This window comes from Anabaena sp. CS-542/02 (assembly GCF_028331085.1).
Lineage (GTDB): Bacteria > Cyanobacteriota > Cyanobacteriia > Cyanobacteriales > Nostocaceae > Anabaenopsis > Anabaenopsis arnoldii.
The window spans coordinates 1-57671 of the sequence record NZ_JAQMTM010000083.1 but is presented as its reverse complement, the minus strand read 5'-3'; the positions used below and the strand labels follow the sequence as shown (position 1 = coordinate 57671).

Sequence of the window (57671 nt, the reverse complement as noted above, 5' to 3'; positions counted from 1 at the left end):
TATTTTTCTTTGAGTTGGTGAATTAGTTCTTCTACCCGCAACGTAGAAACTGGGTCTAAGGCAGAACAAGGTTCATCCATGAGAATGATTTCCGGTTGCACTGCGATCGCCCTAGCAATACACAAGCGTTGCTGTTGTCCCCCGGATAAAGATGTGCCACTTTGTCGCAGTTTGTCTTTAACCTCATCCCACAAAGCAGCTTGTCTGAGACTGCGTTCGACTAATTCATCCATATTCCCTTGATAGCCATTGATTTTGGCTCCAAAAGTAATATTCTCATAAATTGATTTAGGAAAGGGATTTGGTCGTTGAAATACCATCCCGATTCTGCGGCGCACCTGTACAGGGTCGATGTTAGGTGCATACAAGTTGTGATCGTAAAAATAAACTTTGCCCTCCGCTCGAAAGGAATCGATGACATCATTGAGACGGTTATAGCATCGCAGCAATGTACTTTTACCGCAGCCAGACGGACCAATAAAAGCTGTCACCTGATTTTTCGGGATGTCCAGCCAAATATTTCGCAAAGCCAAAAAATGACCGTAGTACACATTCAGATTCTCTGTGCGTAAAACAGTTTCAGTCTCATTCACTGTAGTAGTGTTAGTAGCCATAATAATATAGTGTATTGTGGATTTTTGACCTAGAGAATCTTTCTGTTGGTGCTTCCTTAGCCAAAACGACCACTCACATAATCGCGAGTGCGCTGATCCCGGGGACTGGAAAAAATTCTCTCGGTGGTATCTACTTCTACCAGATACCCCACGCGATTCCCCCCTTCCAAGGCTTCAGCATTAAAGAAAGCCGTATAATCCGCCACTCTAGAAGCCTGCTGCATATTATGGGTGACAATGACAATGGTGTAATGCTGTTTGAGTTCAAGCATTAACTCCTCAATCCGCATCGTCGATATAGGATCAAGAGCCGAGCAGGGCTCATCCATCAAAATCACATCCGGTTGAACCGCAATAGCGCGAGCAATACATAGACGCTGCTGTTGTCCCCCGGAAAGAGAAGTTCCCAACTTATGAAGATCGTCCTTTACCTCATCCCAGAGGGCAGCACGGCGGAGGGAATTTTCAACAATGTCGTCCATATTGCCCTTAATGCCATTCACCCGCAAGCCATAGGCTACATTGTCATAAATCGTCTTCGGGAAAGGATTAGGCTGCTGAAATACCATACCCACCCTGCGGCGGACTACCACCGGGTCAACTGTAGCACCGTAGAGATTTTGTCCCCGGTAAGTGAGGTATCCCTTCACATTAGCACCCGGAATCAAGGCATTAGTACGATTGAAACAACGCAGGAGAGTACTTTTACCACAACCCGAAGGACCAATTAAAGCGGTAATTTTGCCCTCCAGAATATCCATTGTCACATACTGAAGGGCGATCGCACCGCCATAGTAAACCGATAAATCCTTGACCTCAAAAATGCGCCTAGTATCAACAGAACCGCTATTACTAATTTTCTTTTCCATAGTATTCTCAATGTAGAGTGTATAGAACTTGGGTGAGTTTGCAGCCAAAAGAATTGAATTCCCTGATGCTAGAACTTCTTCTGCCGACTCAAGTACCGAGCCAAAATACTAAACAACAGCACAATTGACAATAACATCAAGGCGGCAGCCCAGGCCAAACTCTGGGAAGCTTTATAGGGAATAATCGAGAAAAAGTAAATTAACACTGGCAAGGTTGCCACAGGTTCCCAAACATTAGTAGCCCAGAAATTATTGTTAAAAGAGGTGAACAGCAAGGGAGCTGCTTCTCCGGCTGCCCGGGCAACAGATAAAACCACACCAGTAATAATTGAAGTCAGAGCAGCTGGTAAGACAATCTGCATAATGGTTTCAAATTTTGTTGCCCCAATACCCATTGCTGCCAAACGCAACTCATTAGGCACTAGCAATAAAGCCTCTTCTGTGGAGCGAATAATAATAGGCAGCATTAACACTGCTAAAGCCACCCCACCCGAAAAAGCCGAAAATGATCCTAAGGGCATCACCACAATTGCATAGGCAAATAAGCCACACAAAATAGCGGGGACACCGGTGAGTACATTACAGGAAAATTTCACCAAGTAAGCCAAGCGAGTCCCCCGACCAAACTCAGCTAAGTAAATAGCCGCGATCACACCAAAAGGGACTGAAATCAATGTACCAATTCCCAGGGTCATTAAAGTTCCAATAATGGCATGACCAAAGCCCCCCTCAGATAATCCAGGAGGTGGGGGGAGCTTAGTAAAAATATCTGGAAGTATGAGCGAATTAACACCCTTTTGAAACACACTCACCAGAACCCAAATCAGAGGGATAATTACCGTTCCAGCAAACACCATACTTAAAATGGTCAACACCCGTCCCATGATCCGGCGATGGGGCGCCATGGTTTTCTCACTGATATCAAAACCACTGTCTGTGGCCGATGCCACGCTATCGCTATCATACCCAAAGGAATACTGATTATCTGGAGTACCCATAATTTAATTGATATTTCGTAAACTTAATCTTGCATACACTCGTACTCAAAACTGGGGAAAAGGCGTGATATTTTACTCAATATTTTGGAATCGACGAATAATCATCTCAGCTAAAATATTCACCACTAAAGATAAAAGCATTAGCACTACGCCAGCGTACATTAAAGCCGCAACTTGAGTGCGTCCCGCTTCTCCAAATTGGGAAGCAATCAAACCTGTGATCGTCGATCCTGGTTGCAGCCATGATATGTTAATGCGGTTGGCGTTACCAACGAGCATAGCGGCCACCATGGTTTCCCCCATGGCTCGACCCATAGCCAACATCACAGAACTGATAATGCCAGATAACCCTGCGGGAATTAGGACTCTGAGAATTGTTTCCCAACGGGTTGCTCCCAAAGCTAAGGAACCATTGCGGAGATTACTGGGTAGGACTTCAAAGGTGCTCCGGGTAATAGAAATAATAATGGGCACAATCATAATTGCTAGTACCAAGCCCACAATCAGTAGACTATTGCCAAAAACAGAATCGCCACCGAAAAAAGGAATCCAGCCGAAGTAGGTGTTAAGGAAGGTAAAAATAGGTCTGATAGCAGGAATGAGGACAAAAATACCCCAAATTCCCAAGACCACGCTGGGAATAGCGACGATGAGTTCAATGGCAAAAGCAATGGGAGTTGTTACCCATTTAGGCGCAAATCCTTCTGTTAAAAAGATTGCTACTCCGATGCCCAAAGGGATAGCAATTAACAGGGCAATCAAGGCAGTGACTAAAGTTCCATATATCTGAGGTAATACCCCATAGACGTTGGTAACAGGGTTCCAGGTTGTACCCACTAAAAAACCCAGACCAAATTTTTCAATGGCTGGTGTAGCTGCTATAGCGGTCTGTATGATTACCCATAGTAAAACTGCTCCGGCACTGATGGCTAGTATCAGGGTTAGTCCCCAAAATCCTACATCGAGAACCCTAGCTGGACTGATTTGCTTTTCCAGGCTATTCCCGGTTAATTGAGTTGATTTATCTGCCGACATCATGACTTTATTTTTGCTCCATAAGTGGTTATTGTGACATGGTGATGTCCCAACTCAGGTATCGGGATGAATTTTGGGAGTGTTAGATGTCAAAGACACTCCCAATCATCTCGGATTATTACTTGGCGTTCACCGTGTCAAATACTGCTTTAATTCTCTGCACTAGAGGGTCAGGAATGGGGACATAAAGAAGTTCCTCCGAAAGTGCCTTGCCTTCGGGTCCCAAAGACCATTCCAAGACATTACGCATGGCTTGCCATTTAGCATCGTCCTCATACTGTCGATAGATCATCACCCAAGCTAGACCGACTATAGGGTAGGAATCAACACCTGATGGGTCTGGAACTAGAAGCGCGAAATCATCGGGTATCGGCTGATCTAGTAGAGCTTTGGCTGCTGCTTCTGGAGATGGGGCTATAAAGTTTCCAGCTTTGTTTTCAATTAAGGCGGAATTGATTTTGTTTAGGGCAGCATAGGCGTAGGATAAGTAACCAATGGCTCCCTCATTCTGCTGAATGGCAGCGGCTACGCCTTCGTTACCTTGTCCGCCAATTCCCACAGGCCAGTCTACTGAAGTTCCTGCCCCAGCTGTCCAGTCTGGGCAGACAGTTTTAATGTGGTTGGTAAATACGAAGGTAGTACCACTCCCATCAGACCGGTGGGCAAAGGTAACGGGTAGGTCTGGAATCTTTAAACCAGGGTTATCTGCGGCGATAGCTGGATCAGTCCATCGAGTAATTTTTCCGGTTACGATATCACAATAACTTTTGCGGGAGAGTCTCAGTTCGAGATCTTTAACTCCTGGTAAGTTATAGGAGAAGGATAAAAAGCCTCCGGTCATGGGAACTTGGATCGGATCGTAATTATGAGCTTCTTTGAAGGACTTGAGCCGACTAGCAGAGTCAGTAATGGGTGCTTCGCTGGCCCCAAAGTCTACGGTTTTATTGATGTACTGCTCCAAACCTGCCCCACTTCCTACGGACTGATAGCTCACCTGGACATTGGAGTTGACTTGGCGATTATAGGCATCAAACCACCTCTGAAAAAGAGGTGCGGGGAATGTTGCCCCGGCTCCGGTAATAGCTATTTTCTGCCCACCACCACCATCCGCTCCTGGGCTACAGGCTGTTGCTACCAACATGATTGGTAGTGAGGCGATGGCTAACACAACTTTGCGATTAAGAACCATGAAAAATACGTCCACTTTGCGAAAGTACTACGGAGTTATATCAAAAAGACCTTGCTTCATTGGTCATGACAACATCATCGGCATCACAGTCTAGGGTTGTGGCAGTAGCAATGGGATTATCTGAGTCTTGCTCTGCGCCACAAGCCACTAAGCTAAATTACATATCTAACAGCGATGCTTTAGCTGCTAGGCGACTCTTGTTGATTACATGTAGACCTGTGAATTTTTAGTTAATTTATCCAGATGAGCGATATTAGAATACCTCTAAAAGATACGTCTGAAGGTAAACAAAAGGTTAACAAAGGCAAAAGAATATATTTTCCTGATCTATTTGCTACATTGAAAATAAAAAAATGGTGCGTAAATTATTAAAATTTCTGGTATAAATTAGACATTACCAGGAAAACCCAAACTATCCAGTATGATTTTCAGGTTCAAACATGATTTTTCACCAATTTTTTAGCGATCGCCATTTATTCACAAGCTAATCACCCAAGGACTCAAACCACAGAGTTCCCTTAAGAATGTCCCGCTCACCTAACGGCGTAGCGGGTTAATATCAAAAATATTACTTATTAGCAGATGAAGTGGCGTATAACTTTTATCCCCAAATCATATTTGGGATATTTTTCATTGAGAATTTTCTAATTATTAACTTCGACTTTGAAACACCCAACTTGATGTTCCTTGCGCCAAGCATGAGGTGGTAAACCATGATGTTGACGAAACTGGCGGGAGAAATGGGAAACATCTTGATAACCCAATGCTCTGGCAATTTGCTCAACTGTTTGGTAATTATTTTGCAGTAAAAAACGCGCTCCTTGCATCCGGCGTTTAACAATCCAGCTATTGACAGTTTCGCCTGTCTGCTTTCCCACCTGGTTAGTCAAGTAAGCAGGTGAGTAACCAACTGCTTCAGCTACATCACACAGTGTAATTCCTTGGTGATAATGGGCTTCAATAAATTCAAAAACTTTTTTTAATTGGGGAACACAGGGAAATATTGATTGAGGTGAGTTCAAAGCTGTGGTCTTATCTGCGGATCCTGATTTTTGAGCTTCCTGGAATTTAGCAGCACACCAAGTTTTGAGCACAGCTTGTCTTTGCAACTGGGTATTAATTGCTCTGAGTAATTCGTCTAGTGAAAAGGGTTTAGTAACATAGTCATCTGCACCTAACTCCATACCTTTGCGAATAGCCTCTCTGGTACAGCTACCCGTGATAAAAATAAAGGGAATAATTGCTGTAACAGGATCTTGACGTAGCATGGTGAGGACAGTGTAACCATCTATATCCGCCATTGTCAGATCACAAAGCACTAAATCAGGTACATACTCCTGTGCTTGTTGGATACCAGCTAAACCATTTTGGGCGCTTATAATATGAAACCCTTTAGCTTCAAGACCCTGTACATAAAGATGGCGAGTAACATGATCATCTTCAATTACGAGAATTTTTTTGACCGATTCGTACTTCATTTTATATAACCCAAAATTATACTATTAAATGGAAGCTGGAAATTTTTAAATTTACAAATATTAAATACTCAATTAACAGTTATACTAATCAGAACATTCTAACCCTGATAGAGAAGAGGCTTCTTTAAATAATGGCAACATCACAGTAATGGTAGTACCTTTATCTACTTCGCTTTCCAGATTCACTTGACCACCATGTAAATCTACTAGCGTTTTAATAATCGATAATCCTAGTCCATTACCGGGTATATTCCCAATATTACTTCCCCGGTAGAATGCTTCAAATAATCTTTTTTGGTCTGTGATTGGAATCCCAATTCCTTGGTCTTTTACCTTAAAAATTATATATTTTCCTTGGTAATTAATAATAAAATCAATCCTGCTATTTTTAGGAGAATATTTAATGGCATTTCCCAGGATATTCTTCAATATATAGTCTAATAATTTTGCATCAAAAAAGGCATTTATTAATTCAACCTTACTCACAAAATTTATTCTTTTTTCGCTCATACTCATGTGCATTTCCTCCACTAAATTATGACAGAATTTGAGTAGATCTAGCGGTTTAGGGTCAAAATTGATTTTGGCTGATTCTGCTTGAGCGAACAACAAAGTATCATCTAACATCTGGCTGATTTGTGCGATGGCTTTTTCTATATTTTCCAATAATGATTCTATTTTTTTCTTGGTATGCTTGTCTATTTCTTCTGCAACTAAGCTATTACAAAATGAAATAATATTTAGTGGAGTACGAAGTTGATGACAGACCATAGAAAGAAACTGCGCTCTCAGTTCGCTCAGTTGTTTAGCTTGTTCTAAAGCGTTATTAAGACTTGACTCTAAATTTTTGTAATCTGTAATATCAACAGCTATAATTAATTCTCCTGGTTTTCCAGGTAACTTTAACATTCCATCAAGCTTAGTCACCACACCAATTAGCGAGCGTTCCGTACCAAGATGATAAAGCCTCATGGAAAGTAATTCTTCACTAGAATATTCAGTCATTTTGCAAATTCCATTATTGACAAAAATAAACTGGTAATTTTCTCCTAAATAGAAAGCTGGTTCTACAGCTTGATCTATCAGAAAATAAGCAAATTTTAAATCTATTTGTGCCTGTATATTTATGGAAAAATTGGTAAAAAATAAACTATGTTCCCTAGAATCCATAACCTTAAGATATCCCTCTCATAAATCAGCATAATAGGCATTAAAAAATCAAGACAATAGCTATTAAAAAGACATATGTTTATTTGTTATTAGTAATAACTTGAAATTAATTCAGAAAATGTGCTATTTAAATTTTACTAATAGCATAAAAAACTTAGAATAATACAGGAATTACAACTTATGGGAGTTATAAAATATGAAATCTTATAACTCCACCTTAATCGATACTTTTAGACTGAATCTAGTATAATTTTTAATCTCCATTACTCAATATCAAATACAAAATTATCTGCACTAGAAGTTTAAAAACCACTGCCGTTATAAAAATATCAATGAGGTTCTACGTGAATTTAACATTCGTGTAAAGGTGCTAAATTTATAAGTGACATTAAACTATTCAATTTCAAAATAACTAATAGTTAACATCTAATTTTCACCGAATAAGCAATCTAAAAGATAAGGTATATATTGATATCTGACGGGGTGACAAAAACCTTTGAATTAAATACGCAGCAAGGGTTTTGAAGGTTTGCGCCTTGAAAAAGTAAACATCATTTTCTGGCTTTATTGATTCTATTATCAATAACTAAACCCCACAAGTCTGATTTTTATGTTGGAATAGGTTTCCAATTTGTTTTAATCTTTTCAAGGCTGACTCTTTCATAATCCTTATTCGATAAGGGTTTGAGCCTAAGTTGTCACCCCTTCAGTATTGATATTAGTGCTTGAATGTGTATTTAGAAATATGGACATAGAGAGTTAACTTAATTCATAAAACCTATGATATATGATTTATATGATTAAAAATTTAACTATATTGAAGATTATTTATTCATCTACCATGAGGAACATATCTGACGAGCAAACAATAGCCTAATATGAATTTATTTGTGATACTAAAGACTATTTTTACTCCAATAGACTGGAAATTTATAGATTAATCTATCTAAAGAAGTAGGAAATGATAATATATGTTTTAATTAAGCTGATAATAATTAGTGATATTTTATATTGATATGTCAACCTAGATTATTAGCCACTGTTTGCTGTTGTTGTTCACTTTCTCCCGATAATTCAATTCTGGGGCTGAGAATTTTCAGCTAAAACAAAAATCACCTCCGTGCTCACTTCCGGGTTAGTGTGTGGAGTAACTCACAAAAATACACATCTAATACTTTTTCCTGATACCTTGACTAAAGAAATCAGGAGGATAATGTTTGTCATAATGAAACATAACGACAAATTTAGTATTAATTGTATTAATTAATACTAAATTTGTCAGTTTAATACATAAATAACTGATAAAAACATTGTTTGAGTATTTGTGCAAATAAAATGGCTGGAAGTGTAGGAAATGTGGGAACTATTCAATTATTATGGTCTATGGTTGGTTTGCTCCTCACCATGGGTGGTACATTCCTAGAAGCTTATAGTATTGTCTTACCTTGGAGTGGGAATAATCAAGGAACTGAGATTTTTTCTCTGGGTGTTACCTGTCAAGTTGGTGCGGTACTGTTAGTAGGTTGTTTAGGAGGTAAAAATGCTGGCGCACTCTCGCAAATCGCCTATTTAGTCATGGGTTTAACCTTGCTACCTGTATTTGCCGATGGTGGCGGTATTGGATATGTTAAACTATCTCAGTTTGGTTATCTGTTAGGTTTTATCCCTGGAGCGTGGATTTGTGGATATTTGGCATTTCAAGCTAGACCTAAGTTGGAAACCCTGGCTTTCAGTTGTTTGAGTGGCTTGTTAACTGTCCACCTCTGCGGTATTACTTATTTAATCATCAGTTATATTTTTCAGTGGAAAGGTACGGAAAATTTGCCTCTAATGCAAGCAATCCTTAAATATTCTTGGTTTGCACTACCGGGTCAACTAGCTGTAGTGTGTGGTGTTACCGTAATAGCATACGTATTACGTCATCTAATGTTTTATTAGTTATGGCGGAGCTAGTACAACAGTCAAGTCAAAATCGAAAAATCCATTTATAGGCTTTTGACCAATTTGAAATGATTGGGACTAATTGTACAATTTCTCGGTAATTATATGTATTTTCATAGACCAAGAGGAGATGGTGATTGTGATATCAATTTAGTAAATGCTATTTTTATTTACATTAACCTCTACTATCTCTCACTCCCTAGTTTCTAGTTTCATGCGTTTAAAAAATCATCTCTTTTGGATTACTGCCTTCATTGCTTTTTTCTTAGATCAACTAACAAAATATTGGATAGTGCAGACCTTTAGCTTGGGACAAACAGTACCAATTATACCAGACGTATTTCATTTCACTTATGTTACTAATACTGGGGCAGCTTTTAGTCTGTTCAGCGGGAAAGTAGAGTGGTTAAGATGGCTATCGTTGGTCGTGAGTTTACTATTGATAGCACTAGCATGGTTTGGTCAGAATTTAAGTCGTTGGAATCAGTTAGGCTATGGTTTGATTTTAGGCGGAGCTATGGGGAATGGTATTGATAGGTTCGCTTTGGGCTATGTGGTTGATTTCCTCGATTTTCGCTTGATTAATTTTGCCGTATTTAATATAGCAGATTCATGTATTACTATTGGTATTATTTGTCTATTAATTGCTTCTTGGGAGAAAGCACCCAGTGATAGTAACAGTTAAAGCTAATCTCAACAGTTGATAACTGAAAATCAAAGTATCCCCTCAACTTCCTATGTCAGAGAGAATTTTAATGTCAATTAATCCTTAAAGATATTACCCTAATATTTTCAAAAATTATAGATGTTAAGGGAGTATGGACTCACAATCTTGTACGGTTGGCAAGAGTAATGAACCCGACTTGGTAGGTTTGATGAGTCGATATTTTCTTGGTGTAAGATTGAATTAGTAAAAACTACCTATAGCTAATTTCTGCTGTGACTGATGTGTACAATGGTGGAATATCTGTATCGAGATTGTCAAATCGCCCGAATGTTTGCCAATAATTCTGATGTAAATAGCCTATGAGTTCCCCCCAACCTCCTCATAAGCCACAAACTGTACTTGGTCAACTGACTCAAGCAGTACAGACACTTCAAGCGAGGGTTGACTTTTCCAAGTTGGCGCTGAAGCCTAATGCCAAAGTACCAGAGATATGGGTGCAGGATACAGGGGCAGAACGTGAGGTATATCCGTTGTTAGGCGATCGCTATATACTAGGTCGTAGTTCCAAATCCTGTGATATAGTCATTCGCAATCCGGTTGTCAGCCAAATTCACCTATCACTGTCACGGGATTCAACTCAACGCAGCCCTGTTTTTGTCATCAAAGATGAAAACTCCACTAATGGTATTTATCTGGGGAAACGCCGAATTAATCGCTTAGAACTGCGTCACGGTGACATTTTTACTTTAGGACCACCAGAACTCGCAGCTTCAGTGCGGCTACAATACTTTGACCCAGCACCCTTGCATATTAAAGCAGCAACTTGGGCAGCCTACGGTGTAGCAGGTGTGAGCGCCTTAGTGGGGTTAGTCATAGGGGTGGAATGGCTAAAATTTTCCGTCAGACCCTTACCCACTGCTAGCAGCGCCCCTATAGTTATTTATGCCCGCGATGGCTCGACACCCTTGCGCGAGCCTCGGAGTACCTCTCATGTAGACCTCAAGAGTTTAGAGGACTTTGGCTATTTACCCGCAGCTATAGTGGCCTCAGAAGATAGTCGTTACTATTGGCACTTTGGCGTTGACCCTTTAGGGATTTTGCGAGCTGTGTTAGTCAATACGCGCAGTGGAGATGTACAGCAGGGGGCTAGCACCATTACCCAGCAAGTGGCCAGAAGTTTGTTCCGGGACTATGTAGGCGCTCAAGACTCCTTGGGACGCAAACTGCGGGAAGCTGTTGTTTCCTTGAAGCTAGAAACTTTTTACAGTAAAGATCAAATATTACTCATTTACTTAAATCGAGTATTTTTGGGGGTGGATACATCCGGTTTTGAGGATGCGGCTCGTTATTACTTTGATAAGTCAGCCAGAGAATTAACTCTCTCAGAAGCTGCAACATTAGTGGGAATTTTACCTGCTCCCAACGCTTTTAATTTTTGTGGAAATAACCCCAATAGGCTACAACTAGTTGACTATCGCAATCGCGTCATTAGGCGAATGTTGGACATGGGGAAAATTTCCGCAGAACAGGCCAATCGAGCTAGGCGCTCCCCAGTCCAGATTAACCCCAAAGTTTGCGAACGGCAATCCAGTACCATTGCTCCTTACTTTTACCAGTATGTATTCCAGGAATTGGAATCAATCTTGGGGGTAGGAGTTGCCAGAGAAGGAAATTTTATCATTGAAACCCAGCTCGATCCCAGAATGCAAGCAGAGGCGGAAACAGCTTTGCGTAATCAAATCAATAAAGCTGGTTCTACCTTTGGCTTTTCTCAAGGAGCGATCGTTACCCTAGACACTAGAACTGGTAGTATTTTGTCGATGGTAGGCGGGACTGATTTTGGAAAAAGCCAGTTTAACCGTGCTGTTCAAGCCCAAAGACAACCGGGTTCTACCTTCAAAGTTTTCGCTTTTGCAGCTGCCCTAGAGAGGGGAATACCAGCCTCTAAAACTTATTCTTGCGCGGCTCTACCCTGGCAAGGATTTACCTATAGACCTTGTAGAATTGGTGCAGGGAATTCCTTAGATATGACTACTGGCTTCGCCCTGTCGGAAAATCCCATCGCCCTGCGAATTGCCAGGGAGGTGGGGCTAGATAGAGTCGTATCCACCGCCAGGCGTTTAGGAGTCAAGTCATCACTCGAAGCAGTTCCCGGCTTAGTACTGGGTCAAAGTGTAGTCAATGTGTTAGAAATCACTGGTTCTTTTGGCGCTATCAGCAATCGTGGTGTTTGGAATCCACCCCACGCAATTAGCAGGATTATAGACAGTAGTGATTGTCAAAATAGTCAGGATTTAAAAACTTGTCGTGTTGTCTATTCCTTTGACGAAAATCCGGACGCTAACCAGCGAGTTTTACCCACAGGTGTAGCCGATGAAATCAACCAGATGATGCGCCAAGCAGTAACTAGCGGTACTGGCGGCGCTGCGGCTATCGGATTGGGGGAAGGCGGTAAAACCGGCACCACTGATAAAAATGTTGATCTCTGGTTTATTGGTTCAATCCCCAGTCGCCGGCTTGTAACTGGTATTTGGTTGGGTAATGACAATAATTCTCCCACATCCGGCAGCAGCGGGCAAGCAGCCCAACTTTGGGGCAATTATATGAGACAAATTACCAGATAAGAGGGGGTGAATAATCACTGATATCCCCGCCAAGGGCTAACTTGCAGAATACCACCTCTGGTAAAAACTACTTTAAATTGGGCTATTGGTTCATTGGCTGTGAGAGAAGCATTAGGGGGACTGTGCAGCAATTTGGGTAGAGGAGTTGATTCTATGCCCTCATTTGCTCCTTGATTTACCGCTTTATAACCAATGATCACACCATCAGGATTTACACCTACCCGATAGACTAAATCTTCTCTTAATTCTGACCGACTAGTCCAACCTCGATCAATTTGGTTATAAATTTTTCCATTCAGAAGACGTAGTTGGGATGAATTAGTAATTTCTGTAGTTGAATTTAAGAGTGCTTCTAAATCTCTGATTTTGGGTGGTGTATCCACGATTGGAGTGGCTACATTTAGGTCAGTTGCTGGGGAACTCTCTGGAGTTTGTATATTTGGCGGTGTTATGTTCTCTGATGCAGCCGAATTGGGGCTGGGTGCTATGGATACAGTCTCTTCTTCCTCCTGGGCTGCTGGTGGGCGCGTCTCAGGGGCAGGAATTAGGCTCAAAGCCATGGCGGCAACTGCTACAGTTGAAATTCCTATACTTGCCGCTAGTCCCTGCTTGAGCAGGAATTCATTAGGACTACCGTAACTTCTAGGCACTGGCTGTAATTCTAATGACAACTCTGGTAGGGTTTGGCTGTCAGCAAAAAATTGATCCACAGCTTCAACCAGGTCAAATAACTGCACTGTATTCAAATCCATTTGAATAGGCGGTTGATTATAGTTAGGCTGAGACTCAAAAACATCTACAGCTATTTCAGAATGCACAATTAACCGGTGTCGATTAGTGTAAATTTTTTGTAACTCCACTAATTCTGAGTCTTGATTATGTGCTTGGGGGTTTGACACATTACTCAAAAATTCTTGAGCATAGCCACTCACAGCCCGGACTAGACTCTCAAAAAATTCTCGTCCGCCTACTAGGGGCTGACTATAGCCAGATATATAGCATTCTGCATTTACCAATATGGATAATTCTGGACGCATACCTTGATAGTATGCTGCTTTGGCTACATCACTGAAACCCTCTAACAGCAGTGTACAATTAGGTAGACTGTACTTACGTTGAATATTCATTCTACTTCACCGTCAAAAAGACTAATCCAAAATCGCTGCATTCCAGCTGTACCAGTACAAAATAGTAATTGTCCCAACAAATTGATTGCTAGTTCATCTAATTTCTCGTCAGAATCTAATGCCATTACGGTAGAACGTCGAGGATTCATTCTACTTCTGAAATGTACTCGAAATCGCTCTAGGTAATTCGATAGCCGCAGATTCTGTACCAAAGGTATCTGCTTTTCACTCATTTGCTGATATGTCATCAACATTTGGCGAATGACAACGGTTAAACGCCGCGCGATGTAGCTGGCAATAACTACTAAAGCTTTTGCCTCCATGATAGTCAAGGGACGGCGAATATGAGATCTTCGCAGTGGGTTAGAGCTCCGCATTCGCCATAGATTTACTCGGTTTTTAATAATTCCTTTCAGTTCTAACTCATCAGCAAAAGCCAGAATAGCTTCGGAGCTACCAAGTTCTAAAGCTTCAATTGCCAGTAAAATTAGATCAACTTGCAGTCGGGTTCTAGCGGGACAACCCTGTGCGGCCTTGGCGAAGCTTACCATAGGCATCGCAGGGTTTGGTAAAGTATCCAGAATCATCGGCAAGGATGGGGGGGGTGGACTATTCAATGGCGTTAAGCTGGCTGAGACATTCATTCTATAAATTACCTTGTGCAGAGCTAATAGGCAGAATAAAACTAGTACAACTAATTTAAAGGAGCTAGAACAGGCAAAATGAACCTGTTTCAAAGTTGCTTGTAATGCTTAAGCATTGATTACTGTTGGTGCTGCCCAAAGTTCGGTAAAAATTAGGTAAATAAATCTCTTCTTCTCAGTCAGAAACTGATTTACCGATTTTTTTGTCGGAGGTAGTTCTCTTGGACACAGTGGCTTTGTAGAAGTCTTTATGTAAGTGAGAGTGGTATTACAGTTGCAGTATCTACCTGCTTTGTGGGGTACAGATGCCAAGTTGCTCTAAGTAACGCCATCAAAAATCACCTCCGATTTAGTTGTTTTGAGTATAGTAAAAGAATATATCAAAAATCAGGAAACCCCCAAAGGCTAATATATTGTGGATCATTGTCGCTTACCTTCCCAGGCTGTATTACCGTGTAAAATTAGCTAATCTGGCTAAATTAGAGCCTCAATGATCAGGGTATGAGATTATAGTGTAGGATTTTCCAGGGACTAGTCATGAGTCATTGGTCATTAATCCCCCCACTACCCCCTCATAACTGAATTTTATGGATTTAAAGTCTCTAATTCGCGATATACCAGATTTTCCTAAACCCGGAATTTTATTTCGCGATATCACTACTTTACTGCGCGACCCAGAGGGATTGCGCTACACTATTGACTTTTTTACGGAAAAATGCATTGCTTTAGGCTTAAGAGCTGATTATGTTGTGGGTATGGAGTCCCGTGGGTTTATTTTTGGACCTCCTCTAGCTTACAAATTAGGAGCGGGTTTTATTCCCGTACGGAAGCCGGGAAAGTTACCAGGAGCAGTTCACTCAATTGAATATGAATTAGAATATGGTACAGACTGCCTGGAAATGCATCAAGACGCTTTGCATCCAAATAGTCGCGTTTTAATTGTAGATGACTTGATTGCCACAGGTGGTACGGCTAGTGCAACGGCTAAGTTGGTGCAGAAGATTGGCTGCGAATTGGTAGGGTTTGGCTTTATCATCGAGCTACAGGATTTACAAGGACGTCAACATTTACCAGATGTGCCGATTGTCTCCCTAATTGAATACTAATCATTGGTAATCTCTCCTATATCCTGAGAAATTGACTAATAAACAATGACTAAATTGCTATGACTTCTCAGAAAATTTCCTGGAAGACCTGTCAGGAGGGCTTTATAGGGCTAGTCACGAACGAAACATTTGTTTATGTGGTGAAACGGATATTGCAAGCACTATTCACTCTGTTATTGGCAACCGCGCTGTCGTTTGTGATCATGAAACTATCCCCGGGGGATTATGTGGATACCCTGCGCCAAAATCCGACAATTTCGCCAGAACGCATTGAGGAATTAAGGCAACAGTTTGGTTTAAATAAATCTTGGCCAGAACAGTTTGGACTATGGTTATGGCGAATTTTCACCCAAGGAGATTTTGGGACAAGTTTTGTTTACCAACGCTCAGTAGCTTCTCTGTTGTGGGAAAGGATACCAGCAACTTTACTTTTAGCGATCGCTTCTTTATTTTGTACCTGGGCGATCGCAATTCCCTTTGGTATTCTCGCAGCTGTGAAACAAAATCAAGCTACTGATCGCATTTTACAACTGATTAGCTACACAGGACAAGGGTTTCCTAGTTTCATCACTGCTTTGTTTCTGCTCATATTTGCTCAAATCACCTCACCTTTATTTCCCGTCGGTGGTATGACTAGCATCAATCATGCTGATTTGTCGTGGTTTGGCAAAATCATTGATATTGGGTGGCACATGATTTTACCCACCATTGCCTTAAGTATCACTAGTTTTGCCGGGTTGCAAAGAATCACTCGCGGTGAATTGTTGGATGTTCTACGTCAAGATTATATCCAAACGGCTCGCGCCAAGGGACTACCAGAAAATCGGGTGATTTATGTTCACGCTCTTCGCAATGCCATAAATCCTTTAATTACTTTGTTAGGCTTTGAATTGGCTGGTTTATTAGGTGGTGCATTTATTGCCGAACAATTCTTTAACTGGCCCGGTTTAGGGAGATTGACTTTACAGGCGGTAATGGCGAAAGACCAGTATTTAGTCATGGCTAGCCTCGTCATGAGTGCCGTATTACTGAATATAGGCAATTTAATGGCGGATTTGCTATTAAAGGTAGCCGACCCCCGGATTCGTTTGGAATCTTAATTGAGTATGTTTTCTGAAATTTATTATATATTGCGTTCCTCGACTGATGGTCGTTATCTTGTAGCCCATCCGGATGCTGAAAGTTCCGGCTATTTATTACTGTTTCGGGAAAACTTTGATGCTTTAAGCTATCTCAATACCCATGCAGGTCAATTAGCTAACCGCTTTGCCGTAGAATCTGTTCTTGCTACACAGTTGGGTAATTTGCTCAAACGTTGGGGTTTTAGCGGCGTGGGAATTGTCATAGATCCGTTATTGCCGAAAGTAGATTTTATGCAGCATCGTTAAATATAGTAGTTGGCAGGTAGATAAAACTCTTGTGGAGTGGGCATACTGCCCACTAGGGGTGTGTCGCAGTATAAGGAATTCTACCGGAGTCAGGAACTGGCTTCGTAGTCGCAGAGCCGCCTAGCTCTACCACATCTACCAGCAAGCGCCAGCAAACTGGAGCAATGCGGCAACTAGGGGCAAAGAAGAGACAAAAATCTACAGAAAGTTTTGCTAAAAACGAACTGAGGGAGGTAGAAACCTACAGTTCAGGCGAAGCCAACTGTGGGTAGTTCATACCACGACTTTTTCTAACATCAATTTAGAACGTTTGACTTGCTCAGGAATAGCTACGGGATAATCTCCAGTAAAGCAAGCTGAACAGAAACTATTAGTATCTTCCTGGGTTGCTTCCAGCATTCCCTCCCAACTAAGATAAGCCAGGCTATCTACTCCCAACTGCTCGGCAATTTCTGACACTGACTTGGTGGCAGCAATCAACTGATCCTGACTATCAGTATCGATACCGTAAAAACATGGATGTGTGACAGGTGGGGAAGAAATGCGCATATGTACCTCGCTAGCACCTGCTTCACGTAATGCTTTAACCAGTTTACGGCTCGTTGTACCCCTAACAATGGAATCATCCACAATAATTACTCGTTTACCCACCAATACATCTTTGAGGGGGTTAAGTTTCATGCGAATCCCGGACTCGCGCATAGATTGTGTGGGCTGAATAAAAGTTCGACCCACATAGCGATTTTTAATCAGTCCTTCGGCGTAGGGGACACCAGAGGCTTGGGAAAATCCAATGGCCGCAGGTATTCCTGAATCAGGAACACCAAAGACAATATCAGCATCTACCGGCGATTCAGCCGCTATTTGTCGCCCTAACCTCATGCGATAGGTGTACAAACTTTCGTTGTGCATGATGCTATCAGGACGGGCAAAGTAAATCATTTCAAAGATACATAACTTACGAGCAGGTTTTTGACTCCAATGGTAGGAAGCTAAACCTGCTTCAGTAATCCAAACTAATTCCCCCGGTTCCACATCTCGTAAGTATTCGGCTCCAATGATATCTAAACCACAAGTTTCCGAAGCCAAGACATAACGGACTGGTAACCCGGGTAAAGTTCCAATTACTAAGGGGCGGATACCATTGGGATCCCGCGCACCCATGACACCAACGGGAGTCCCAATCACCAAACTAAAAGCGCCTTGGCAACGGTGAAATGCGCTACTTGCTCCTTCTACCCAATCTGCACCAGCGTTGACGGCTTGAGCGATCGCCAAAGCGATCATTTCCGAGTCTGTTGTTGTGACTAAACTCACTTGGGTCTTGACTAACTCTGACCGCAGCTGCACAGTGTTGACTAAATTACCATTATGTGCTAGGGCTAATGAACCTAGTCGGGTTTCCACCACAGCCGGCTGGGCATTATCCTTGCGGCTAGAACCAGTAGTGGAATAACGAGTGTGACCAATAGCCAGGTTTCCGGGCAACTGATCCAAAATGGACTCATTAAAGACCTGAGAAACTAAGCCCATGTCTTTGTGTAGGTGTACTTTTGCATCTTCAAACGTTGCAATCCCAGCTGATTCTTGACCCCTATGTTGCAGGGCGTATAATCCAAAGTAGGTCATTTTGGCAACATCTTCTTCTGGAGCGTAAATGCCAAAAACACCACAAGCTTCTTCTGGTTTGTCAGGTCGATGCTCTCGACTATTGATTGGGTCTATTTCCTGATTGTGGTATTCATCCGATAGCTTGTGCGGTGTAGCCATAGTGACGGAATGGATGGGAATCATTAGCTATTGCTCCTGGTTTGGGTGTCAAGTCGGAATAATCGGTAATTGATAATTTTTAATTCGCAATTACTACCCCACCAATAAATGGAGTGAGTGATGCTGGATTTTGTTCTGGAATTAATTACGAATTGCAAACTACGAATTAGTAATTATTTAGTCCCTGGGATTATGTCGCTGGATAGTTGCCAAATCCTTAACGAATCTTTAACCATCTATTAAAACAGTACCGTAATTCTGCTCACAGAGGTTAATTATCCCCATATAGGGGATGGAAAAAATTAATTGGGAGTATTACCTAGGCGAGCAAGACGGTTAGAGATAGCCCGGAAATAGCGATCTTTCATCTGTTCCATAGTAACCTTGATTAAGATTTGGTTATCATTGGTTAAAATCCTCAAACCTAGTTCAGAATCACCGAAATTACCTACTGTACCAAGTTTTTGCCAATTAGCCCCCAAATTTTTATCTAAGTGATATTCCCAGGTTTTTTGTTGCGCTTGTGTTACAGAAACTAAAATTCTCGCCCCACCTTCACCAAACAGCAATTCATCCAGACGTTTTAACTGATGTTCAGAAATTTCTATCTGGATTTGGGCACCTAAGTTACCAGAAAGGCAACATTCAGCCAAAGCAACAGCCACACCCCCCTCAGATGAATCATGGGCCGAACATATCCAACCTGCACGAATACCTAAGCGGCAAACTTGCTGTACACGACGTTCCAAATCAAAATCTATCCTTGGCGGCTGGCCAGCAACAGTATTGTGAATAGTAGCTAAATACTCAGATGCACCCAAACTAACAGAGGATGTGAGAGGTAATCCCAAAAGATAAATTAAATCACCATTCCCTTGCCAACCTTGACCACAAATCCTTGTTAAGTCAGGAATTAATCCCACCATACCCACCACAGGAGTAGGATAAATGGGTTGGGGATTACCTTGAGAATCAAAGGTTTCATTGTACAGAGAGACATTCCCGCCTGTAACTGGTGTTGCCAATTCTAGACAACCTTCAGACAAACCGCGACAAGCCTGGGATAATTGCCAGTAACCAACGGGTTTTTCTGGACTACCAAAATTGAGATTATCTGTCACCGCCAGAGGTTCGGCACCCACACAGCTGAGATTACGAGCTGCTTCTGCCACCACTGCCTTAGCTCCCTCATAGGGGTCAAGATAAACATAACGAGGATTACAGTCTACAGTCGCCGCCACACCTGATGTCAAACTTTCAGGTTCTAATTCTTCATTTTTTCTTGTTTCTAGGGGACGTAAGCGCACCACAGCAGCATCAGCACCACCAGGCAGAATCACAGTATTATTCTGGACTTGATGGTCATACTGACGATAAACCCAATTTTTAGAAGCGATGGTTGGCGTGCCGAGCAAAGTTAACAGAATATTATTCCAGGATTGGAGTTTACCTTCAATGTCAATCCCCGCAATTGTACAAACTGGTAAGGAATCAGGTGACCATTTCCAAGCTTCCAGAACATACTCTGGTGGTTCTGCTAACAATTCCCGTTCATAAAGTGGGGTATTTTCCGCCAGCGCCTCAGCCGGAATTTCTGCTGCGACTGTACCCTGAAAGAAAATCCGCACAATGGGGTCAGCAATCACAGTACCCGCAACCACAGCATGAAGTCCCCAACGGTGGAAAATATCAATTAGCTCTTGTTCCCGACCCTTGTGGGCTACAAATAGCATTCTTTCTTGAGATTCAGACAGCAGGTATTCATAGGGAACCATCCCCAACTCCCGCACAGGAATTTTATCTAAATCAAATTCAATACCCACACCACCTTTAGCCGCCATCTCTGAAGTAGAACAGGTAATACCCGCAGCACCCATATCTTGGGCGGCGACAACAGCACCAGTTTTAAATGCTTCCAGACAAGCTTCAATTAAAGACTTTTCTATAAAGGGGTCACCTACTTGTACTGCGGGACGGTTATCCATTGATTCATCTGTTAATTCCGCACTAGCAAAACTGGCACCCCCCATACCGTCTCTTCCCGTGGTAGAACCCACGTATAACACAGGATTACCAATACCAGCAGCACCGGATTTAACGATTTCTGGTGTTTCCATTAATCCCAGCGCCATGACGTTAACTAAGGGATTACCCGAGTAAGCCGGATCAAAATATACTTCACCCCCAACAGTCGGCACTCCAACGGAATTACCATAATGTGAAATACCCGCTACAACACCTGTAAATAACCTTTGGGTTTTGGGATCATCTAGAGAACCGAAACGTAAAGAGTTTAATAAGGCAATGGGACGCGCCCCCATTGTAAATATATCTCTTAATATACCGCCTACACCTGTGGCGGCACCTTGGAAGGGTTCGACGGCTGATGGGTGGTTATGAGATTCAATTTTAAATGCTAATTGCAGTCCAGCGCCTAAGTCTACAACTCCGGCATTTTCACCAGGTCCAACCAGGATGCGCGGTCCTGTGGTGGGAAACTGCTTAAGTAAAGGACGGGAATTTTTATAACAGCAATGCTCAGACCACATCACTCCAAACATTCCCAGTTCAGCTTTGTTAGGATGTCGTCCTAAGCGTCTGACAATTTCTGCATATTCTTCTGGTTTTAATCCTTCGGCGGCGATTTCTTGAGGGGAAAAGGGAGTAGAGGAAGTGGCGGTCATGGAAATAATGCACCAAGAGTACAGAGAATTATTGTATCGATTTAGTTACCCTATATGCACTTTGCAACCACTAATTAAGACTTTTTTGCATATTTCCCCTTCAAATAGTGGCGACTATCTGCTAAAATTTCCCCACATCTGGATTAATAACTTGACAGATTTTTTGCCACAGCCATGACCAAATGTGAGGAGGTTATGATCAAATGAGAAATCTTATGGGTCTAATACCTTAACATTCACAATCCTAGAACCAACACCAGTTTGATCAAGACATGGCTTGAATGATGTAATCAAAGTAGGGTGCCGCTTCTGTCGCATCTTCCACACTTAGTAAGTCAAGAGAGGCAGTTTTCAAGGCGCTAATAGCTTCTACCATGCCTGGTACAGGAACACCTAAAGAATTGTACATCTCTCGCACGCCGATTAAACCAATTTTTTCGATTGGTTCTTTGTCGCCAGCAAGTACGCCATAGGTAATAAGGCGCAAATACCAACCAAAGTCACGGATACATAGGGAACGCTGACGTTCGCCGTAGGCATTACCGCCGGGGGCGATAAAGTCAGGGCGCTTTTTCCACAGATTTTTGGTTGCTTCCTGAACAATCTTTTTTTCGTTCTCCGCTAAGGTCGCAGCAATGCGTGTCCTTTGTTCTCCGGTTTGGAGAAATTCTTTGATGCTTTTGAGTTCGCCACTGCTCGGATAACGCAGTTGGTCGTCGGCTTGGAGAATAACTTGGCTAATTACGGTCATAATTATACGCTCTTGTGTGCGAAATATTATTTGCTAGTTTAGCGAGTCTGAGGTACACAAAGAAAGGAAAATTAGGAAGATGATGGGAGTGAGCACAAGGATTGTGATTTTCTCATGACCAATGACTAATGACTAATAACTAATGACTAAACACCAGGGTGAGTTAATTGAAATTGTCATCGCCGACTTGAGTAGTACAGGTGATGGTGTGGGACGTTTTGAGGAAATTGTGGTTTTTGTCCCCGATACTGTTCCAGGCGATCGCGCTATAGTTCGCTTATTACAAGTTAAACCTCAATACGCTCATGCTCAACTTCATCACCTCTTGCAAGCATCTCCTCATCGGGTCAGAGCAAGTTGTATTGTGGCTGACAAGTGTGGTGGTTGTCAGTGGCAACATATTGATTATGAATATCAGCTAGTAGCGAAGCATGATCAAGTTATCCAGGCTCTGCAGCGTATTGGTGGTTTTGTCAATCCACCAGTTGATCTGGTGTTAACCACAGATGCACCTTTGGGCTATCGCAATAAAGCCACTTATCCTCTAGGAATTTCCGCCACAGGTCAGGTACAAGCTGGTTACTACCAAAAAGGTAGCCATCGATTAGTGAATTTAAATCAATGTCCTGTTCAAGATCCGAGATTAAATCCTTTACTGGTACAAGTGAAGCAGGACATCCAACAGCGCGGTTGGCAAATTTACGATGAACGAAAACACCAAGGACAAATCCGCCATTTAGGTTTACGTATTGGACGGCGGACTGGCGAAATGTTATTGACTTTGGTAGTGAAGGAGTGGAATTTACCAGGAATTGAACAGCAAGCCCAGGAATGGTTAAAGCGCTATCCCCAACTGGTGGGTGTGTCTTTAAATCGCAATCGTCATCGCACAAATGCCATTTTTGGATCTGAAACTCGTTGCGTTGCTGGTGTTTCTTACCTGCGAGAAGTCTTTGCTGATTTAGAATTTCAAGTCCGTCCAGATACGTTTTTCCAGGTTTATACAGAAACCGCAGAAGCACTGTTGCAGGTAATTCAGTCAGAACTAGATCTTCAAGGACAGGAGTTGCTAATTGATGCTTATTGTGGTATTGGTACTTTAACTTTACCTTTAGCCAAACAAGTTCGGCAAGCCATAGGATTAGAATTACAACCAGAAGCTGTAGAGCAAGCCGTTTTCAATGCCCGGCACAATGGAATTAATAATGTTACGTTCCAAGTAGGCGCAGTAGAGAATTTGCTGCCGGAGATGGGCATAATACCAGATGTGGTGTTACTTGATCCGCCCCGCAAAGGGTGCGATCGCGCCGTGATTAATTCTTTATTAGAACTGAAACCTCCACGCATAGTTTACGTCAGTTGTAAAGTAGCTACTCTGGCTCGCGATCTAAAATTGTTATGCCAAGATGGGCTATATGACATGACACGCATACAACCTGCTGATTTCTTCCCCCAAACAGCTCATGTAGAAGCGGTTGCTTTTATGGTGTTATCACATTAGTATCAGTAATACTGAGTGTGGAAGAAAAACTTACATTTCAAATTTGTAGTCTAATGCATACTAAAAATGCTAAAATCTAATTAAGCTAAAAAAAACGATTTTGTTACAGAGATTAAATTCTTATCCACCCCAAGCAACATGAATAAGCTTTGGTAAAGCAACAATCGGCAATACCAAGATTATCCTCATACTCTTGAATATTACCAATAATTTCCTTTGCTAACTGCACGAGCAGTTGTCTTTATAGCCGTTATATGTATCAACAATCTCATCTCATAAACAGAGTCAATTCTCCCTAGGATTTCCAAAATTTAGTGTTTAAAGACGCAAGTTTGAAGGCAGCGCGACCACCTCACTTTTGTATCAGGGTGCCTGTAATCAATAGCAAACTAATGTCTAGCTAACTGAAAGCTGCGGGGTTTCTCTTGTGATGACCATTTCTCTTCGTCCAGTTGGACGTTATTGGGGCACAATTAGTTTTGCCTCAACTCTTTATCTATGCCCAATTTTAGATTTACTCCTAGCTGAGATTCCAGGGAAACTGCAAGCAGAATTGCGCCTAGGACTCCAAGAAGCCCTAGTAAATGCCGCAAAACATGGTAATAATCTTGATCCTAGTAAAACAGTTGTAGTCCGTTTTTCCCTAATCAACAATCAATATTGGTGGGTAATCTCAGACCAGGGTCAAGGCTTTGTTCCTGTATCGGCTGATGATGAAAACCCCACAGATTATTTACCACCAGATGAATCCGAAAATGGTCGTGGTTTATGTCTTCTGCATCAAATTTTTGATCAAGTAGAGTGGAATCGTAAAGGTACAGAATTGAGACTGTGTAAAGAAATGGAAAATAGCCCCCGTTTGTCTTTGAGACGGTAGGGGAGCGGTCATTAGTCATTGGTATTGGGAAAACAACTACTTTATCCCTGATTTCCATGGCTGGGACAGGGAGGTGCAGAAATTGAGCGGTCTAACCAACCAACAGCTTGTTGTAATCTCACTATGGCTTCTTCGGGCTGATTTTGAACAAGGTACAAAAGGGCGGCTGCGGCTTGTTCACTAGCGCGAGAATTGCGGTTAGACTTCAGGCGATGCCAATCGTTAGGCGAGATACTGAGCCTTTCCATTAAGGCTTGGGCTAGTTCTAGAGTGCTAAGTTCATTCAATGGATTGGTTGGAGAAAGCTGAGTAGGTTGAGACATGATTCTAAGTGCTAAGTGATGCGTAAAGAGAAGATAAATTACTTATATAAAATAGTGCTGATTCAGAAGTTAAAATTTTGGGTATTGACCAGCATTTAATCATAGTTTACTACCTGAAAATGAAACCGCGTCAAGAATCACCATCGCCTGGGGAAAGTCAAGAAACGGATTTGGAGCAAGAACTGGAAAATATAGAGCGATGGCTCTACTCCTTCAATAAAGGTTACAATCAGGTACAAAGCCATCGACAAAAACAGGCACAATGGCAACAGCATCACCACGAATTAGCACAAGATAAACACCAGACAGCAGAAATATCAGCCCCCCAGTAAATTAAAGTGCCGTGGTGGGTAATCCCGATTTTGGCTCTGGGAGCAAGTTAAATGTTAATATTGTTTAATATCTGTCTTAGTTGACAAAATAGAATTTATATAGTATGTCAAATCGAAGAATTGCAGAAGTATTACGGAGTGGTCAACCTGATGATTCTCTCGTGGTTCAAGGCTGGGTGAGAACAAAACGGGAGTTAAAAGGATTTGCGTTTATAGAAGTCAATGACGGCTCCTCACTAGCTAATTTGCAAGTGGTCATCAATCAGGATTTACCAGACTACGAAGCCATTATTAAAAAGCTGAATACAGGTGCTTCGGTGGAGGTGAGTGGGCTACTAGTGGCTTCTCAAGGGAAGGGACAGCGCATTGAATTAACAGCCGCAGCAGTGAAAGTTTATGGAGAAGCTGATCCCGAAACCTACCCTCTGCAAAAGAAACGCCACTCCTTTGAATTTTTACGCACAATAGGACACTTGCGATCGCGGACTAACTCCTTTGGTGCAGTTTTCCGGGTGAGAAACGCCTGTTCTACAGCCATTCACCAATTTTTCCAAGAGAGAGGCTTTTTATGGGTACATACACCTGTAATTACAGCTAACGACTGCGAAGGCGCGGGTGAACTATTCAGCGTCACCAGCTTCGACCTCAAAAACATACCCCGCACAGAAACTCAAACAGTAGATTACACCCAGGACTTTTTTAGTAAACCCACCTATTTAACAGTTAGCGGTCAGTTAGAAGCCGAGGTCATGGCCATGGCCTTTACTAACGTCTACACATTTGGCCCCACATTCCGGGCGGAAAATTCCAATACCTCGCGCCACCTCGCCGAATTTTGGATGGTGGAACCAGAAATGGCCTTCTGTGACCTAGATGGTAATATGGATTTAGCCGAAGCCTTTCTCAAACAGGTTTTTCGATATGTGTTAGAGAAATGTCCAGAAGACATGGAATTTTTCAACCAACGCATTGATAATACTGTTTTAGCCACAGCCGACAATATTATTAATAATCAATTTGAGCGATTAACTTATACAGAAGCAGTCAAATTATTAGAAAAAGCCAATGTCAAATTTGAATATCCAGTGAGTTGGGGCTTAGATTTACAATCAGAACATGAAAGATATTTAGCAGAACAGCTGTTTAAAAAGCCTGTAATTGTCACAGATTATCCAGCCCAAATTAAAGCATTTTATATGCGTTTGAATGAGGATGAAAAAACCGTTCGCGCCATGGACATTCTTGCACCTAAAATTGGGGAAATTATCGGCGGTTCTCAAAGAGAAGAAAGGTTAGATGTATTGGAACGCCGTATTTTAGCCCAGGGAATGCAGCCAGAAGATTTATGGTGGTACATGGATTTACGCCGTTATGGTACTGTTCCCCATGCTGGTTTCGGCTTAGGCTTTGAAAGACTGGTGCAATTTATCACAGGTATGGGAAACATCCGGGATGTGATTCCCTTCCCTCGCACACCACAAAGCGCCGATTTCTAGTAGCCTAAGCCATCATATAAATCTCTTGCAGCCTTAACCCACACTAAAAGAACACAAAAAACTTAGGGTGGGTGAGGTACACAGGGTCATATTGTAGCGATAAATATTTGTAATTTTGAGACGTAACTCACTCTATGGTTATTTCCAGTTGGGAAGACGGGGAATTTAGGTGGAGTGATGTAGTGATAATTTTAGGTGATATCCGGGTTGGAACATGGCAGTTGAGGACTGTATTATGAATTATGAATTATGAAGTTTGAATTAAAAAAACCCAAATTTAGCTTCACAATTCATAATTTGTTAGCCGTCAAACTAAAGTCAGGATGCCAAAACAAGCTTGAGTTTTGAGCTATTCTGTGTAACTCAAAACTCAGAACTTGGGAAATCAGCACACAGATTAAGCCATTTGATTTTCAATCGCCCAACGCGCTAGTTCAGTACGGTTGTGGAGATTAGTTTTGCCCAACATATTGGACACATGGCTTTCAACTGTACGCTGACTCACGTTTAGTTCTTCGGCAATTTCCCGATTAGCTAAACCCCTAGCGACAAACTGTACCACTTTCAGTTCAGTTGGGGTTAACTGTACATCAAAGGGAACCTGAATTCGGGAACCGTTTTCTCCTCCTTTAGCTTGGTGTTCTTTCCAACGGGTAGTTTGCTTCAGCGAAGATTCTACTTGTGCTACGAGTTCTTCTGGTTCAAAGGGCTTGACCATATAAACATCAGCCCCTTTGTTCAGACCTTTAACTCGCTCTGCACTTTGGCCCTTCGCTGATAGGAAAAGCACGGGAATCCAGGCGGTGCGTTCATTTTGTCGGAGTTGTTCTACAAAAGTATATCCGTCCATCTCCGGCATGATGACGTCACAGATGATCATATCTGGAATATCTTGTTGAAGAATTCCCAGGGCTTCTCGTCCATTTTCGGAAGTGTTAACTTCATAGCCTCTAAATTCCAGGTAGTCCTTCACCAGCAAGATGAGGTTAGGGTCATCGTCAATCAGTAGCAGTCTTTTGTGATCTTTCATGCTGGGCTCTTTCATAGCATTGGCACTTTTCGCGCTTCGGTCCATCAAGGTGTTGAGTGGTTATCCTTTATGGTGGATCATTGAGGTGTTGTCCTTTTTCTACTTAACTTGCCTTTGCCTTCTGGAAGTCTTAAAAGTGGTGATTACTTTTGATCAGACGACGAGAACATGGGCAAACTTGCGGTAAGGATACGTAGAGCAGTAGTATTTATAATGCGCTATTATATATCGCTTTGAAAGTGGCGGGTGAAAAAAACACTGATTAAATAATCATGCTTCTAATTCACGAGGTACATATTGGCTGAAGATGACCCTAACTTAAAAAAACCGCCCTTTCAGAGGCTTACTGCTTTACTATATCCTGGTGATGTTCAGCCTTGACAAATGTTCGCAAGCAAGTAGAGGAGTTATCGGCACAAGATGGGTCAAAATGCATATTCTTGCACCACCATTATGCCTATCGAGTGTTTTGGGATGACTGGCTCAATAACTTCTGGTATTGCCGAGCAAAACCAGGAACCATATGGGTAGACCACCATTATCGGTCTACAGCAACAAACCCGCAAGAGATAGGCTGTAGTCTTATAGGTAGGATATAAGTGGGAGACTTCCTGTTTAATTCACCCTTGGGCTTTAGTCAGTGTTCCCAATATCCAAGACTAACTTGTTTTGCACAGAAGTGAGTAACTGTCTGGTCAGCACAGATAAAATTCTCTGGCTGAATTTCTGCCATTGCTCATATTTCTAGACAATTACTTAGGGCTTTGTCATCAAGAAACTGAGTAATTTTGGCGAGTTCACGGCGTCACCCTACCAGTGTAGTCTTACTCATCGAGCGGCACCCTGATTACAGTTTTATAACAATTTACCGGTTTTGCACATAAATTTATCTATATAAAAATATTCGTAACTTACCCAGCAAAACCCGATATATCGAAATGATGCAGTATTTATACTTAAGTAGTCCAGCCATATGCTGGTGCGGGAACCCGTACTCAATTAATTATTGCCATTTTATGCTGCTTTTAGGTAGATTAGCACTCAGGAGTTGAGAGTGCTAACTCTGGAGAAAAAATATTTATGGCAGCTGTAACTTTAAGCGTTTCTACAGTTAAACCCCTAGGCGATCGCGTTTTCGTAAAAGTGAGCGCCCCCGAAGAAAAAACTGCAGGTGGACTGTTTTTACCTGACAACGCCCAGGAAAAACCCCAAGTAGGCGAAGTAGTAGCACTTGGACCTGGCAAGCGTAACGATGACGGTAGCCGTCAGACATTAGACATTCAAGTCGGGGATAAAGTGCTGTACTCCAAGTACGCCGGCACTGATATCAAGCTCGGCACAGAAGAATACGTACTGCTTTCTGAAAAAGATATATTAGCAGTCGTTAACTAATAGGGAATGGGTACAGACGCGATGGGGCGACCCCCACGCCGAAAGCCCAACCCCTAAAGTCCAATTAAAAATCTTGACTTACTCCCTGAATAGACATACCTATGGCAAAGCGCATTATCTACAACGAAAACGCCCGTCGCGCCCTCGAGCGAGGCATTGACATCTTGGCTGAGGCTGTAGCTGTCACCCTAGGCCCTAAAGGTCGTAACGTAGTTCTCGAAAAGAAATTTGGCGCACCCCAAATCGTTAATGACGGTGTAACCATCGCCAAAGAAATCGAATTAGAAGACCACATTGAAAACACAGGCGTGGCTTTGATTCGTCAAGCTGCTTCTAAGACCAACGACGCCGCTGGGGATGGTACCACCACTGCCACCGTTTTAGCCCACGCCATGGTCAAAGAAGGCTTACGCAACGTTGCAGCTGGTGCTAATGCAATTTCCCTGAAGCGTGGTATTGATAAAGCTGCTACCTTCTTGGTAGAGAAGATTGCTGAACACGCCCGTCCAGTAGAAGATTCTAAATCCATTGCCCAAGTTGCTTCGATTTCAGCTGGTAACGATGAAGAAGTCGGCCAGATGATTGCCCAAGCAATGGACAAAGTAGGCAAGGAAGGCGTAATTTCTCTCGAAGAAGGGAAATCTATGACCACCGAGCTAGAAATTACCGAAGGGATGCGCTTTGACAAAGGCTATATCTCTCCCTACTTTGCCACCGATGCTGAACGCATGGAAACGGTCTTTGATGAGCCTTTCCTGCTGCTCACCGATAAGAAAATCGCTTTGGTACAAGATTTAGTACCAGTTCTCGAGCAAGTAGCTCGTGCCGGTCGTCCTTTAGTGATTATCGCTGAGGATATTGAAAAAGAAGCTTTAGCTACCTTGGTGGTTAACCGTCTGCGGGGTGTGCTGAACGTTGCGGCTGTAAAAGCTCCTGGCTTTGGCGATCGCCGTAAAGCTATGCTCGAAGATATCGCCGTTCTCACTGGTGGTCAGTTAATTACTGAAGACGCTGGTTTGAAGCTAGAAAACACCAAACTAGAAAGCCTGGGTAAAGCTCGCCGGATCACCATTACCAAAGACAACACCACCATTGTTGCTGAAGGTAATGAAGTTGCTGTTAAGGCTCGTTGCGAGCAAATCCGTCGTCAGATGGAAGAAACCGAATCTTCCTACGACAAAGAGAAGTTACAAGAACGTCTTGCTAAACTCTCTGGTGGTGTAGCTGTGGTCAAAGTGGGTGCAGCCACCGAAACCGAAATGAAAGATAAGAAGCTACGCCTGGAAGACGCTATCAACGCTACCAAAGCGGCTGTAGAAGAAGGTATCGTTCCCGGCGGTGGTACAACTCTAGCTCATCTGGCTCCTAGCCTGGAAGAGTGGGCTAACAGCACCCTCACCGGTGAAGAATTAACAGGTGCTTTGATTGTAGTTCGGGCTTTACCTGCGCCTCTGAAGCGGATTGCTGAAAACGCCGGTCAGAATGGTGCTGTCATTGCTGAACGCGTCAAAGAGAAAGAATTCAACGTTGGTTACAATGCTGCTACCAATGAATTTGTTGATTTGTTAGCCGCTGGTATTGTTGACCCTGCGAAAGTAACTCGTTCTGCTCTGCAAAATGCTGCTTCGATCGCTGGTATGGTGTTGACAACCGAATGTATCATCGTTGACAAGCCAGAGCCTAAAGACGCAGCTCCTGCTGGTGGCGCTGGTATGGGTGGCGGTGACTTCGATTACTAATACTCTCTAAGTCACATAAATTAAAAAAGCTCCATTCCCTTGTGGGTGGGGCTTTTTTTGTGGCAATCACAACCCAGAGTGAGTAAATGTAATAATTAATAAAAAACACGTTTTATAATATCATCAACTTAATTAAATATAGCGTGTCTCAATCTTGTGAAGTACAGATTCAATGGTAACAAGCTTGTTTAAAAAGATTTAGGCATACCTCAGTTGCTTAGGAAATGCTATAAATTTGCCCACAATGTCGATATTTTCCTGATTTACCCAATTTTCCCCACATGAACATGATGAGGAATGAGGTTGTTATGCAACCTAGCGATTCAAAGAATATTGGAGCAATTCTTCTTACGTGATTAATAGAAGAAATCTGACGGTGTGACAAAAACCTTTGAATTAAATACGCAGCAAGGGTTTTGAAGGTTTGCGCCTTGAAAAAGTAAACATCATTTTCTGGCTTTACTGATTCTATTCTCAATAACTAAACTCCACAAGTCTGATTTTTATCTTGGAATAGGTTTCCAATTTGTTTTAATCTTTTCAAGGCTGACTCTTTCATAATCCTTATTCGATAAGGGTTTGAGCCTAAGTTGTCACCCCTTCAGAGAAGAAATACAAAGCTTATAATCTTTAATATCAAATGAACGACCACAAACTTCATTATCCCAATTAGCCCAAAAAGTAACTAATATTCTGACATGACACACTTAAAATATGAAGGTTATTACGAAGTAAAACTAACTAAATTAGTTAGAGAAAAATTTGGAGACACTAATGTTTATGGACAAACTGCTAAATCATTATTGACAAAGGCAACTGGTTTTATTGGTGATTATGATTTTACGCTGAATCCTTATCGGGGTTGTCAGTATGGGTGTAGTTATTGTTATGCGGCTGCATTTAGTCCCAATAGTAAGATGCGGGATGATTGGGGTAAATGGGTAATTTTTAAAGAAAATTCTGCCCAAGTTTTGACTAAGGAATTACAAAAATGGTATAAGCAACACCCTCAAACTCCTCCCAGAATTTACATGAGTAGCGTTACAGATCCTTATCAACCTCTGGAATCTCGCCATCAGTTGACTCGGAGGTTGTTAGAAGTAATGCTAGATGTTAGGAATGATGGCTATGCCACACCAACATTAGTAATTCAAACTCGAAGTCCAATTATTACAAGAGATATTGATTATTTACAACGATTTAAACGCTTACGTATTAATATGAGTATTCCCACTGGAAGTGAATCAGTTAGAAAAGACTTTGAATCACGCTCGCCTAGCATTAAAGCCAGATTAAATGCCATAATTAAACTTAAGCAAAGTATTGACTCCTTCAAAGGTTTCGTACCCAAAATATCTATTACAATCACTCCATTACTACCTACTTTACCCAGTGATGAAGGTGCTTTTATTAGTAAGTTAGCTGTTGCTGATAGAGTCGTAATTCAAGATTTTCATCTTAATCATAATCGTTCTCTCATAGCATCAACTCGTCAGGAAGCCAGGGAGATAAAGCAAAAATATGATTGGTGGTATAATGCAGAAAATTTTAGCTATGTCAAATTTAAAGAAAAACTATTTAATCAACTTCCTGGTGTAGAAATTAAAGAAGGTAAAGAGGGATTTGGATATGAGTAATCCGATTGCTAATTGGTGGCGTAGTCAGCAATTTAACTCAGCATTAAAACGTGGTGATACTAAAAAAGCAGAGCAATTATTGCAAGCTATTCAACAATCAGGTGCAAGTTTTTCCTGGATAGAGAAATTATTTAGAGATAAATTGCAACTTGACCGTTATTCTCAAGACTATAAAAGGGAAATAGCCAATTTAACTAAACAAATAACAGATGAGCGTCATCAAACAGATAATCTAACATTATTACCAGAAAAAAAGTTTATTAAATTTGTCAAGGAAAATTTTAATTTAGTTCAGCATGATGAATATAAACTACAGGTTACCGGTATCGACCAACAAATATTTGATGACTTTGAAGCTAGTCTGGTTGAATATCTAAAAGTAGAGTTTAGAAGATTTTCTCAAGAAGAGTTATATCTTAGAATAAACGATGCCTTAGAAGACATTAATAAGTTAAAAATTGGACAAGATCCAAACTATAATTTCAGTTTGACTCCCCATGTCTATTTTATGAAGTTTTTTTTAGAGAATGTATATTGTTTATATTTAGCTTGGTTTTTGGTTTATCAGGATGGCTTACTACCAACTCAGGTAAAAATTCTTGATATTGCAGCAGGTCCAGGAACAGTTGCTTATGCTTTAGCTTTATTTTTTAAAAGTGCTGTTAATTTTTGTAAAATTCCTCCAATTCATATATCTTATTACTCTTTAGAACAGCAAGATGATTTGCAGTTTAGAGGACTACAGTTTTGGCGCCGATATATTGAGTCCCAGATAACGCCTATTAATACCTACTTTCGCTTTGTTACTTCTGACGTTTTTAGTTGGAATTATCAATGTGCTAATTTACCTGGTGATTTTTTTGACTTCATTATTATTTCGCACTGTTTCTTTTCTGATAGAAATAAAAGAATACAAGTTCATGATATTTATCAACAAGTTATTGCTAAAAGTTTAAATGCGCAAGGTTATGTTATCCTAGTAATACAAGATAAGAAATTATTTAGGTTTTATAACTGTCCACAAAGTGAAGATTTAGAACAGGAAAGAAATATTGTTATTAAGTTTGTTTCTGATTTAGGTTTAAAGCTGGTTTGGTATAGATATTTAACATCTACAGATTCCCGATTATCCTATCCTCCTGCTCAATTTGCTAGGTTTGCTAGGGAAAATTTACCGAAGCAAGTAAATATGAGTCCAATGATCCATAAATATTTTAATCAAATGTATGATTCTCACTATACATTAGATGATTATGTAATTTTGGCACAAAAGCAGAATATCAAAGCTTGATGAAAAGGGTAGAATTTAAAGTTTTGTAATTATATAAACTCAGTCCTGAAGGTGTAAAGGTTTAATTTTATAAATGAGTTCTAATCCCGCAAAAGGTTGGCATGGCAAACTTAATCTAGTATATGCCGATCGCCTGAATAATACCGAGTTAATTCACAGTCGCCAGCAAGCACCCCTAAAGGTACAACGGCCTTTCTATCCAGAGGGGGCAAAAATTTGTCATAGTGTGATATTACACACTGCCGGCGGTGTGGTAGGGGGCGATCGCCTATCCTATAACCTCCACCTCCAACCCCAAGCAGAAGCATTAATTACCACAGCAGCAGCCAGTAAAATATACAGAAGTAACGGACTACAAGCAACGCAAAATATAAACATCCAAATTGATGCAGGTGCTTGTTTAGAATGGCTACCCCAAGAAACGATAATATTTAACGGAGCAATTTATCGCCAAGATTTACGGGTAGAATTAGCACCGGGAGCCAGTTGGTTAGGTTGGGAAATTACCCGATTTGGTCGGACAGCCAGAGGTGAGAAATTTTTACAAGGAGAATGGCGATCGCACACAGAAATTTGGCGGGAAGGCCTTCCCCTGTGGATTGATCGCCAATGGTTACCAGGTAGCGAAGAGGTTTTTCACAGTCCTCATGGTTTAGCGGGACAACCAATAGTAGGTAGTCTGGTTTGGGTAGGAAATCCTATTTCTGGGGAAACCTTGGCAAAAATGCGGAATTTATGGGCGGGTACAGGAGAAATCGGTGTGACACAGTTACAAAATGGATTTTTGTGTCGATATCGTGGTACTTCCACATCAGAAGTGAGAAACTGGTTTACAGTTATTTGGCAATTACTACGAGTATCCGTTTTAAATCGTAGTAGCTGTGTACCTAGAGTATGGCAGGTTTGAACAAAGCATAGAGGATAAGAGAATGCAACTGACACCCCAAGAAAAAGATAAACTGTTGATTTTCACCGCCGCCTTATTAGCAGAGAGACGTAAAAATAGGGGTTTAAAATTAAACTATCCAGAAGCAGTCGCCTATATTTCCGCTGCTATTTTAGAAGGAGCAAGAGATGGGCAAACTGTAGCAGAACTAATGACTTATGGGACAACCGTATTAACAAAAGATGATGTTATGCCAGGTATACCCGAAATGGTACAAGAAGTCCAGATAGAAGCAACCTTTCCCGATGGTACTAAGTTAGTAACTGTACATAATCCCATTAGATAATTATTAGGTAAAAGTAAAACCATGATTCCAGGGGAAATTATTACACCAGATGGCGACATAGAATTAAATGCAGGTCGTCCTACCATTAAACTACAAGTTGCTAATACAGGCGATCGACCGATTCAAGTGGGTTCCCATTTTCACTTTTATGAAGTGAATCCAGCCTTAGATTTTCACCGGGAACAAGCGCGGGGAATGCGACTTGATATTCCCGCAGGAACAGCAGTAAGATTTGAACCGGGAGACCAAAAAGAAGTTACCCTAATACCCTTAGTGGGGAGTCGTCAAGTTTACGGGTTTAATAGCAAAGTTAATGGGAGTCTTTAATAATTAGGAGTAATTTACTATGCCTTATAGAATCTCTCGTCAAGCCTATGCAGAAACCTATGGTCCTACAGTAGGCGATCGCATTAGACTAGCTGACACAGAATTATTTATTGAAGTAGAACAAGATTTTACCACCTATGGCGATGAAGTGAAATTTGGTGGCGGTAAAGTTATTAGAGATGGAATGGGACAATCCCCCATTTCTAACGCCGATGGCGCGGTAGATTTAGTGATTACAAACGCCTTAATTCTGGATTGGTGGGGTGTGGTCAAGGCAGATATTGGGATTAAAGACGGTAAAATTTTCAAAATCGGTAAGGCGGGAAATCCTTATATTCAAGACAATATAGATATTATTATTGGGCCGGGTACGGAAGCTTTAGCTGGGGAGGGAATGATCCTCACTGCTGGGGGTATTGATAGTCATATTCATTTTATTTGTCCTCAGCAAATTGAGGTGGCGATCGCTTCTGGGATTACTACTATGTTGGGTGGTGGTACTGGACCTGCTACGGGAACAAACGCTACCACCTGCACCCCTGGACCTTGGAATATGCACCGGATGTTACAAGCTGCTGATGCGTTCCCCATGAATTTAGGCTTTTTGGGTAAAGGTAACACCAGTCAACCCCAAGGAATAGTAGAACAAATTTTAGCAGGTGCGATGGGGTTAAAACTTCATGAAGACTGGGGAACTACCCCCACCACTATTGATACTTGTTTGGGTGTAGCTGATGAATATGATGTGCAAGTAGCAATTCACACAGATACTCTCAACGAAGCCGGGTTTGTAGAAGATACCATCGCCGCTTTTAAACATCGTGCTATCCATACTTACCATACTGAAGGTGCAGGGGGTGGACACGCTCCAGATATTATTAAGGTTTGCGGACAAGCCAATGTTTTACCGTCTTCTACCAACCCCACACGCCCTTACACTGTCAACACCTTAGAGGAACATCTAGATATGTTGATGGTATGTCATCACCTCGACCCTAGCATTCCTGAAGATGTGGCTTTTGCTGAGTCCCGTATCCGCCGAGAAACCATCGCCGCTGAGGATATTTTACATGACCTAGGCGCGTTTAGTATGATTGCTTCCGATTCTCAAGCTATGGGTAGGGTAGGAGAAGTCATAATTCGTACCTGGCAAACCGCCCATAAAATGAAGGTACAACGGGGAAGCCTTGCAGGGGATGGACTGGCGGATAATAATCGCGCCAAGAGATATATTGCAAAATATACGATTAATCCCGCAATTACTCATGGTATTTCCCAGTATGTCGGCTCTGTGGAACCAGGGAAACTAGCAGACTTGTGCTTGTGGCGACCGGCGTTTTTTGGTGTGAAACCAGAAATTGTCATTAAAGGTGGGATGATTGCGTGGTCACAGATGGGTGATGCTAATGCTAGTATTCCCACACCCCAACCGGTACATATGCGCCCTATGTTTGCTAGTTTTGCGGGTGCGCGTCACGCTACATCTTTAACTTTTGTTTCCCAAGCTGCGGCGCAAAGGGAAATTAACAGCCAATTGGGTTTACAAAAGTCCATGGTTGCTGTTTCGGGGACACGTCAAATCAGTAAAGGAGATATGAGGCTAAATGATGCGCTCCCACGGATTGAAGTTGACCCAGAAACCTATGAGGTGAGAGCTGATGGTGAATTGTTGACTTGTGAACCCGCCAAGGTTTTACCCATGGCGCAAAGATATTTTCTGTTTTAGATCATCTAACTACTGGAGAATAAATTTAAATGCCTGGACAAATAGTTACAAATATGTTAATAGACAATTTACTCAATATTCCTGAGATGCTCTATAATCAACGGGAATTTTTTCAAACTGGTAAAACAAAAGATGTTAGTTTCCGCCTAGAACAACTCAAAATTCTCAAACAAGCAATACTTGAGAATGAACAAGCAATCATTCAAGCACTAAAAGCAGACTTACATAAACCCGAATTTGAAACTTATGCTATAGAAATTGGTGTAGTCAGTGAAATAGATTACGCTATCAAACATCTCAAGAGTTGGACTAAACCGAAAAAAGCACCAGTTCCCTGGAAGTTCTTTACCTACTCGGCTAAAATTTATCCAGAACCTCTAGGGGTTGTTTTAATTATCGGTCCTTGGAACTATCCTTTACAGCTAATTATTTCTCCTTTAGTAGGTGCGATCGCAGCGGGTAATTGTGCTATTATAAAGCCTTCAGAAATTGCGCCCCATACTTCTAATTTATTAGCTGAAATCATTGGTAAGTATTTTCCGTCAGAGTATATCGCCGTAGTAGAAGGAGGTATAGAAACCAGTGAAAAACTCCTAGCAGAAAAGTTTGATCATATCTTTTTCACTGGTGGGACAAAAGTTGGCAAAATTATCATGGCCGCTGCAGCTAAACATCTCACACCAGTTACTTTAGAATTAGGCGGTAAAAGTCCCTGTATTGTAGATACTGATATTAATCTTGAACATACCGTTAAACGCATAACTTGGGGAAAATTTATCAATGCAGGACAAACTTGTATTGCACCTGATTATCTGTTAGTTCATCAAAAAATCAAACAAGATTTAGTAGATGGTCTGAAAAAATGCCTCAAAGAATTTTATGGAGATAATCCGGCAAATAGTCCAGATTATGCCAGGATAATCAGTCAAAAGCAATTTGACAGATTGGTTAATCTGATTCAAGATGGGCAAATTATCATAGGGGGAGAAACCAAAGCTGAGGAACTTTATATCGCTCCTACCTTACTTGATCATGTTTCTTTAACAGATCCAGTCATGGAAGAAGAAATATTTGGCCCTATCCTGCCTATAATTGAATATACAGATATTACAGAAGCGATCGCCTTAATTAACTCCCGTCCCAAACCCTTAGCTTTATATATATTTACTCAGAATCAGACCCTGCAAAAACAAGTTTTACAGGCAACTTCATCGGGTGGAGTGTGTATAAACGACACAGTAATGCAAGTAGGTGTGTCATCTTTACCCTTTGGTGGTGTAGGTGACAGTGGGATTGGTAGCTATCATGGTAAAGCCAGTTTTGACACCTTTTCCCATGACAAAAGTGTTTTAAAAAATTCTTTTTGGTTGGATTTAGACTGGCGATACGCTCCCTACCAAGGCAAATTATCTGCATTAAAACGAATTCTGGGCTAGAACTTCTATTGAAGACCACCAGTAATGGGTAACGGGGTTTCCCAATTACTCATTACCGTAACCTATGAATCTAAAGCCTAGCTTGTCCAGAAAATTATGATTCTGCTTCGTCTTCTTCAGCGGTGGGATAGACAAAGGTAGAACGTCCAGACAAAATTGACTTACCCAGAGAAAGAGCCTTTTGGGCTTCGACAGCAGCTTTATGTCTCCAGGTGGCTCGACGCTTATCTCGTTTTGATTTGGATGTTTTCTTCTTAGGGACAGCCATAGTAGCGGATCTCGCAATTTTTGACAACCTCCCTATTCTAAGCTATAAACTCGACTTTTATAGGGGCGGTTTCAAATGCCAAAATTCCGATTTGCGCTATGGCTTTGGGAATATTTACAAATCAATTGCCGTTTACAGTCAAATAATTCAGCGAAATATCCGGATCTTTTTGCCAATTTGGCCAATAAATAAATGTAAAGAGGATGATCAATGATCTTGGTTGAGCAATATTCTTGACTGTAGCCTAATCGACCTCAGTGATCACTGGTAATATGATATTTATTAAATATCATAAGTTAGTTACTTTAATATAAAAAATGCTTATATTTCAGGTACTGGATCAGATTGTGCAAAAAGTATAAAACATAGGTTAGCTTTGTTTTTTCAGCAAAGCCGAGCGCAATTTTAGGCAATACAAGAATCAATAACCTACAAAGAGCGGGATGGCAAATTACTGGGCGATCACAATTGGCATCAATCAATATCAGTTCTTTCAACCCTTACGTTGCGCTCAAGCAGATGCCGAGGTGTTAAATAGTTTTTTGGTTGAAGAGGGAGGGTTACTACAGCAGCGCTGTTTATTGATGACAGAGTCCTCGCCACCCATTGGGGATATATCCACCTATCCCACTAAGCAGAATATTCTGCTGTTGTTGGAGGATTTGACCGCGGGTTGTTGGCAACCACAAGATCATCTGTGGTTATTCTTTAGCGGTTATGGGGTGAGTTACAAGGGCAAAGATTACTTAATGCCAGTGGAAGGAAATCCGGAATTGGTGGCAGAAACTGGCATAGAATTGCGATCGCTGATGCAAAGTCTGCAATTGGCTGAAGTTAATACAGTGCTGCTGCTGGACATCAATCGTGCTTTTGGCACCCAAGCAAATAGCCCCGTGGGAGCAGAAACCATAGAACTAGCTAAAGAACTACAAATTGCGGCTATTCTTTCTTGTCAATGTGATGAATTTTCCCATGAAAGTAGCGAACTGGGTCATGGGTTCTTCACAGCCGCATTATTAGAGGCTTTGCGTTCTGGTAATGCCACTCACTTAGCTGATCTAGACAGCTATTTAAGTGTTCTTACCCCAGAATTATGTCAACACTATTGGCGACCTGTCCAAACCCCGGTAACGATATTTCCATCTCACCAAGAAGCGATATTACCCCAGTCGGAGATAGAAAGCCACAAGGAACCAGTTAAAGCCGAACCAGTTATTTTTCCGGAGGAAAGCTTTGCCGTGTCGGTGACTGCGCCTGCTCTGGGCGCAACAACCCCCCCCAATTTACCCAAGACGCAAAACGTGACTATGTGGGGAGAATACCTGGGTGTGGAAACTACCCTGGGTAGTCAATCACCCTCTGTGAATTTGCCGAATTTTATACCTATTGGCAAATTATCAGAATCACAAGTCCCAGGCTCACAGCAGGGGCAGTATCTCAACCAACAGAACACCCCAACCACCAGAGGGGAGGGCTTCATTCCTCATGTACCTCAAGCCGATGACTCGCCATTACCCGAGAATCAGACAGATCCCCCCCTATGGAAACAGTTTTTATTTTGGGGAGGCGGTACTATGCTGGTAGTCGCTTTGATTTCTATAGTTATTCTCCGCAATCAAGTAAGATATTTGCAAGTCAAACAGACTACAGAAATATCACCTTCATCACCTCCCACCGGAACACTTGAACAAAATCATTCTTCTGCCTCTGAAACACCACCATTAACTCCGAGACAACAAACCCCATCTAATGCCCAAGTTTCCTCTAATTCTGAGTCTAAAAAGCGCAGTCAAGCAGTTTCAGAATTATCAAGAATGTCTCTGAGAGAAACCCAAGCCAGTGATCTGAGCAAAGCGATCGCCAATGCTAAGGCAATTCAACCAGGTGAAGCACTCTACAAACAAGCTCAGGAGAACATTCAAGTTTGGAGTCGCATGATCCTAGAGTTAGCAGAGAGTCGTGCCGAAAAAAAAGAATATACAAGTGCCATTGCTGCCGCCCAATTAATTACTCCCGACCAAGACCTTTATTCTCAAGCACAACTGGCAATTACCCAATGGCAGTTAGAAGCTAAACAATATTTAAGTAATAATATTGTTATAGATGCAGCTGAGGCGTTAATTAGACCTGGACAAGCATCATCATATAATCGTGCCATTGAAGTCGCTAAAAGAGTACCACCAGGTCAACCGGGATTTGATCGCGCCCAAAAATCCATGAATGAATGGAGTAGACAAATTTTGGCACTGGCGAAGAGTCGAGCAGAGCAAGGTAATATCGAAGCGGCAATTGAAACCGCTACTTTAGTCCCAGAGATGACAGGAATTTACGAAGATGCTCAAGAAGCCATCCAAAAATGGCGGGCTACCCAGAAGAATTAAAAAGAGTTAGGAACTAAGGATTAACTCCCAACTCTTAACTTTTCACTGAGCAACAAAGCACTGAGTATTAGCAGTATTGCGACACATCCTCGCCACATTCGTCAGCAAGGTAGCACAAAGCGCGGAAACGTAAGCCCACGAGTTCCTCGTATAAAGGATTGAGTTTACACATAGGCGGAATGTGAAACAGGGTTTTACCAAATAATTTGATATCGCGCTCAAAGGGACATTGAGCCGGAATCAGTTTACACAACAGATGAGATCGTTGGCGATTATTAACTGGAATGCTATCTACCCAATGGCGCAGGGGTTGGAGGATATCATGGTTAGACTGGGAAGTTGAATCTTGTAACTGACTTATAGGAGCTTTGTTAGTATCGCCTTGATTAAAAGATCCCCAGCTTGTTAACAAAAACTTCTTGGTGGTATTATCAAATACCTTCATGGTTAATCCTCTATATTAATGAGGTTATTCACCTTAGTGATGAATATATACAACGTAGCATTGATTTTTGCCGGAGGAATTATTCTCTGACTAAGTCACAATCGGGCGTTACACTAGCCACTTAGGTCATAATCCAACTTATGACTACGTCAAGTTAATCGTAATTGTCGCTATATCGGTAGTGTGATCATGCAATCTTATTCATAACTTGACATACTTTAAATTTTAATAAAGCCATCTGTCATTAGACAGGGTTTAGTGTAACTTTTATAAAAGTTAACATAAAAAAGGCTGGGAATATCTTTGGTAAACCAAAATAGTACTTTTGTCCGATCTGCTCCATAGAATGACTTACGTGATAACTATGAACGGAATGTGATTGTGCAGAAATTGGCAATTTATGCAGTCTTGGGGCTAACTTATCTGGGTTTAGCATTAGGTTACATCCGATCCAAAAAAAGCTAACTAATGCTAACAAAACTCAGCTTTTTCTTCTGTGTTTCACCCTAGAAGTGTCGGCACTATCTAGTCCACAGGCTAACACGGTCAATCTGACCGCTTCTGGTTTTAAATTCATCGCAGCGTTTAAATCTCTCAGGACTTACGCAAAACACAACGAAAGTGCGGGTAATTCATGAATCACCCCTATATCAGAACCAGGTTTTTAGTCCAATCTTGCGTAAGTCGTATTATTATCATTAGTTAAGAAGAACCAAAAAACCCCCGACTCGTCAAAGTCAGGGGTTATCAAATCTTCAACCCTGGTGCAGCGCGATGATTAGGATGCTACCTGGGCTGTGGGGCGAGTCCGCCGTCTTCTACCATCAGCAACCTTGACAGGTGGTTCTTCGGGAATTTGCATCAACAAAGTTACTGTTGGTTGACATTGTAGTTCTCGACGGATAGAGCGTTGCAACTCTCGCTCTAGCATGCCTTGCAATCCACCCCAGTCTACTTCGGGTCTTTCCCCTTCACGAACCTGGGCAAATTCTGACCAACGCACACTGAGCATTTCTTCAATGCGCTGTTGTACCCATTTTTGCACAAGCGATCGCTCTACATTAGTTACTACACCCCGCAGATGAGTTTCTGGTTTAGCCAGGAGCTGGCCGTTCCAATCAATGGCTGTGGCGATGGTGACAATACCTTCTTCTGACATACGTTGTCGTTCTTGGAGAACTTGAGCGCTCACCATACCAGAACTAGTAGTATCCACAAGTTCTATACCACATCTGACAGTACCCGCCACACGGATGGAATCTTGTGTTAATTCCACAATGTTGCCATTTTGGATAATTACCATGTTGTCGGCAGGAATACCCATACTCTGAGCGGTTTCCGAGTGCTTAACCAGCATTCTATGTTCACCGTGAAATGGCACAAAGAACTTGGGACGAGTTAAGGCAATCATCAGTTTTTGTTCTTCCTGACAGGCGTGACCAGAAACGTGAATACCTTTGTCCCTTCCATATACCACTTTTGCCCCTTGAATCATCAATTTATCGATGGTGTTGACCACTGCGATCGTATTGCCAGGAATGGGGTTAGCAGAGAATATTACTGTGTCCCCTGGGCGGATTTTGATTTGGGAGTGTTCTTTGTTGGCAATGCGGGTCATGGCTGCCATGGTTTCACCCTGAGAGCCAGTTGTCAAAATCAAGACTTTCTCATCCGGTAAATTGCGGACTGCATGCAATGGCTGGAACAGACTATCATCACACTTGATGTAACCCAGATTGCGAGCATGAGCAATCAAATTCAGCATCGAGCGACCAACAACTGATACCACCCGCTTATGCTTCTGTGCCAACTGTAAAATTATGTTGATCCGATGCACGCTGGAAGCAAAGGTGGTGACAAATAAGCGCCCCGTCGCTTGACCAAATTCCCGGTCAAGGTTGGGATAAACTGAGCGTTCTGAAGGGGTATATCCTGGTACTTCTGCGTTAGTTGAATCACTCAGCAAGCAAAGTACACCTTGTTCACCGTGTTCTGCTAGCCTTTGCAAGTCAAAGTTTTCGCCGTCTACAGGTGTATGGTCGATTTTAAAGTCTCCTGTGTGGATGACTACACCCAGTGGGGTATGAATAGCCACTGTAAAGCTGTCGGCAATGGAGTGGGTATTGCGGATATATTCCACAAAGAAATGTTGACCAATGCGCACCACATCCCGGGGTTTAACTGATCTTAAATCGGTGCGATCGCGTACCCCTGCTTCTTCTAGTTTACCCTCTAGCATTGCCATTGCTAGTCTAGGACCATAGATTACCGGGATATCAAATTGCTTGAGGTGGAAGGCAATACCGCCTATATGGTCTTCATGACCGTGTGTGACGATCATACCTTTAATTTTCTGGCGATTCTCCCGTAGATAGGTTGTATCTGGTAGGACAATATTTACCCCTAGCATTCCTTTGGTCGGAAAGGCTAATCCCGCATCTAAAAGAATAATTTCGTCCTCATACTCAAAAACGCAAGTATTTTTGCCAATCTCATGTAATCCGCCCAATGGAATAATTTTGAGGGCAGATTTAGTTTCGTTGTTTACCATTATTTTCCTTGGATTGTTGTTGTTTTTCTTCAGAGTTAATAAATTCAAATTCAGCAATCTTGTTATGAAATCAAATACTAGGTTCCTATCTGAAAGCAGGTATATTTTGCGTGAGATTGTTCATTTATTCCTGTTATAAAAAAAGTATTTTACATATATAACTTTTATCTAATCTCTCTACTCTGCGGTGGGACTCTACACGTTTACATCTTTGGTTACTTTGATCCTATACCTTACTCAACTACAAAATCAGATATCTATGACGGTTTTAGCGGAGTAATTTCTCTGGTAAACCAGTTAAAATTACTCTCACTCAAGTTAGTAAGCATTCAATAAGTTACTATCTAGTTAAATTAAGTTCTTCCAGCACTGCTCTTAACTTATCAGTAACATCTGAGTCAGCTTCCCACAGGGGTAGACGAGTTGACCCGACATCCCAACCTTGAAGTTTCAATGCTTGTTTAATTGGAATGGGATTTGTAGTTAAAAATAAAGCTTTAAACAATGGAAATAGTTGTAGATGAGTTTCATTAGCACTGGCGATTTTTCCCACACTAAAAGCTTGGATCATCTCTTGTAGTTGATTGCCTACCAGATGAGAAGCTACACTCACAACACCTGTAGCTCCAATTGCTAACAAGGGCAGGGTTAGGGAATCATCTCCAGAGTAAATGTCAAATTCTTTTGGTGTCAACCGGCGGATTTCACTCGCCTGGTCTAAATTGCCACTAGCTTCTTTGATACCAACAATATTATCAATTTCCGCTAACTTAGCAACGGTATCTGGACTCAGGTTTTGACCAGTACGCCCAGGAACATTATATAACAGTATTGGCAGTTCTGGACAAGCTTGGGCGATGGCTTGAAAGTGCTGGTAGAGACCCGATTGTGGTGGTTTGTTGTAATAAGGTACAACCTGTAATGAACCATGCACCCCTATTGTAGCAGCTTTTTGGGTGGCAGCGATCGCTTCTTTTGTGGAATTAGAACCACATCCTGCTATCACCTTGGCTTTTCCTCCCACCGCTTGCAATACTTCCACAAACAACTGGTATTCCTCTTCCCAGCTTAGGGTAGGGGATTCACCCGTTGTGCCACATACGATCAATGTATCTGTACCGTTGTTAGCTAGATGTGCTGCTAGTTTTGAGGCTACATCATAGTTGACACTGCCGTCTGCCTTGAACGGCGTAATCATAGCGGTTAAAACTCTGCCAAATTCTCCCACCCTGTTTCACTCCTAATTAGCCTTTTAGTTTTTTATCTCTTGGTGGTTCTCTATTTTAATAACCTATTGCTGAACTTGTTTCCAGGGTAATTCACTCATATTGATTTTTCTACCCAAAAATACCTGAAATTCCATTGCTATTATTGTTCAGTATAAACGTGTGTTTTTGCCGGTTGTATTAGATTTTTTTCTACTAATAGTTCGGCAATTTGGACTGCATTTAACGCAGCCCCTTTACGGATTTGGTCACCAGAAAGCCAAAGTTCCAAGCCGCAAGGGTGAGAAATATCCTGACGAATTCTTCCCACTAGAACATCGTCCTGAGATGTGGCTTCCATGGGCATGGGAAAGTAATTCTTTTCCCAATCTTCGATTAATTTTACTCCAGGAGAGTGACTTAAAATTTCCCTGGCTGTATCTGGACTAAATGGATTTTCAAATTCTAAATTAATTGCTTCGGAATGGGCACGTAGTACAGGAACCCGAATACAAGTAGCAGTAATTCTAATTTGTTGGTCGTTAAAAATCTTGCGGGTTTCGTTGACCATTTTCATTTCTTCCTCACAGTAACCCAAATTGTTTAAAGCTGAGTTATGTGGGAATAAGTTAAACGCCAATGGGTAAGGCAAAACTTCCGTCACCGGTTGCTGTCCTTGTAGTATAGCGCTAGCTTGGGTTTTGACTTCTGCCATGGCCTTGGCACCCGCACCGCTGGCTGATTGATAGGTTGAGACTACAATCCGTTTAATAGGGTTAATTTGATGCAGAGGCCAAATTGCCACTGTCATCAAAATTGTTGTGCAGTTGGGGTTGGCGATAATACCTTTGTGGTTAGCAGCCGCTAGGGGATTCACCTCTGGTACTACCAAGGGAATTTCCGGGCTCATCCGAAAGGCGCTGGAATTATCTATTACTACCGCACCTTTTTCCACAGCCACCGCTGCCCAAGTTTTCGATGTAGAACCCCCAGCACTGGCTAAAACTAAGTCCAGATTTTCCAAGGTGTGATCGCTCACTAATTCTACCGGTAAATCCTCACCTTTAAACCGCAGCGATCGTCCTACACTGCGCTCTGATGCCAATAGCTTCAACTCCCCCACTGGAAAGTTACGGCTTTCTAGTAATTCCAGCAACTCTGTACCCACAGCACCAGTTGCTCCCAAAATAGCTACACGATATGATTTTGACAAATCGGCTTTCTCCTTTCCCTGATCCTGTGTATTCTTTCTCAAACCGCTGATATTTTATACTTATATCTCTAAATAGTGATGGTCTATTTTCAATATTTTTTTAATTCTATGGGATTTTTCGGAAAAAAGTGCATTGATTTTATAGGTGAGATTAAGTTAAAGACATTTAATTTAACTACTATTGCTGCTCAATTCCTCCACTTATCCCGGAAATTATATAATAATATTATACAACAACCTCATGTCCAGTACAAGAAAAGGAGTGTCTACACTTGAGCATGGTGTAATGCTGACAGTTTTTAACCGAACAACTATCGAGATTGTCAAGTGGGTTGCGAATCACGATGGGTGTACTATGATTCAGATTGACTGCAACCAGCACAGTTAAAAATGTAGCCTCCTGTTTAGGTAACAGTCACTTTCAGCCCCACAAGGCACACAGAACCAACAGTAGAACCATTCCTAGCATAAGATACAACTTGAGAAACAAGATATCACGGTATTTGAAAAAACAAGAACTGCTAAAGTTCTTGCATAACTGCGAGTTTCCATAGTTAAACTTATGGCAATAAATTGTCAAGTCCTTTGCCATGAGCAGTAAGCTGGATATCTACTGATAACACTCACCCATATAATAATATGGGATTTTGAGTAACTTGTGGGTTCCCCCCATTCCCAGGGCCAGAGCAATCAAGCCACAGAAGCGGTAAATCGCATCAAGTGCCTACTGGGAGACAAAAAAATCAGAAATAAATACAGAGACGAAGCATGAAAGTTACCCAGGAAAAACTTCCCGCCAGCCAAATCGGCTTGGAAATCGAGATTACGCCAGAAATTACTAAGCAAACTTATGAACAGGTAATTAAAAACTTAGCCAGTAGTACAAGTATTCCTGGGTTTCGTAAAGGTAAAGTACCGCGGCCAATATTGCTACAACGGCTGGGTATAACTCGCATTAAAGCAGCAGCCCTCGAAGAAATACTTCAAGATGGCGTGGAAAAGGCACTCAAACAGGAAGAAATACCGGCAATTGGACAACCACAACTGCGGACTTCTTTTGAGGAATTGATTAGTAATTATGAACCAGGAAAACCCCTAACCTTTTTAGCGGCTGTAGATGTAGAACCAGATGTTAATGTGCTACAGTATACCGGTTTAACAGCTAAAGCGGAGGAAATCAAATACCAATCCAGTCGAGTTGATGAAGTCATAGAAAAGGAAAGGGAACAGTTGGCGACGCTGATTCCTGTGGAAGGACGTGCGGCTCAAATTGGTGATGTGGCTGTGGTTGATTTTAAAGGTGTGCTGGCCAAAGGTGAAGGCGAAGAGGAAACAACCGAACCAACAGCAATTCCGGGAGCTGAAGCCACAGATTTTCAACTGGAATTGCAAGAAGATAAATTTATCCCCGGCTTTGTATCAGGGATGGTGGGAATGAATCCGGGAGAAACCAGAGAAATTGCCGCTCAGTTCCCAGATCCTTACGCTAACGAAGATTTAGCCGGAAAAGCAGCAATTTTCACAGTTACACTTAAAGAACTGAAGGAAAAAGAACTACCAGAATTAAACGATGACTTCGCTCAGGAAGTTAGTGAATTTGAGACCTTGGATGAACTGCGTGCTTCTTTAGAAGCACGATATCAAAAAGAGGCTGAGGAAAAAACTAAATCGAACCAGCAGCAAGCTTTGTTAGCAGAAATTTTGAAGTACGTGGAGGTTGACCTACCACAAACCTTGATTGATAAGGAAATAGACGCAATGCTAACACAAACGGCAATGCGGCTTTCTCAGCAAGGATTAGATGTGAGACAGCTGTTTACCCAAGAAATCATACCCCAATTACGGGAGCGATCGCGCGATGAAGCAATTCAACGCCTGAAACAGTCTTTGGGATTACTGGAAGTAGGTAAACGCGAATCTATCGAGGTCACGCCTGAAGAAGTGGAAACCAGAGTGACTGAAGTGATGGAACAGTACGCAGACCAAGAAGTTGACACCCAAAGAATGCGCTCAGTGGTGGAAAACGAACTGTTAACTGAAAAAATAGTCGATTGGCTTCTAGAACACTCATCAGTGGAACTTGTTCCTGAAGGATCTCTGAGTTCAGCAGCAGAAATTTCCGGCGACTTAGAGACACCTACAGATCAGGGCGAGGAACAAAGCACCTCCGCTAGTACAGAATCAATATAATTGGTGTAGAGAAGCGAATTACCGTGTCTGGACAAGAAAGTGCTGAGTAACAATCTTTTCTACTCGGTACTTCCTTGTCGCAGGGTGATTAATCACCTCTGTGAGGGAAATATTATCGGAAAATTAGCGTGGGTGGGGTCTTTACCCACAGCTATATATATGAGGCATAATGGTTAACAAATAGCTCAAATAAAACTGCATCAGTTCACAAGGCAGCAATAACTGCCAGCAAACCCCTCCTAACTTAATTCTCAACTGTTCTTATATGCTTCTATCCCAGTCGGGAAATGATCCCATCCATAGTTTAAGCACAATCAAAATTAGCTCTCACTTGAGCCGACCCAGCAACATTGTACCGATGGTGGTAGAACAGTCTGGCATGGGAGAACGTGCTTTCGACATTTACTCTCGCTTGCTGCGAGAGCGGATTATATTCTTGGGTACTCCCATAGATGATGCTGTTGCTAATTCCATTGTTGCTCAATTGCTGTTCTTAGACGCGGAAGATTCAGAGAAAGATATTCAGTTGTATATCAATTCCCCCGGGGGTTCTGTCTACGCGGGGATGGCAATTTATGATACAATACAACAAATCCGCCCGGATGTTGTTACTATATGTTTTGGATTAGCCGCAAGTATGGGGGCTTTCCTGTTGGCGGCCGGTTCTGCTGGTAAACGGATGTCTTTACCTGACTCTCGCATCATGATTCACCAACCACTGGGTGGGGCTCAAGGTCAAGCCATTGATATTGAGATTCAAGCGCGAGAAATTCTTTATGTGAAGGGTAAGTTGAATCAGTTACTCGGTCATCATACTGGTCAGCCACTCGAAAGACTTGAGGCAGATACCGAACGCGACTTTTTTATGTCGGCAGAAGAAGCAAAAAACTACGGTTTGATTGATCAAGTCATCTCCAGACAAAATATTCCCACCGCCGGGGAAAACGTCACCATTCTGAAATAAGAGGCTGGTATGTCTAAGTACGACTCCCATTTAAAATGTTCTTTTTGTGGCAAGTCTCAAGAGCAGGTTCGTAAATTAATCGCAGGTCCGGGAGTCTACATCTGCGATGAATGCGTTGACTTGTGTAATGAAATCCTAGACGAAGAGCTACTGGACACGAATACGGCTGCGTCACAACCAGCACCAAGGTCAGAAACACCTTCAAAACGTCGTGCCCGCTCTTCTAATCTCTCATTTAACCAAATTCCCAAGCCTAGAGAAATTAAAAATTATCTAGACGAACACGTTATCGGTCAAGACGAGGCCAAAAAAGTTTTGTCTGTGGCAGTTTATAACCACTACAAACGGCTGGCAGTCATTCAATCGAAAGGTAAAAATGGCGCAGACGATGCTGTAGAACTGCAAAAGTCCAATATTTTGTTAATTGGTCCAACTGGTTGTGGCAAAACCCTTTTGGCTCAAACATTAGCCACAATCTTGGATGTACCCTTTGCTGTGGCTGATGCCACGACACTCACAGAAGCAGGTTATGTGGGTGAGGATGTAGAAAATATCCTGCTGCGACTGTTACAAGTGGCAGATTTGGATGTGGAGGAAGCCCAGCGAGGAATTATCTACATTGACGAGATAGATAAAGTAGCTCGCAAGAGTGAAAATCCTTCCATTACCCGCGATGTTTCCGGTGAAGGCGTTCAGCAAGCTTTGCTAAAAATGTTAGAGGGAACAATCGCTAATGTGCCACCTCAAGGAGGTCGTAAGCATCCTTATCAAGATTGTATCCAGATTGATACGAGCAATATTCTCTTTGTGTGTGGCGGTGCCTTCGTGGGTTTAGAGAAGGTAGTAGAGCAGAGAGTGGGTAAAAAGTCAATGGGTTTTGTACAACCGGGGGACAGTCAGTCCAAAGAAAAGCGGGTTGCTGATACTCTGCGCCATCTCGAACCAGATGACTTAGTTAAGTTTGGTATGATTCCCGAATTTATTGGACGAGTACCAATGGTAGCTGTAGTAGATCCTTTGGATGAAGAAGCGCTGATGGCAATTCTCACCCAACCACGCAGTGCCTTGGTCAAACAGTACCAGAAGCTGCTCAACATGGATAACGTTCAATTAGATTTTAAACAGGATGCTTTGCGGGCGATCGCTCAAGAAGCCTACCGCAGAAAAACCGGCGCTAGAGCGTTGCGGGGTATCGTGGAAGAACTAATGCTTGATGTCATGTACGAATTACCGTCCCGTGAGGATGTCACTCGGTGCATGATTACTAAGGAAATGGTAGAGAAGCGCTCAACAGCTGAATTAATAGTACATCCTTCTTCCCTACCTAAGCCAGAATCAGCCTAGGTATCATTAGTCACTGGTCATTGGTCATTGGCTTTTGACTTTTGACTTTTGACTTTTGACTTTTGACTTTTGATTTTTGACTTTTGATTTTTGATTTTTGACTCTGGAAAAATGCCTTATATTTGTGTTCGTAGTGTTGAGCATTACTATGAGTGGGTGAAAAAACCATCTGGTTCTTCGGTAAAGCCAGTAATGGTTTTTATTCATGGTTGGGGGGGGTCAGCGAGGTACTGGAAAAGTACGGCTGATGCTTTAGCAGACCAATTTGATTGTTTACTGTACGATCTGCGGGGTTTTGGTCGTTCTCGCGGAAAACCTAATATAGTCGAAGCCAGTGAATCTGTTGTAACGTCCCAGTCAAACCCAGACAAGTCAGTAGCAATCAAAGAGTTAAGCTATGAATTAGAAGAGTATGCTGAGGACTTAGCAACTTTACTAGATGACTTGCAACTCCAACGCGTTTATATTAACTCTCATTCCATGGGTGCATCTATTGCGACATTGTTTATTAACCGCTATCCCCAACGAGTAGAACGAGCTATTTTAACCTGTAGTGGTATTTTTCAGTACGACGAAAAAGCCTTTACGGCTTTTCATAAATTTGGTGGTTATGTAGTCAAATTTCGTCATAAGTGGCTAAGTAAAATACCATTAGTTGACCGAATATTTATGGCTAGATTCTTGCATAGCCCCATTGCTAGTTCTGAACGTCAGGCTTTTTTGCAAGATTTTCTGCAAGCAGACTATGATACCGCATTAGGTACAATTTATACCTCAGTTAGTAAAGCGCAAGCGGAATTAATGCCCCAAGAGTTTGCCAAGGTGCAAGTACCAGTTTTGCTGGTGGCTGGTGAGTATGACCAAATTATTCCTGCGGAAATGGGTCGTCAGGCCGCATCCGGGAGTGAAAATATTAAGTTTACCATTATTCCTAATACATCCCATTTTCCTATGTTGGAAGATGCTTCAACTTACTTACAACGAGTACACGAGTTTTTACAGGTGAGTCAGGTATACCGATAACTGGGGTGGCGTAGCCATAAAGTTAAACCACAGATAAACACAGATAAATTTCAGATTGGGAAAGGCTATGTGGCTAAAGTCCCAGTTCACGTTTTAACAAATTAATGGATGTAGCCCCAATATAATTTTCCACTTTAATCAGTTTGGGTGGACGAATAATCTCTTCTAGTGATGCTTGTAGTGCGGCCTGTACGGTGGGGAAACTGGCTTGATCGCTGATAATTACTTCCGCCCGCTTGACAATGGCTCTGATTTGATAAGCATCTTTTGGCTGGGAAGTCATGATTAATAGTTCATCGCCTCGTAAACCATGAAGAATTGCTTGTGCTGCACGCACAATCCCGGAACTCAGACTCACTATACCTACACAATTCTCCTTCGGTAAGCTTTTGAGTAGTTCCAGTTCTTTGCTGTAGTCGTAGATATCCAGGGGAATCACACGTACGCCTTTTGGGGCGGAGATCGCCTCTACATCGCTGATAAAATAACGATTTGTGACCACTGTAGCCGAAGTAGTTTTATCTAACAAGGCCGTTAATTCTTCTATCGCTACCAACTGTACAGGTATCTTTAGAGATATTTTTAATTCATACACCATCAATTCTCCGACACCTATATCATGGGAGGGAACTGCAACCAATACTTGGGCGCTACAACTTAAGCGCCAATCAATTTCACCTAAAAATATCTCCCGCGCTTGATGCAGTGAATAGCCTTGAGATAACATCTCATCCAGTGCTTTCTGCACTAGTTTATACCCATCTTCAGTTTCTTTTCTGATGAATGGGTATTGCAGCTTGCTGCCGTATTCATGACCTTGACTCCGCACATAAATTCCCGAACCAGCTATACTTTCTACAAAACCGTCCTCTTCCAACTGGCGGTAAACTTTACTAATGGTATTACGGTGTAACCCAGTTTGCATTGCTAAGGCTCTTGTGCTCGGCAATTTGTATCCAGGTGGATATTGTCGGGAGGCGATGGCAAACTGAATTTGATTAAATAGCTGACTGGAAGCGGGTATTTCACTGTCTGGCTGAATACGGAATTTAATCATGACCAAACCTATTGATATTAGTAAAGGCAACTAACCCAGTGTATCGATTACTATTAGCTATTTTATATACACATTTATTCTTTTCGAGGTAAATTTTTTTTTGCCTGAATTTTTGCTAATTCATAATTTTCTTGGGAAATAGCTACATTTACTGGCATATTGATATCAAATCATTAAATACTTAATTACACAACACAGGTAGAAATTTTTATGGAAGAAAAAATTATACAGACGGCAAAGTTGAGAATTTCGCAAGATAATCTACAAATATCCGCTTATTTAGCACAGCCACAAGCACGTGGTTCTTATTCTGGTGTTGTGGTATTACAAGAGATTTTCGGTGTCAATGTTCACATTCGGGAAGTTACAGAACGAATTGCTAAACAAGGATATGTGGCGATCGCCCCGGCACTTTTTCAACGTCAAGCCCCTGATTTTGAAACAGGCTACACCCCAGAAGATATTGAAATTGGCAGAAAATATGCTTGGAAACAGACTCAAGCATCAGAGTTATTGCGTGATATTCAATCAGCCATTGACTATCTCAAGACCCTACCCCACCTGAAACCCGATAGCTTTGGCTGTATTGGCTTTTGTTTTGGTGGTCATGTAGCTTATCTTGCTGCTACCCTACCAGATATTAAAGCTACTGCTTCCTTCTATGGTGCTGGTATTACTACTCGCACCCCTGGCGGTGGCGCTCCTACCATCACCCGTACCACGGATATCCGAGGCACAATATATACTTTTTTTGGCTTGGAAGATGTCAGCATCCCCGCACCAGAGGTCGATGAAATTGCAGGAGAATTAGAAAAATATAAAATTTCTCATCGAGTGTTTCGCTACGATGGATCTGAACACGGATTTTTCTGTAACCATCGCGCCAGCTATAATCCTAAAGCCGCAGCTGATGCTTGGGAGCAGGTGAAACAACTTTTTGGCAGTGTGTTAGGAGCCTAGAGACAAAAGCAGGGGAAAGTCCCTGGATTGGGGACTATTCAAGCTATTTTAGGTTGTTTTCCCTACCGAATAATCATGCCATAATTACCTAACACTCCTACTAGCTCGGAACTTGTTAGGGGTTTAGTACAACTCCAGTGGCATCACATCAAATAATAATTTATCTTTAATCGTCATGAACTCCGAATCGAAACTTTCTCAACTAGCCAATTCGTCTTTTACTATGGACGATTTTGCCAAAGCACTAGAAGTACACGACTACCAGTTTCAAAAGGGACAAGTTGTAAGCGGAAAAGTATTTCAACTTGACCCTAATGGAGCCTATGTAGATATTGGTGGCAAATCATCCGCTTTTCTCCCCCGTGATGAGGCTTCTTTGAGAGCAGTGACCGATTTATCGGAGGTACTGCCATTGCATGAGGAACTAGAGTTTTTGATTATCCGAGATCAGGATGCAGAAGGTCAAGTCACCCTTTCCCGAAAACAGCTGGAAATTCGGCAAGTCTGGAAACGAATGGTAGAAATGCACGAAGGCGGTCAAACAGTGCAAGTCAGGGTCACGGGTGTGAATAAAGGTGGTGTTACTGTTGATCTGCTTTCCTTGCGAGGGTTTATTCCGCGATCGCACTTAGCCGAGCGTGATCATCTAGAAGCGCTAAAAGGCCAAAGTTTGACTGTGAGTTTTTTAGAGATTAATCCTAACACCAAAAAACTCATACTTTCCCAACGTTTGGCCACTCGTTCTAGCAGCTTCAGCTTATTAGAACTCAATCAGCTAGTAGAAGGTAAAGTTACTGGTATTAAACCTTTCGGAGTATTTGTAGATTTAGATGGTCTGAGTGCTTTGCTACATATTAAGCAAGTCAGCCAAAAATTCATTGACTCTCTAGATAAAGTCTTTCAAATTGGTCAACCGATTAAAGCTGTAATTATTGACTTAGATGAGGGTAAAGGTCGTGTGGCTCTTTCTACCCGAATTTTAGAAAATTTCCCTGGTGAAATTTTGGAGAATTTTGATGAAGTCATGGGTTCAGCCGAGGCGCGTGCTAATCGAGCTAGTAACAAATCTGCCGAATAGGTGTAGAGTTTCACGCCAGTTATTTGCGCATTTGCGTCTTGGCGTGAAACATGATTTTTTAGATATAAAATAAGTTAGCTATTTTTAGCTTTAGCCAAGTCTTGTAACTGCTTGATGTTTAAAATACAGTAACTATATTTGCAAACGGAGAGGGGGAGATTCGAACTCCCGGAGGTTTTAGCCTCATCCGATTTCAAGTCGGACGCAATCGACCACTCTGCCACCTCTCCAATAAAACTGTCAGGCTTATCATTAACACACGACAATTTAGCATTGTAGCGCTTTTGTCTAATATTAACAAGCTGACAGATCATAATATATCTCATCATGTACACATATTGCACTACTAAAGAAAAATATCTCTGGCATCCTGGGCTATCGCCTATAGAGAATTTCCTCTACAGCCACCTGGAAATCATAGCCTACCCACACTAAGGAGACTTGGGACACCTCACCGGCTTCTAGGGAGACAATGGAAAAATTGCGCAGCCTTTGCCCCTGATTATCCAAAATCCTGGGTACATTTGCTGCGTTGAGATAAATGGTTCCCTCTGGACTTTTAAATACAGCTTTTCGCTGGACTGTTTTTGTATGTCTGAGGGTGCGGTGCATATGACCAAACGTCACCAGAGGAATTGTTTTACCAGCCGTGAGAGCCTGAGAAATCGCCGCGCCGAGGTCTGGGTCGCCAAAGTCACCACCGATGGGATGCCAGTCCTTACCGCAGGGATCTTCGGGTCGATCGCCTAAACCACTAGGTCCATTGTGACCCAGAAAAATAATCGTGTCATGAGCGGCGCTTTTTGCGGCTTTGACAATCAGGTCAGTGGATTCCTCCATACTCGTCACACCATACCGTTGTTCCAGGATGTCCGCAAATTTCCACTCTGGTCCACCCCAGGTAAAAGGACGACCTCCCACCACAGTTAAATTCCAGGTGGGAAAATCCAGCCGACTGTAACCTACGTGGGCAGGTCCCAATAAATCGAGTTGTTCTTGTACCCAGTCTGACTTAGAACGGTCATATGGACATTTCCGCCGTCCCCATTCCGTGGCAGTATACCAGGCATCGTGGTTTCCCATCACTGCTGCTTTGGGAATATCCAGGGAGGCTATTGCTTTGACCACATCCACCGATTCATTGCCAAAATCGCCCACAAACAGCACCAAGTCAACACCTAGGTACTTGAGTGCAATGCCATCTTCTACTTCCCACTGGTCGTGAACATCTCCAACTACAGCAATTTTTAGGGTTATTGATTTGGTTTTCTGACTGGTCATGCCACTTTCCTTGCCGTCTATATCCAGCATATGAAACTCCGCCGGATTTGCACAGAACAGAGGGGATATCGACCCCCTACTATTTTTGGTAAAAACTACTATAATTGAATCCACAGAACAAAAACCTGGAACTTAAGGCAACTCCTAACTGTGTTTACCACCGTACTACGTCAAAAAAACAAAACCCAAACGGGTGAACTACCACTAGATTTATTTACTGCCATTGAGAGTCTAAAAAAGGAACTCAATGCAGTTATCCTGGCTCATTACTATCAAGAACCGGATATTCAGGATATCGCCGACTTTATTGGGGATTCCTTGCAATTAGCCAAAGCCGCAGCCCAGACAAATGCAGATGTGATTGTCTTTGCTGGTGTTCACTTTATGGCGGAGACAGCAAAGATACTTAACCCTGATAAGTTGGTGCTTTTACCAGATTTAAATGCTGGTTGTTCTTTAGCAGACAGTTGTCCACCAGAAGCTTTTGCAGCTTTTAAAGCAGCACATCCAGACCATCTGGTGGTTTCATACATCAACTGCTCTGCCGACATTAAAGCCATGAGTGACATTATCTGCACCAGTTCCAACGCTGTCAAGATTGTGCAACAAATACCACCGACACAGCCGATTATTTTTGCTCCGGATCGGAATTTGGGACGGTATGTGATGGAACAAACCGGACGAGATTTGTTGCTATGGGACGGGAGCTGTATTGTTCATGAAACATTTTCTGAAAAGAAGATTGTGGAGTTAAAAATTACACATCCACAAGCTGAAGCGATCGCTCACCCAGAATGTGAAACTAGCGTATTGCGCCACGCAAGTTTCATCGGCTCAACAGCCGCCTTACTCACATATTGTCAAAACAGCCCTACAAAAGAATTTATAGTGGCTACAGAGCCGGGTATTATTCACCAAATGCAGAAACTGTCCCCGGAAAAGCAATTTATTCCTGCCCCGCCATTGAACAACTGTGCTTGTAACGAATGTCCATTTATGAGGTTAAATACTTTGGAAAAATTATATTTAGCGATGAAAAATTGTATTCCGGAAATCACCATGTCAGAGGATATCCGCCTGGCGGCGCTGCGACCAATACAACGGATGCTGGAGATGAGCAGTTAATCTGTATAAACAAAACACCCCTTGGTGGGGTGTTTTGTCGTATAATATTAGACCTGGCATCGAGCTATTTTTGCGGAGGGCTACCCCTCAACTATCGTGGCCGCTGCAGCGTTTCACCTCTGAGTTCGGGAAGGGATCAGTGTGGTTCCACCGCGCCATAGACACCAGGAAAGAATAGTGGGTCAGATACCC

General features: G+C 42.0%; 48 protein-coding genes, 1 tRNA gene and 1 rRNA gene (1 of these 50 running past the window's edge). 27 read left to right on the top strand and 23 right to left on the bottom strand.

All coding sequences use genetic code 11. The features are described from left to right. The 7 genes from pstB (PN447_RS09520) to PN447_RS09490 form a co-directional block, all read right to left on the bottom strand. Positions 1-614: the 5' portion of a phosphate ABC transporter ATP-binding protein PstB gene (gene pstB / locus PN447_RS09520; protein ID WP_271762635.1), read on the bottom strand. Its footprint begins 190 nt before the window's first position; the window shows 614 of its 804 coding nt (coding positions 1-614); the start codon lies at positions 612-614; its stop codon lies beyond the left edge, outside the window. 56 nt (positions 615-670) lie between these two features. Further along, positions 671-1483: a phosphate ABC transporter ATP-binding protein PstB gene (gene pstB / locus PN447_RS09515; RefSeq protein WP_271762633.1), complete on the bottom strand. Its 813-nt coding sequence runs from the start codon at positions 1481-1483 to the stop codon at positions 671-673. A gap of 68 nt (positions 1484-1551) precedes the next feature. Then, positions 1552-2481, bottom strand: a complete 930-nt coding sequence (gene pstA, locus PN447_RS09510) for a phosphate ABC transporter permease PstA (RefSeq protein WP_271762631.1) — start codon at positions 2479-2481, stop codon at positions 1552-1554. A gap of 72 nt (positions 2482-2553) precedes the next feature. Further along, on the bottom strand, positions 2554-3519 hold the full coding sequence (pstC, locus tag PN447_RS09505) for a phosphate ABC transporter permease subunit PstC (RefSeq protein WP_271762629.1): 966 nt from the start codon (positions 3517-3519) through the stop codon (positions 2554-2556). Between the two features lie 115 nt (positions 3520-3634). Then, positions 3635-4705, bottom strand: coding sequence for a phosphate ABC transporter substrate-binding protein PstS (pstS, locus tag PN447_RS09500; protein ID WP_271762628.1), 1071 nt, complete (start codon positions 4703-4705; stop codon positions 3635-3637). Positions 4706-5349: 644 nt separating this feature from the next. After that, entirely contained in the window at positions 5350-6183 is an 834-nt protein-coding gene (locus tag PN447_RS09495; protein WP_271762626.1) for a response regulator transcription factor, read from the bottom strand. Between the two features lie 84 nt (positions 6184-6267). Then, complete coding sequence (locus PN447_RS09490) at positions 6268-7353, bottom strand: sensor histidine kinase (RefSeq protein WP_271762624.1); 1086 nt, start codon at positions 7351-7353, stop codon at positions 6268-6270. Positions 7354-8688: 1335 nt separating this feature from the next. Here PN447_RS09490 and PN447_RS09485 point away from each other — a divergent pair. From PN447_RS09485 to PN447_RS09475, 3 genes are all read left to right on the top strand, one after another. Further along, complete coding sequence (locus PN447_RS09485; protein WP_271762621.1) at positions 8689-9291, top strand: biotin transporter BioY; 603 nt, start codon at positions 8689-8691, stop codon at positions 9289-9291. Between the two features lie 217 nt (positions 9292-9508). Continuing rightward, entirely contained in the window at positions 9509-9979 is a 471-nt protein-coding gene (lspA, locus tag PN447_RS09480; RefSeq protein ID WP_271762641.1) for a signal peptidase II, read from the top strand. Positions 9980-10320: 341 nt separating this feature from the next. After that, a complete protein-coding gene (locus tag PN447_RS09475) occupies positions 10321-12585 on the top strand; it encodes a transglycosylase domain-containing protein (protein WP_271762618.1) in 2265 nt (754 codons plus the stop codon). Between the two features lie 14 nt (positions 12586-12599). Here PN447_RS09475 and PN447_RS09470 read toward each other — a convergent pair whose 3' ends face one another. Both PN447_RS09470 and PN447_RS09465 read right to left on the bottom strand, forming a co-directional pair. Next, positions 12600-13712 carry a DUF4335 domain-containing protein gene (locus PN447_RS09470; RefSeq protein WP_334311095.1) on the bottom strand — a complete coding sequence of 371 codons (1113 nt, stop codon included), beginning with the start codon at positions 13710-13712 and terminating at the stop codon, positions 12600-12602. Beyond that, the gene (locus tag PN447_RS09465; RefSeq protein ID WP_271762616.1) at positions 13709-14356 is read right to left on the bottom strand and encodes a DUF3038 domain-containing protein; all 648 of its coding nucleotides are present in this window, start codon (positions 14354-14356) and stop codon (positions 13709-13711) included. Before PN447_RS09465 ends, PN447_RS09470 begins: the two co-directional genes overlap by 4 nt. A 587-nt stretch (positions 14357-14943) precedes the next feature. On the opposite strand from PN447_RS09465, the gene PN447_RS09460 reads away from it, so the two are divergent. The 3 genes from PN447_RS09460 to PN447_RS09450 are packed head-to-tail and all read left to right on the top strand — an operon-like array spanning position 14944 to position 16850. Then, a complete protein-coding gene (locus PN447_RS09460; RefSeq protein WP_271762614.1) occupies positions 14944-15462 on the top strand; it encodes an adenine phosphoribosyltransferase in 519 nt (172 codons plus the stop codon). A 59-nt stretch (positions 15463-15521) separates the two neighbouring features. Continuing rightward, positions 15522-16562: an ABC transporter permease gene (locus tag PN447_RS09455; protein WP_271762611.1), complete on the top strand. Its 1041-nt coding sequence runs from the start codon at positions 15522-15524 to the stop codon at positions 16560-16562. A 6-nt stretch (positions 16563-16568) separates the two neighbouring features. Continuing rightward, positions 16569-16850 (top strand): hypothetical protein, encoded by a 282-nt coding sequence (locus PN447_RS09450; RefSeq protein ID WP_271732268.1) that lies wholly within the window; start codon positions 16569-16571, stop codon positions 16848-16850. Between the two features lie 273 nt (positions 16851-17123). Here PN447_RS09450 and purF read toward each other — a convergent pair whose 3' ends face one another. The 3 genes from purF to PN447_RS09435 form a co-directional block, all read right to left on the bottom strand. After that, on the bottom strand, positions 17124-18644 hold the full coding sequence (gene purF / locus PN447_RS09445) for an amidophosphoribosyltransferase (RefSeq protein ID WP_271762609.1): 1521 nt from the start codon (positions 18642-18644) through the stop codon (positions 17124-17126). A 278-nt stretch (positions 18645-18922) separates the two neighbouring features. Next, positions 18923-21304, bottom strand: coding sequence for a phosphoribosylformylglycinamidine synthase subunit PurL (gene purL, locus PN447_RS09440; protein WP_271762607.1), 2382 nt, complete (start codon positions 21302-21304; stop codon positions 18923-18925). Between the two features lie 265 nt (positions 21305-21569). Continuing rightward, on the bottom strand, positions 21570-22055 hold the full coding sequence (locus PN447_RS09435; RefSeq protein WP_271732272.1) for an allophycocyanin subunit alpha-B: 486 nt from the start codon (positions 22053-22055) through the stop codon (positions 21570-21572). A 142-nt stretch (positions 22056-22197) separates the two neighbouring features. On the opposite strand from PN447_RS09435, the gene rlmD reads away from it, so the two are divergent. Both rlmD and PN447_RS09425 read left to right on the top strand, forming a co-directional pair. Next, positions 22198-23556: a 23S rRNA (uracil(1939)-C(5))-methyltransferase RlmD gene (gene rlmD, locus PN447_RS09430; RefSeq protein WP_271762604.1), complete on the top strand. Its 1359-nt coding sequence runs from the start codon at positions 22198-22200 to the stop codon at positions 23554-23556. 427 nt (positions 23557-23983) lie between these two features. Then, positions 23984-24433 (top strand): ATP-binding protein, encoded by a 450-nt coding sequence (locus PN447_RS09425; protein WP_271732275.1) that lies wholly within the window; start codon positions 23984-23986, stop codon positions 24431-24433. Between the two features lie 41 nt (positions 24434-24474). On the opposite strand, the gene PN447_RS09420 is transcribed toward PN447_RS09425, so the two are convergent. Then, complete coding sequence (locus tag PN447_RS09420; RefSeq protein WP_271762602.1) at positions 24475-24756, bottom strand: DUF6439 family protein; 282 nt, start codon at positions 24754-24756, stop codon at positions 24475-24477. 77 nt (positions 24757-24833) lie between these two features. On the opposite strand from PN447_RS09420, the gene PN447_RS09415 reads away from it, so the two are divergent. Together PN447_RS09415 and asnS are read left to right on the top strand one after the other, a co-directional pair. Continuing rightward, positions 24834-25088 (top strand): hypothetical protein, encoded by a 255-nt coding sequence (locus PN447_RS09415; RefSeq protein ID WP_271762601.1) that lies wholly within the window; start codon positions 24834-24836, stop codon positions 25086-25088. Positions 25089-25192: 104 nt separating this feature from the next. Continuing rightward, positions 25193-26584: an asparagine--tRNA ligase gene (asnS, locus tag PN447_RS09410; protein WP_271762600.1), complete on the top strand. Its 1392-nt coding sequence runs from the start codon at positions 25193-25195 to the stop codon at positions 26582-26584. Between the two features lie 397 nt (positions 26585-26981). Here the strand turns inward: asnS and PN447_RS09405 are convergent, their stop codons facing one another. After that, positions 26982-27659 (bottom strand): response regulator transcription factor, encoded by a 678-nt coding sequence (locus tag PN447_RS09405; RefSeq protein ID WP_271732315.1) that lies wholly within the window; start codon positions 27657-27659, stop codon positions 26982-26984. A 1035-nt stretch (positions 27660-28694) separates the two neighbouring features. Between PN447_RS09405 and groES the strand changes: the two genes are divergently transcribed. The 9 genes from groES to PN447_RS09360 all read left to right on the top strand — a co-directional run bounded on the left by groES (position 28695) and on the right by PN447_RS09360 (position 38394). Then, positions 28695-29006 carry a co-chaperone GroES gene (groES, locus tag PN447_RS09400; RefSeq protein ID WP_271762597.1) on the top strand — a complete coding sequence of 104 codons (312 nt, stop codon included), beginning with the start codon at positions 28695-28697 and terminating at the stop codon, positions 29004-29006. A gap of 101 nt (positions 29007-29107) precedes the next feature. After that, positions 29108-30745, top strand: a complete 1638-nt coding sequence (gene groL, locus PN447_RS09395) for a chaperonin GroEL (RefSeq protein ID WP_271762595.1) — start codon at positions 29108-29110, stop codon at positions 30743-30745. A gap of 698 nt (positions 30746-31443) precedes the next feature. Beyond that, the gene (locus PN447_RS09390) at positions 31444-32382 is read left to right on the top strand and encodes an SPL family radical SAM protein (RefSeq protein WP_271762594.1); all 939 of its coding nucleotides are present in this window, start codon (positions 31444-31446) and stop codon (positions 32380-32382) included. Then, positions 32375-33673, top strand: coding sequence for a photosystem II assembly protein (locus tag PN447_RS09385; RefSeq protein WP_271762593.1), 1299 nt, complete (start codon positions 32375-32377; stop codon positions 33671-33673). Before PN447_RS09390 ends, PN447_RS09385 begins: the two co-directional genes overlap by 8 nt. Before the next feature lie 73 nt (positions 33674-33746). After that, on the top strand, positions 33747-34580 hold the full coding sequence (locus tag PN447_RS09380) for an urease accessory protein UreD (RefSeq protein WP_271762591.1): 834 nt from the start codon (positions 33747-33749) through the stop codon (positions 34578-34580). Between the two features lie 22 nt (positions 34581-34602). Further along, complete coding sequence (gene ureA, locus PN447_RS09375) at positions 34603-34905, top strand: urease subunit gamma (protein WP_271732285.1); 303 nt, start codon at positions 34603-34605, stop codon at positions 34903-34905. A 21-nt stretch (positions 34906-34926) separates the two neighbouring features. Further along, the gene (locus PN447_RS09370) at positions 34927-35232 is read left to right on the top strand and encodes an urease subunit beta (RefSeq protein WP_271762589.1); all 306 of its coding nucleotides are present in this window, start codon (positions 34927-34929) and stop codon (positions 35230-35232) included. Positions 35233-35251: 19 nt separating this feature from the next. Beyond that, complete coding sequence (ureC, locus tag PN447_RS09365; RefSeq protein WP_271762588.1) at positions 35252-36958, top strand: urease subunit alpha; 1707 nt, start codon at positions 35252-35254, stop codon at positions 36956-36958. Between the two features lie 53 nt (positions 36959-37011). Next, positions 37012-38394 (top strand): aldehyde dehydrogenase, encoded by a 1383-nt coding sequence (locus PN447_RS09360; RefSeq protein WP_271762640.1) that lies wholly within the window; start codon positions 37012-37014, stop codon positions 38392-38394. A gap of 94 nt (positions 38395-38488) precedes the next feature. Here the strand turns inward: PN447_RS09360 and rpmF are convergent, their stop codons facing one another. After that, positions 38489-38662 (bottom strand): 50S ribosomal protein L32, encoded by a 174-nt coding sequence (gene rpmF, locus PN447_RS09355; protein ID WP_271732290.1) that lies wholly within the window; start codon positions 38660-38662, stop codon positions 38489-38491. Positions 38663-39105: 443 nt separating this feature from the next. Here rpmF and PN447_RS09350 point away from each other — a divergent pair, with 443 nt between their 5' ends. Further along, a complete protein-coding gene (locus tag PN447_RS09350; protein ID WP_271762587.1) occupies positions 39106-41043 on the top strand; it encodes a caspase family protein in 1938 nt (645 codons plus the stop codon). A 67-nt stretch (positions 41044-41110) separates the two neighbouring features. Here the strand turns inward: PN447_RS09350 and PN447_RS09345 are convergent, their stop codons facing one another. The 4 genes from PN447_RS09345 to PN447_RS09330 all read right to left on the bottom strand — a co-directional run bounded on the left by PN447_RS09345 (position 41111) and on the right by PN447_RS09330 (position 46457). Continuing rightward, positions 41111-41488: a Mo-dependent nitrogenase C-terminal domain-containing protein gene (locus PN447_RS09345; RefSeq protein ID WP_271762586.1), complete on the bottom strand. Its 378-nt coding sequence runs from the start codon at positions 41486-41488 to the stop codon at positions 41111-41113. 778 nt (positions 41489-42266) lie between these two features. Beyond that, on the bottom strand, positions 42267-44039 hold the full coding sequence (locus tag PN447_RS09340) for a ribonuclease J (RefSeq protein WP_271762584.1): 1773 nt from the start codon (positions 44037-44039) through the stop codon (positions 42267-42269). Between the two features lie 340 nt (positions 44040-44379). After that, complete coding sequence (dapA, locus tag PN447_RS09335; RefSeq protein ID WP_271762583.1) at positions 44380-45267, bottom strand: 4-hydroxy-tetrahydrodipicolinate synthase; 888 nt, start codon at positions 45265-45267, stop codon at positions 44380-44382. Positions 45268-45407: 140 nt separating this feature from the next. Further along, positions 45408-46457, bottom strand: coding sequence for an aspartate-semialdehyde dehydrogenase (locus PN447_RS09330; protein ID WP_271762582.1), 1050 nt, complete (start codon positions 46455-46457; stop codon positions 45408-45410). 768 nt (positions 46458-47225) lie between these two features. Here PN447_RS09330 and tig point away from each other — a divergent pair. The 4 genes from tig (at position 47226) to PN447_RS09310 (ending at position 51978) form a co-directional block, all read left to right on the top strand. Next, positions 47226-48647 (top strand): trigger factor, encoded by a 1422-nt coding sequence (gene tig / locus PN447_RS09325; RefSeq protein ID WP_271762580.1) that lies wholly within the window; start codon positions 47226-47228, stop codon positions 48645-48647. A gap of 265 nt (positions 48648-48912) precedes the next feature. After that, a complete protein-coding gene (gene clpP / locus PN447_RS09320; protein WP_271762577.1) occupies positions 48913-49611 on the top strand; it encodes an ATP-dependent Clp endopeptidase proteolytic subunit ClpP in 699 nt (232 codons plus the stop codon). Between the two features lie 9 nt (positions 49612-49620). Continuing rightward, positions 49621-50955, top strand: coding sequence for an ATP-dependent protease ATP-binding subunit ClpX (clpX, locus tag PN447_RS09315; RefSeq protein WP_271762575.1), 1335 nt, complete (start codon positions 49621-49623; stop codon positions 50953-50955). A gap of 111 nt (positions 50956-51066) precedes the next feature. After that, complete coding sequence (locus tag PN447_RS09310) at positions 51067-51978, top strand: alpha/beta fold hydrolase (RefSeq protein WP_271762573.1); 912 nt, start codon at positions 51067-51069, stop codon at positions 51976-51978. A gap of 73 nt (positions 51979-52051) precedes the next feature. Here the strand turns inward: PN447_RS09310 and PN447_RS09305 are convergent, their stop codons facing one another. Further along, positions 52052-53035 carry a GntR family transcriptional regulator gene (locus tag PN447_RS09305; RefSeq protein WP_271762572.1) on the bottom strand — a complete coding sequence of 328 codons (984 nt, stop codon included), beginning with the start codon at positions 53033-53035 and terminating at the stop codon, positions 52052-52054. 210 nt (positions 53036-53245) lie between these two features. Here PN447_RS09305 and PN447_RS09300 point away from each other — a divergent pair, with 210 nt between their 5' ends. Together PN447_RS09300 and PN447_RS09295 are read left to right on the top strand one after the other, a co-directional pair. Then, complete coding sequence (locus PN447_RS09300) at positions 53246-53995, top strand: dienelactone hydrolase family protein (RefSeq protein WP_271762570.1); 750 nt, start codon at positions 53246-53248, stop codon at positions 53993-53995. 175 nt (positions 53996-54170) lie between these two features. Continuing rightward, complete coding sequence (locus PN447_RS09295) at positions 54171-55073, top strand: S1 RNA-binding domain-containing protein (protein WP_271762568.1); 903 nt, start codon at positions 54171-54173, stop codon at positions 55071-55073. 145 nt (positions 55074-55218) lie between these two features. On the opposite strand, the gene PN447_RS09290 is transcribed toward PN447_RS09295, so the two are convergent. After that, positions 55219-55303: transfer RNA gene (locus PN447_RS09290), tRNA-Ser, on the bottom strand. Between the two features lie 145 nt (positions 55304-55448). Further along, positions 55449-56354 (bottom strand): TIGR04168 family protein, encoded by a 906-nt coding sequence (locus tag PN447_RS09285; protein WP_271762639.1) that lies wholly within the window; start codon positions 56352-56354, stop codon positions 55449-55451. Positions 56355-56504: 150 nt separating this feature from the next. Between PN447_RS09285 and nadA the strand changes: the two genes are divergently transcribed. After that, positions 56505-57479 carry a quinolinate synthase NadA gene (gene nadA / locus PN447_RS09280; protein WP_271762567.1) on the top strand — a complete coding sequence of 325 codons (975 nt, stop codon included), beginning with the start codon at positions 56505-56507 and terminating at the stop codon, positions 57477-57479. A 51-nt stretch (positions 57480-57530) separates the two neighbouring features. Here the strand turns inward: nadA and rrf are convergent. After that, positions 57531-57648, bottom strand: a 5S ribosomal RNA gene (rrf, locus tag PN447_RS09275). Positions 57649-57671 lie beyond the last annotated feature (23 nt).

Bases quoted from the DNA above. Each gene is read 5' to 3' on its own strand.
- PN447_RS09470 (WP_334311095.1), bottom strand. From the start codon at position 13,712: ATGAATATTCAACGTAAGTACAGTCTACCTAATTGTACACTGCTGTTA.
- pstB (WP_271762633.1), bottom strand. From the start codon at position 1,483: ATGGAAAAGAAAATTAGTAATAGCGGTTCTGTTGATACTAGGCGCATT.
- purF (WP_271762609.1), bottom strand. From the start codon at position 18,644: ATGATTCCCATCCATTCCGTCACTATGGCTACACCGCACAAGCTATCG.
- PN447_RS09405 (WP_271732315.1), bottom strand. From the start codon at position 27,659: ATGGACCGAAGCGCGAAAAGTGCCAATGCTATGAAAGAGCCCAGCATG.
- PN447_RS09350 (WP_271762587.1), top strand. From the start codon at position 39,106: ATGGCAAATTACTGGGCGATCACAATTGGCATCAATCAATATCAGTTC.
- PN447_RS09435 (WP_271732272.1), bottom strand. From the start codon at position 22,055: ATGACCGTAATTAGCCAAGTTATTCTCCAAGCCGACGACCAACTGCGT.
- clpX (WP_271762575.1), top strand. From the start codon at position 49,621: ATGTCTAAGTACGACTCCCATTTAAAATGTTCTTTTTGTGGCAAGTCT.
- tig (WP_271762580.1), top strand. From the start codon at position 47,226: ATGAAAGTTACCCAGGAAAAACTTCCCGCCAGCCAAATCGGCTTGGAA.
- asnS (WP_271762600.1), top strand. From the start codon at position 25,193: ATGTCAAATCGAAGAATTGCAGAAGTATTACGGAGTGGTCAACCTGAT.
- pstA (WP_271762631.1), bottom strand. From the start codon at position 2,481: ATGGGTACTCCAGATAATCAGTATTCCTTTGGGTATGATAGCGATAGC.
- rlmD (WP_271762604.1), top strand. From the start codon at position 22,198: ATGACTAAACACCAGGGTGAGTTAATTGAAATTGTCATCGCCGACTTG.
- PN447_RS09390 (WP_271762594.1), top strand. From the start codon at position 31,444: ATGACACACTTAAAATATGAAGGTTATTACGAAGTAAAACTAACTAAA.
- groES (WP_271762597.1), top strand. From the start codon at position 28,695: ATGGCAGCTGTAACTTTAAGCGTTTCTACAGTTAAACCCCTAGGCGAT.
- PN447_RS09385 (WP_271762593.1), top strand. From the start codon at position 32,375: ATGAGTAATCCGATTGCTAATTGGTGGCGTAGTCAGCAATTTAACTCA.
- PN447_RS09465 (WP_271762616.1), bottom strand. From the start codon at position 14,356: ATGAATGTCTCAGCCAGCTTAACGCCATTGAATAGTCCACCCCCCCCA.
- ureC (WP_271762588.1), top strand. From the start codon at position 35,252: ATGCCTTATAGAATCTCTCGTCAAGCCTATGCAGAAACCTATGGTCCT.
- PN447_RS09450 (WP_271732268.1), top strand. From the start codon at position 16,569: ATGTTTTCTGAAATTTATTATATATTGCGTTCCTCGACTGATGGTCGT.
- PN447_RS09360 (WP_271762640.1), top strand. From the start codon at position 37,012: ATGTTAATAGACAATTTACTCAATATTCCTGAGATGCTCTATAATCAA.
- PN447_RS09285 (WP_271762639.1), bottom strand. From the start codon at position 56,354: ATGACCAGTCAGAAAACCAAATCAATAACCCTAAAAATTGCTGTAGTT.
- ureA (WP_271732285.1), top strand. From the start codon at position 34,603: ATGCAACTGACACCCCAAGAAAAAGATAAACTGTTGATTTTCACCGCC.
- clpP (WP_271762577.1), top strand. From the start codon at position 48,913: ATGCTTCTATCCCAGTCGGGAAATGATCCCATCCATAGTTTAAGCACA.
- PN447_RS09340 (WP_271762584.1), bottom strand. From the start codon at position 44,039: ATGGTAAACAACGAAACTAAATCTGCCCTCAAAATTATTCCATTGGGC.
- PN447_RS09460 (WP_271762614.1), top strand. From the start codon at position 14,944: ATGGATTTAAAGTCTCTAATTCGCGATATACCAGATTTTCCTAAACCC.
- PN447_RS09485 (WP_271762621.1), top strand. From the start codon at position 8,689: ATGGCTGGAAGTGTAGGAAATGTGGGAACTATTCAATTATTATGGTCT.
- PN447_RS09305 (WP_271762572.1), bottom strand. From the start codon at position 53,035: ATGATTAAATTCCGTATTCAGCCAGACAGTGAAATACCCGCTTCCAGT.
- PN447_RS09380 (WP_271762591.1), top strand. From the start codon at position 33,747: ATGAGTTCTAATCCCGCAAAAGGTTGGCATGGCAAACTTAATCTAGTA.
- PN447_RS09345 (WP_271762586.1), bottom strand. From the start codon at position 41,488: ATGAAGGTATTTGATAATACCACCAAGAAGTTTTTGTTAACAAGCTGG.
- PN447_RS09370 (WP_271762589.1), top strand. From the start codon at position 34,927: ATGATTCCAGGGGAAATTATTACACCAGATGGCGACATAGAATTAAAT.
- pstS (WP_271762628.1), bottom strand. From the start codon at position 4,705: ATGGTTCTTAATCGCAAAGTTGTGTTAGCCATCGCCTCACTACCAATC.
- PN447_RS09420 (WP_271762602.1), bottom strand. From the start codon at position 24,756: ATGTCTCAACCTACTCAGCTTTCTCCAACCAATCCATTGAATGAACTT.
- PN447_RS09495 (WP_271762626.1), bottom strand. From the start codon at position 6,183: ATGAAGTACGAATCGGTCAAAAAAATTCTCGTAATTGAAGATGATCAT.
- PN447_RS09310 (WP_271762573.1), top strand. From the start codon at position 51,067: ATGCCTTATATTTGTGTTCGTAGTGTTGAGCATTACTATGAGTGGGTG.
- purL (WP_271762607.1), bottom strand. From the start codon at position 21,304: ATGACCGCCACTTCCTCTACTCCCTTTTCCCCTCAAGAAATCGCCGCC.
- PN447_RS09455 (WP_271762611.1), top strand. From the start codon at position 15,522: ATGACTTCTCAGAAAATTTCCTGGAAGACCTGTCAGGAGGGCTTTATA.
- pstC (WP_271762629.1), bottom strand. From the start codon at position 3,519: ATGATGTCGGCAGATAAATCAACTCAATTAACCGGGAATAGCCTGGAA.
- groL (WP_271762595.1), top strand. From the start codon at position 29,108: ATGGCAAAGCGCATTATCTACAACGAAAACGCCCGTCGCGCCCTCGAG.
- rpmF (WP_271732290.1), bottom strand. From the start codon at position 38,662: ATGGCTGTCCCTAAGAAGAAAACATCCAAATCAAAACGAGATAAGCGT.
- lspA (WP_271762641.1), top strand. From the start codon at position 9,509: ATGCGTTTAAAAAATCATCTCTTTTGGATTACTGCCTTCATTGCTTTT.
- PN447_RS09475 (WP_271762618.1), top strand. From the start codon at position 10,321: ATGAGTTCCCCCCAACCTCCTCATAAGCCACAAACTGTACTTGGTCAA.
- PN447_RS09490 (WP_271762624.1), bottom strand. From the start codon at position 7,353: ATGGATTCTAGGGAACATAGTTTATTTTTTACCAATTTTTCCATAAAT.
- PN447_RS09295 (WP_271762568.1), top strand. From the start codon at position 54,171: ATGAACTCCGAATCGAAACTTTCTCAACTAGCCAATTCGTCTTTTACT.
- PN447_RS09300 (WP_271762570.1), top strand. From the start codon at position 53,246: ATGGAAGAAAAAATTATACAGACGGCAAAGTTGAGAATTTCGCAAGAT.